The organism is Kibdelosporangium banguiense (assembly GCF_017876405.1).
In the GTDB taxonomy this organism is placed as follows: domain Bacteria; phylum Actinomycetota; class Actinomycetes; order Mycobacteriales; family Pseudonocardiaceae; genus Kibdelosporangium; species Kibdelosporangium banguiense.
Genome location: NZ_JAGINW010000001.1, coordinates 6,192,322 through 6,249,992, shown reverse-complemented (window position 1 = coordinate 6,249,992; position 57,671 = coordinate 6,192,322). Strand labels below are relative to the sequence as shown.

At 67.1% G+C, this 57,671-nt stretch carries 51 protein-coding genes and 1 pseudogene (2 of these 52 only partly in view); 13 read left to right on the top strand and 39 right to left on the bottom strand.

Annotation, left to right across the window (positions count from 1 at the left end; translation table 11 throughout):
* The 8 genes from ftsR to JOF56_RS29375 all read right to left on the bottom strand — a co-directional run.
* Positions 1-141, bottom strand: partial view of a transcriptional regulator FtsR gene (gene ftsR, locus JOF56_RS29410; protein WP_209648558.1) — the beginning only. 525 nt of this gene lie to the left of the window's left edge; only the first 141 of its 666 coding nucleotides appear in the window; it begins with the start codon at positions 139-141; its stop codon lies beyond the left edge, outside the window.
* A gap of 32 nt (positions 142-173) precedes the next feature.
* Positions 174-623, bottom strand: a complete 450-nt coding sequence (garA, locus tag JOF56_RS29405; RefSeq protein ID WP_209642722.1) for a glycogen accumulation regulator GarA — start codon at positions 621-623, stop codon at positions 174-176.
* A gap of 122 nt (positions 624-745) precedes the next feature.
* On the bottom strand, positions 746-1,129 hold the full coding sequence (gene gcvH, locus JOF56_RS29400) for a glycine cleavage system protein GcvH (RefSeq protein ID WP_307855311.1): 384 nt from the start codon (positions 1,127-1,129) through the stop codon (positions 746-748).
* Positions 1,130-1,177: 48 nt separating this feature from the next.
* Positions 1,178-1,762: a cardiolipin synthase ClsA gene (gene clsA, locus JOF56_RS29395; protein WP_209642721.1), complete on the bottom strand. Its 585-nt coding sequence runs from the start codon at positions 1,760-1,762 to the stop codon at positions 1,178-1,180.
* A gap of 59 nt (positions 1,763-1,821) precedes the next feature.
* Complete coding sequence (locus JOF56_RS29390) at positions 1,822-2,034, bottom strand: hypothetical protein (protein WP_209642720.1); 213 nt, start codon at positions 2,032-2,034, stop codon at positions 1,822-1,824.
* 175 nt (positions 2,035-2,209) lie between these two features.
* Positions 2,210-4,018, bottom strand: a complete 1,809-nt coding sequence (locus JOF56_RS29385) for an MFS transporter (protein ID WP_307855310.1) — start codon at positions 4,016-4,018, stop codon at positions 2,210-2,212.
* A gap of 187 nt (positions 4,019-4,205) precedes the next feature.
* Positions 4,206-5,873 (bottom strand): AMP-binding protein, encoded by a 1,668-nt coding sequence (locus JOF56_RS29380; protein ID WP_307855309.1) that lies wholly within the window; start codon positions 5,871-5,873, stop codon positions 4,206-4,208.
* Between the two features lie 8 nt (positions 5,874-5,881).
* A complete protein-coding gene (locus tag JOF56_RS29375) occupies positions 5,882-6,706 on the bottom strand; it encodes a crotonase/enoyl-CoA hydratase family protein (protein ID WP_209642719.1) in 825 nt (274 codons plus the stop codon).
* A gap of 204 nt (positions 6,707-6,910) precedes the next feature.
* On the opposite strand from JOF56_RS29375, the gene JOF56_RS29370 reads away from it, so the two are divergent.
* The 3 genes from JOF56_RS29370 to JOF56_RS29360 all read left to right on the top strand — a co-directional run bounded on the left by JOF56_RS29370 (position 6,911) and on the right by JOF56_RS29360 (position 11,290).
* Positions 6,911-7,087 (top strand): hypothetical protein, encoded by a 177-nt coding sequence (locus JOF56_RS29370; protein WP_209642718.1) that lies wholly within the window; start codon positions 6,911-6,913, stop codon positions 7,085-7,087.
* A 20-nt stretch (positions 7,088-7,107) separates the two neighbouring features.
* Complete coding sequence (locus JOF56_RS29365; protein WP_209642717.1) at positions 7,108-7,467, top strand: DUF8711 family protein; 360 nt, start codon at positions 7,108-7,110, stop codon at positions 7,465-7,467.
* A gap of 94 nt (positions 7,468-7,561) precedes the next feature.
* Positions 7,562-11,290 (top strand): patatin-like protein, encoded by a 3,729-nt coding sequence (locus tag JOF56_RS29360; protein WP_209642716.1) that lies wholly within the window; start codon positions 7,562-7,564, stop codon positions 11,288-11,290.
* Positions 11,291-11,354: 64 nt separating this feature from the next.
* On the opposite strand, the gene JOF56_RS29355 is transcribed toward JOF56_RS29360, so the two are convergent.
* The 14 genes and pseudogenes from JOF56_RS29355 to JOF56_RS29290 form a co-directional block, all read right to left on the bottom strand.
* Complete coding sequence (locus JOF56_RS29355; RefSeq protein WP_209642715.1) at positions 11,355-12,200, bottom strand: sugar phosphate isomerase/epimerase family protein; 846 nt, start codon at positions 12,198-12,200, stop codon at positions 11,355-11,357.
* Positions 12,201-12,210: 10 nt separating this feature from the next.
* Complete coding sequence (locus JOF56_RS29350; RefSeq protein WP_209642714.1) at positions 12,211-13,218, bottom strand: sugar phosphate isomerase/epimerase family protein; 1,008 nt, start codon at positions 13,216-13,218, stop codon at positions 12,211-12,213.
* A gap of 6 nt (positions 13,219-13,224) precedes the next feature.
* On the bottom strand, positions 13,225-14,622 hold the full coding sequence (locus JOF56_RS29345) for an alkaline phosphatase family protein (protein ID WP_209642713.1): 1,398 nt from the start codon (positions 14,620-14,622) through the stop codon (positions 13,225-13,227).
* Positions 14,619-15,692 (bottom strand): metabolite traffic protein EboE, encoded by a 1,074-nt coding sequence (gene eboE / locus JOF56_RS29340; RefSeq protein WP_209642712.1) that lies wholly within the window; start codon positions 15,690-15,692, stop codon positions 14,619-14,621. The genes JOF56_RS29345 and eboE overlap by 4 nt, the downstream gene beginning before the upstream one ends.
* Complete coding sequence (locus tag JOF56_RS29335; protein WP_209642711.1) at positions 15,689-16,552, bottom strand: TatD family hydrolase; 864 nt, start codon at positions 16,550-16,552, stop codon at positions 15,689-15,691. Before JOF56_RS29335 ends, eboE begins: the two co-directional genes overlap by 4 nt.
* Positions 16,552-17,988 (bottom strand): annotated as a pseudogene (locus tag JOF56_RS29330) (EboA domain-containing protein). The gene JOF56_RS29335 and the pseudogene JOF56_RS29330 overlap by 1 nt, the downstream one beginning before the upstream one ends.
* Complete coding sequence (locus JOF56_RS29325; RefSeq protein WP_209648554.1) at positions 17,985-18,824, bottom strand: SCO3242 family prenyltransferase; 840 nt, start codon at positions 18,822-18,824, stop codon at positions 17,985-17,987. The pseudogene JOF56_RS29330 and the gene JOF56_RS29325 overlap by 4 nt, the downstream one beginning before the upstream one ends.
* Positions 18,821-19,969, bottom strand: a complete 1,149-nt coding sequence (locus tag JOF56_RS29320) for an inositol-3-phosphate synthase (RefSeq protein ID WP_209642710.1) — start codon at positions 19,967-19,969, stop codon at positions 18,821-18,823. The genes JOF56_RS29325 and JOF56_RS29320 overlap by 4 nt, the downstream gene beginning before the upstream one ends.
* 65 nt (positions 19,970-20,034) lie before the next feature.
* On the bottom strand, positions 20,035-24,507 hold the full coding sequence (locus tag JOF56_RS29315; RefSeq protein ID WP_209642709.1) for a ThuA domain-containing protein: 4,473 nt from the start codon (positions 24,505-24,507) through the stop codon (positions 20,035-20,037).
* 231 nt (positions 24,508-24,738) lie between these two features.
* Positions 24,739-25,896 (bottom strand): Gfo/Idh/MocA family protein, encoded by a 1,158-nt coding sequence (locus JOF56_RS29310; protein ID WP_209642708.1) that lies wholly within the window; start codon positions 25,894-25,896, stop codon positions 24,739-24,741.
* Positions 25,897-25,945: 49 nt separating this feature from the next.
* Positions 25,946-27,013: a substrate-binding domain-containing protein gene (locus JOF56_RS29305; protein ID WP_209642707.1), complete on the bottom strand. Its 1,068-nt coding sequence runs from the start codon at positions 27,011-27,013 to the stop codon at positions 25,946-25,948.
* Between the two features lie 24 nt (positions 27,014-27,037).
* On the bottom strand, positions 27,038-27,970 hold the full coding sequence (locus JOF56_RS29300) for an ABC transporter permease (protein ID WP_307855806.1): 933 nt from the start codon (positions 27,968-27,970) through the stop codon (positions 27,038-27,040).
* An 86-nt stretch (positions 27,971-28,056) separates the two neighbouring features.
* Positions 28,057-29,541 carry a sugar ABC transporter ATP-binding protein gene (locus JOF56_RS29295; protein WP_209648552.1) on the bottom strand — a complete coding sequence of 495 codons (1,485 nt, stop codon included), beginning with the start codon at positions 29,539-29,541 and terminating at the stop codon, positions 28,057-28,059.
* Positions 29,542-29,570: 29 nt separating this feature from the next.
* A complete protein-coding gene (locus JOF56_RS29290; RefSeq protein WP_245378444.1) occupies positions 29,571-30,821 on the bottom strand; it encodes an ROK family transcriptional regulator in 1,251 nt (416 codons plus the stop codon).
* Between the two features lie 279 nt (positions 30,822-31,100).
* Here JOF56_RS29290 and JOF56_RS29285 point away from each other — a divergent pair, with 279 nt between their 5' ends.
* From JOF56_RS29285 to JOF56_RS29275, 3 genes are read left to right on the top strand one after another with little or no spacing between them, the layout of a single operon-like run.
* Positions 31,101-31,616, top strand: a complete 516-nt coding sequence (locus tag JOF56_RS29285) for a SigE family RNA polymerase sigma factor (protein WP_209642705.1) — start codon at positions 31,101-31,103, stop codon at positions 31,614-31,616.
* A complete protein-coding gene (locus tag JOF56_RS29280) occupies positions 31,597-32,271 on the top strand; it encodes a hypothetical protein (protein ID WP_209642704.1) in 675 nt (224 codons plus the stop codon). The genes JOF56_RS29285 and JOF56_RS29280 overlap by 20 nt, the downstream gene beginning before the upstream one ends.
* A 38-nt stretch (positions 32,272-32,309) precedes the next feature.
* Entirely contained in the window at positions 32,310-35,396 is a 3,087-nt protein-coding gene (locus tag JOF56_RS29275) for a CHAT domain-containing protein (RefSeq protein WP_209642703.1), read from the top strand.
* On the opposite strand, the gene JOF56_RS29270 is transcribed toward JOF56_RS29275, so the two are convergent.
* A complete protein-coding gene (locus JOF56_RS29270; RefSeq protein WP_209642702.1) occupies positions 35,393-35,986 on the bottom strand; it encodes a GNAT family N-acetyltransferase in 594 nt (197 codons plus the stop codon). The two genes, JOF56_RS29275 and JOF56_RS29270, sit on opposite strands and share 4 nt — an antisense overlap.
* Positions 35,987-36,075: 89 nt before the next feature.
* Between JOF56_RS29270 and JOF56_RS29265 the strand changes: the two genes are divergently transcribed.
* Both JOF56_RS29265 and JOF56_RS29260 read left to right on the top strand, forming a co-directional pair.
* Positions 36,076-36,372 carry an ArsR/SmtB family transcription factor gene (locus tag JOF56_RS29265; RefSeq protein ID WP_209642701.1) on the top strand — a complete coding sequence of 99 codons (297 nt, stop codon included), beginning with the start codon at positions 36,076-36,078 and terminating at the stop codon, positions 36,370-36,372.
* Positions 36,362-36,847 carry a YbaK/EbsC family protein gene (locus JOF56_RS29260; RefSeq protein WP_209642700.1) on the top strand — a complete coding sequence of 162 codons (486 nt, stop codon included), beginning with the start codon at positions 36,362-36,364 and terminating at the stop codon, positions 36,845-36,847. The genes JOF56_RS29265 and JOF56_RS29260 overlap by 11 nt, the downstream gene beginning before the upstream one ends.
* On the opposite strand, the gene JOF56_RS29255 is transcribed toward JOF56_RS29260, so the two are convergent.
* Positions 36,840-38,039 carry an ROK family transcriptional regulator gene (locus tag JOF56_RS29255; protein WP_307855308.1) on the bottom strand — a complete coding sequence of 400 codons (1,200 nt, stop codon included), beginning with the start codon at positions 38,037-38,039 and terminating at the stop codon, positions 36,840-36,842. The two genes, JOF56_RS29260 and JOF56_RS29255, sit on opposite strands and share 8 nt — an antisense overlap.
* A 248-nt stretch (positions 38,040-38,287) precedes the next feature.
* Here JOF56_RS29255 and JOF56_RS29250 point away from each other — a divergent pair, with 248 nt between their 5' ends.
* Together JOF56_RS29250 and JOF56_RS29245 are read left to right on the top strand one after the other, a co-directional pair.
* Complete coding sequence (locus JOF56_RS29250) at positions 38,288-38,719, top strand: phosphatase PAP2 family protein (protein WP_307855307.1); 432 nt, start codon at positions 38,288-38,290, stop codon at positions 38,717-38,719.
* A 42-nt stretch (positions 38,720-38,761) separates the two neighbouring features.
* On the top strand, positions 38,762-39,079 hold the full coding sequence (locus tag JOF56_RS29245) for a hypothetical protein (RefSeq protein ID WP_209642698.1): 318 nt from the start codon (positions 38,762-38,764) through the stop codon (positions 39,077-39,079).
* Here JOF56_RS29245 and JOF56_RS29240 read toward each other — a convergent pair.
* Complete coding sequence (locus tag JOF56_RS29240) at positions 39,076-39,996, bottom strand: NAD(P)/FAD-dependent oxidoreductase (RefSeq protein WP_209642697.1); 921 nt, start codon at positions 39,994-39,996, stop codon at positions 39,076-39,078. The genes JOF56_RS29245 and JOF56_RS29240 overlap by 4 nt on opposite strands.
* 67 nt (positions 39,997-40,063) lie before the next feature.
* On the opposite strand from JOF56_RS29240, the gene JOF56_RS29235 reads away from it, so the two are divergent.
* Together JOF56_RS29235 and JOF56_RS29230 are read left to right on the top strand one after the other, a co-directional pair.
* Entirely contained in the window at positions 40,064-40,648 is a 585-nt protein-coding gene (locus JOF56_RS29235; protein WP_209642696.1) for a helix-turn-helix domain-containing protein, read from the top strand.
* A 124-nt stretch (positions 40,649-40,772) separates the two neighbouring features.
* The gene (locus tag JOF56_RS29230; RefSeq protein ID WP_209642695.1) at positions 40,773-41,360 is read left to right on the top strand and encodes a hypothetical protein; all 588 of its coding nucleotides are present in this window, start codon (positions 40,773-40,775) and stop codon (positions 41,358-41,360) included.
* 49 nt (positions 41,361-41,409) lie between these two features.
* On the opposite strand, the gene JOF56_RS29225 is transcribed toward JOF56_RS29230, so the two are convergent.
* The 12 genes from JOF56_RS29225 to JOF56_RS29170 form a co-directional block, all read right to left on the bottom strand.
* A complete protein-coding gene (locus JOF56_RS29225) occupies positions 41,410-42,054 on the bottom strand; it encodes a hypothetical protein (RefSeq protein ID WP_209642694.1) in 645 nt (214 codons plus the stop codon).
* Complete coding sequence (locus JOF56_RS29220; protein WP_209642693.1) at positions 42,051-42,542, bottom strand: Rv1363c family protein; 492 nt, start codon at positions 42,540-42,542, stop codon at positions 42,051-42,053. Before JOF56_RS29220 ends, JOF56_RS29225 begins: the two co-directional genes overlap by 4 nt.
* Entirely contained in the window at positions 42,539-43,729 is a 1,191-nt protein-coding gene (locus JOF56_RS29215; RefSeq protein WP_209642692.1) for an MlaD family protein, read from the bottom strand. The genes JOF56_RS29220 and JOF56_RS29215 overlap by 4 nt, the downstream gene beginning before the upstream one ends.
* A complete protein-coding gene (locus tag JOF56_RS29210) occupies positions 43,729-44,784 on the bottom strand; it encodes an MCE family protein (RefSeq protein WP_209642691.1) in 1,056 nt (351 codons plus the stop codon). The genes JOF56_RS29215 and JOF56_RS29210 overlap by 1 nt, the downstream gene beginning before the upstream one ends.
* Positions 44,784-45,890 carry an MCE family protein gene (locus JOF56_RS29205; protein ID WP_209642690.1) on the bottom strand — a complete coding sequence of 369 codons (1,107 nt, stop codon included), beginning with the start codon at positions 45,888-45,890 and terminating at the stop codon, positions 44,784-44,786. The genes JOF56_RS29210 and JOF56_RS29205 overlap by 1 nt, the downstream gene beginning before the upstream one ends.
* A complete protein-coding gene (locus tag JOF56_RS29200) occupies positions 45,887-46,897 on the bottom strand; it encodes an MCE family protein (RefSeq protein WP_209642689.1) in 1,011 nt (336 codons plus the stop codon). The genes JOF56_RS29205 and JOF56_RS29200 overlap by 4 nt, the downstream gene beginning before the upstream one ends.
* Entirely contained in the window at positions 46,897-47,913 is a 1,017-nt protein-coding gene (locus tag JOF56_RS29195) for an MCE family protein (RefSeq protein ID WP_209642688.1), read from the bottom strand. Before JOF56_RS29195 ends, JOF56_RS29200 begins: the two co-directional genes overlap by 1 nt.
* On the bottom strand, positions 47,910-49,118 hold the full coding sequence (locus tag JOF56_RS29190) for an MCE family protein (protein ID WP_209642687.1): 1,209 nt from the start codon (positions 49,116-49,118) through the stop codon (positions 47,910-47,912). The genes JOF56_RS29195 and JOF56_RS29190 overlap by 4 nt, the downstream gene beginning before the upstream one ends.
* Positions 49,115-49,927, bottom strand: coding sequence for an MlaE family ABC transporter permease (locus tag JOF56_RS29185; RefSeq protein WP_209642686.1), 813 nt, complete (start codon positions 49,925-49,927; stop codon positions 49,115-49,117). The genes JOF56_RS29190 and JOF56_RS29185 overlap by 4 nt, the downstream gene beginning before the upstream one ends.
* Before the next feature lie 2 nt (positions 49,928-49,929).
* Positions 49,930-50,718 (bottom strand): MlaE family ABC transporter permease, encoded by a 789-nt coding sequence (locus JOF56_RS29180; RefSeq protein ID WP_209642685.1) that lies wholly within the window; start codon positions 50,716-50,718, stop codon positions 49,930-49,932.
* A gap of 4 nt (positions 50,719-50,722) precedes the next feature.
* Positions 50,723-52,090, bottom strand: a complete 1,368-nt coding sequence (locus tag JOF56_RS29175) for a DUF6801 domain-containing protein (protein WP_209642684.1) — start codon at positions 52,088-52,090, stop codon at positions 50,723-50,725.
* 62 nt (positions 52,091-52,152) lie between these two features.
* Positions 52,153-53,298, bottom strand: coding sequence for a DUF6801 domain-containing protein (locus JOF56_RS29170; RefSeq protein ID WP_209642683.1), 1,146 nt, complete (start codon positions 53,296-53,298; stop codon positions 52,153-52,155).
* A 512-nt stretch (positions 53,299-53,810) separates the two neighbouring features.
* On the opposite strand from JOF56_RS29170, the gene JOF56_RS29165 reads away from it, so the two are divergent.
* Positions 53,811-55,061 carry a PucR family transcriptional regulator gene (locus JOF56_RS29165; protein ID WP_307855306.1) on the top strand — a complete coding sequence of 417 codons (1,251 nt, stop codon included), beginning with the start codon at positions 53,811-53,813 and terminating at the stop codon, positions 55,059-55,061.
* Between the two features lie 20 nt (positions 55,062-55,081).
* On the opposite strand, the gene JOF56_RS29160 is transcribed toward JOF56_RS29165, so the two are convergent.
* The gene (locus JOF56_RS29160) at positions 55,082-57,046 is read right to left on the bottom strand and encodes an NAD(P)/FAD-dependent oxidoreductase (RefSeq protein WP_209642682.1); all 1,965 of its coding nucleotides are present in this window, start codon (positions 57,044-57,046) and stop codon (positions 55,082-55,084) included.
* Positions 57,043-57,671, bottom strand: the 3' portion of a protein-coding gene (locus JOF56_RS29155) for a polyprenyl synthetase family protein (RefSeq protein ID WP_209642681.1). 292 nt of this gene lie beyond the right edge of the window; only the last 629 of its 921 coding nucleotides appear in the window; its start codon lies beyond the right edge, outside the window; the stop codon is at positions 57,043-57,045. The genes JOF56_RS29160 and JOF56_RS29155 overlap by 4 nt, the downstream gene beginning before the upstream one ends.

Below are 57,671 nucleotides of genomic sequence, written 5' to 3'. Positions count from 1 at the left end.
ATCCGCCGGCGCGAACTGACGGTAGCCCGACGGGGTACGGCTGGGCTGGACCAGACCCTCCGCCTCCAAGAACCTGATCTTGGAAATGGTCACGTCCGGAAACTCGGCCGTCAGCTCGCCGAGCACCGCCCCGATGCTCATCCCGTCCGGCAGCGGCCTTCCGGCCGACGCCGTCACTGCCCCCCTGGACCGGTCAGGAACACCAGTCGGAACTTGCCGATCTGCACCTCGTCGCCGCCCGCCAGCACGGCCTGGTCGACCGGCTCACGGTTGACGTAGGTGCCGTTGAGGCTGCCCACATCGATCACCACGAAATCCCGGCCCTCCCGCCGGAACTCCGCGTGCCGCCGGGAAACGGTGACATCGTCGAGAAAGATGTCGCTGTCCGGGTGGCGGCCGGCACTGGTGGTGTCGCGGTCCAGCAAGAACCTGGAGCCCGCGTTCGGGCCACGCTTCACCACGAGAAGAGCCGAACCCGCGGGCAGCGCGTCGATCCCGGCGACCTGCGGCTCCGGCTGAGGCGCCTGCTGGCCCTCCACATCGGCCAGGAAGTCCGCCCGGAATACGGAGGTCCGCTCCGGAGACTGCTCCGGCGGAACGCCGGGTCCGTCGTTCGTGCTCACCTGAGCTCTCCTCCTGCTACTGGATTCGCTTGTTCGGCCAAACGTACCGTGCGGCCCCGGCGACGAAGCGGCTGGTCCCCCTGATCCAGCACGCCGGCGGCGGAACCACTCCAAGATCCTTCTCATGCCTGATCGGTCAGCGCACGGTAACCCGCCGCGTCGAGCAACTCGCCGAGCGCCGCTTCGTCAGTGATCTTGAGCTCGAACATCCAGCCCTCGCCGAACGGATCGGAGTTGATCAGCTCCGGCGTATCGGTCAGCCCGTCGTTGACCGCGGTGACCTCGCCTGCGACCGGCGCGTAGATCTCCGACACGCTCTTGGTGGACTCGACCTCGCCCACCGGGTCCTTGGCGGCCACCACGGCACCCACCTCAGGCAGCTGGACGAACACCACGTCACCCAGCTGGTCCTGGGCGAAGTCGGTGATCCCGATCCGGACCGTGCCCCCGTCCCGGCTGGCGATCCACTCGTGGTCAGGCGTGTACTTCAAGTCTTCCGGCGTCACGTCCCCGTCTCCTCTTCGCGCTCACCGCTGCCTGTGTCGGCCTGCAGCTTAGAGTGGCCGGGCCCGCCTGATCGCGGTGACCGCCTGGAAAACGTAGATCAAGCCCGACCAGAGGTAGAGCACGACGCCCCAAGCGGTGAACGCGTAGGCGATCGGCCTGACCACAGCGGCCAGCGAAGTGTCCAACTGGGCGAGCAACAGGAACGGGAAGGCGTACAGCAGGACGAAGGTCGCACCCTTGCCGAGATAGAGCACCTCAGGCGGGCCGAACCCTGCCCGGCGCAGCAACGGCAGGCAGACCAGCACGGCCAGGTCCCGGCCGATCAGCAGCAGCACCACCCACAGCGGCACGATGTCGCGCACCACGAACGCGATCATCGCGGCGAGGGTGTAGAGCCGGTCGGCCAGCGGGTCGAGCATCGCGCCGAAGCGGCTCATCTGGTTGAGCCAGCGGGCGATCTTGCCGTCCAGCCAGTCGGTGATCCCGCTGACCACGAAGACGACGATCGCCCAGCCGTCCTCCTGGGGGCCCAGCAGCAACCAGAGGAACAGCGGCACCCCGGCCAGCCGCAGAACGCTCAGCGCGTTCGGGATCGTCCACAGCCGGTCACCCTCAGCCACAAGCCCCTCCATCTCCCCTTCGTACCCCGCGTGGGCCTGACCGGCTCACGCGGGGTTGACCAGGGAGAAGGCTAGCTGGCGCGGGTGAGCGTCCAGCCCCGGCTCTGCAGTTCGGCGTTGGTCAGCTCCTGAGGGCGGCCGCGGTCGTCGCAGCCCACCCAGCGGGACCTGGCAAGGCCCGTCTCGAGTACGTATGCGTGCCCTCGGCTCCACACAACGCTGCAGGGGGCCGTGGGCAATTTGTGCGGTTTCGCACTGGTCTCGGGATCTGCCTCGTCAGTCATGTCCCCCACCTCCGTAAGGGGTGTCGGGCCACGGAGCCGCTCCGTTAGCCGCTGTTAGATCATGCGGCACGGTTCACCTTGCTCTTGACACCCACGAGGTGTATGGCGCCGATCGGCGCCGTCCGGGCGCCGATCGGTCAAAGATCATTTAGGCGGAACGATCGGCGCCGGAGCGTCAGCCGCCACTCACCGGGCGCCCAGCGGTCACACCTTTATCAGCCCGGCTCATACCGACCAGGTCAGCGGGGATTGTGCCCGCTTCGCCCGAGTTGGCCGCGAGTTGCTCGCCGACGCTCTCACCAGCCGGGCGGCCGCTGCCGGCCAGCCACGAGGCGATCGCGGCGATGACGCAAGCGGCGATCGCGAACCAGAACGCCACGTGCAGGCCGTCGGCGAACGGTTCGGTGATCAGGCTCGGGAAGAAGCTCCGGCCGGTCAGGAAGTCCGCCTGGCCGGGCGGCAGCTGGCCGACGACCGGACCCAGCAGGTGCTGGATCGGGTTGTAGCCGAGGAAGGCCGCGAACAGCACGGCCACCGCAGGCAACTGGGCGACCTGGTTGGCGTCGGCCACGGGCACGCCGTGCGCCGCCAGGCCCGTGCTCATGGCGCCTGGCAGGGTCGTGGACAGCCCGGCGATGATCAGGCTGAAGAAGATGCCGATGGACAGCACCATCGCCGCGTTCTGGAACGTGGCGGTCATCCCGGCCCCGGCGCCGCGGGCGTTGCCGGGCAGGCTGCTCATCACCGCGGCCCGGTTGGGCGAGGAGAACATGCCCATCCCGATGCCGTTGATCACCAGCAGGACGGCGAACACCACGTAGTCGAAGTTCACCGGCAGGATCGTGAGCGCCAGGAACGTCCCGGCGGTGATCACCATCCCGCCGGTGGCCAGGCCACGGGCCCCGATCCGGTCGGACAGCACGCCACTCAGCGGCGCGGCGAGCAGGAAGCCCACAGTCATCGGGACCATGTAGATCCCGGCCCACAGCGGCGTCTCCTCGAACGAGTAGCCGTGCTGCGGCAGCCAGATCCCCTGCAACCAGATGATCAGGATGAACTGCAGCCCGCCGCGGCCGAGCGAGGCCATCAGGTTGGCGACGTTGCCCCAGGTGAAAGCCTTGATCTTGAACAGGCTCAGGTCGAACAGCGGGTTGGCCGACCGGCGCTCGATCGCCACGAACCACGCCAGCACCAGCACACCGCCGGCCAGCGCCCCGATCACCCAGGGGTTGGTCCACCCCATCGACAGGCCGTCATACGGCTGGATGCCGTAGGTGATGGCGACGAGGATCGCGATCAACCCGACCGCGAAGGTGATGTTGCCGCCCCAGTCCATCTTCGCCGCCTGGCGTTCACCGGTGTCGTGCAGCTTGAGGTACGCCCACACCGTGCCGATCACGCCGAACGGCACCGAGACCAGAAAGATCCAGTGCCAGTTGACCGGCGCCAGCACACCACCGATGACCAGGCCGAGAAACGAGCCCGCGATCGCGGCGACACCGTTGATGCCCAGCGCCATCCCGCGCTGGTTGGCCGGGAACGCGTCGGTCAGGATCGCACTGGAGTTGGCCATCAGGAACGCGCCACCGACACCCTGCACGATCCGCCACCCGATCAGCCACAGCGCGGCCGCGTCCCCGCTCATCCACGTGACCGCGAGCATGATCGACGAGACCGTGAAGATCAGGAAGCCGAGGTTGTACATCCGCGCCCGGCCGTACATGTCCCCCAGTCGTCCGAACGTCACCACCAGCACAGCCGTGACGACCAGGAACCCCATCATCAGCCAGAGCAGATAACTGGTGTTGCCCGCGTTGAGCGGGTCCACCCCGATGCCCTTGAAGATGTCCGGCATCGCGATCAGCACGATCGAGGAGTTGATCGTCGCGATCAGCAGCCCGAGGGTGGTGTTCGACAGCGCCAGCCACTTGTAGTGCGGTCCCAGCTCACTGAGCGTCTTCTGACCTGCACCCCGCCTAGCCACGGCGAACCTCCCAAGAAACGTAGTTCCTTAGGGATGCTAATCAATATGGTTGCTTAGAGCAACTATATTGAGTCCGATGTGACCCTGCAGACGAAACAAGCCGCCGCAGTGCAGCCAGGGGGTGCCCCCAATGCCACATTGGTGGCATCAGATGTCCCCAATGTGGCATTGGGGACACTCGAGGTAGTCAGCCCCGCAGGTCGTCGTCGGTGTACTCGCCGGAGACCTGGGCGGCCGGGTCGTTGTGGACCTCGTTCTCCCGGCCGCGCAGTTCGACGCGGCGGATCTTGCCGGAGATCGTCTTGGGCAGCTCGGCGAACTCCAGGCGGCGGATTCGCTTGTACGGGGCCAGGTTCTCGCGGGCGAAGGCGAGGATTTCCCGGGCGGTCTCGACTGAGGGGGAATAACCCGCGGCGAGCACGACATATGCTTTCGGGACTGCGAGCCGGAGTGGATCCGGCGAAGGAACCACGGCGGCCTCGGCCACGGCCGGGTGTTCGATCAGCACGCTTTCCAGTTCGAACGGCGAGATCCGGTAGTCCGAGGCCTTGAACACGTCGTCCGCGCGCCCGACATACGTTATGTACCCGTCGGAATCGCGGGCTCCGACGTCGCCGGTGTGGTAGTAGCCGTCGCGCATGACTTCGGCGGTGCGCTCGTCATCGTCCGCGTAGCCGGTCATCAGGCCGACCGGACGGTCCGCAAGGGACAGACAGATCTCACCCTCCTCCCCTGCCTCGCCGGTCACCGGGTCCACCAAAGCCACTGTGAAACCTGGCAAAGCCCGGCCCATGGAACCCGGTTTGACGGTCTGACTGGGAGTGTTGGCGACCTGGACGCTGGTTTCGGTCTGGCCGAAGCCGTCCCGGATCGTCACGCCCCAGCCTTTGCGGACCTGTTCGATCACCTCGGGGTTCAGCGGCTCGCCCGCGCCGACCACTTTGCGCGGCGGATTGGCCAGCTGGGACAGGTCCGCCTGGATGAGCATGCGCCAAACAGTTGGCGGAGCACAGAAGGAGGTCACGCCGCATCGGTCCATCTGGGACATCAGGGCTACCGCGTCGAAGCGCGTGTAGTTGTAGATGAACACGCACGCGCCCGCGTTCCATGGCGCGAAGACGTTGCTCCACGCGTGTTTCGCCCAGCCTGGCGAGGAGATGTTCAGGTGGACGTCACCCGGCTCCAGGCCGATCCAGTACATCGTGGACAGATGCCCGATCGGGTAGCTGGCGTGCGTGTGCCGCACCAGCTTCGGCTTCGCCGTTGTGCCGGAGGTGAAGTACAGCAACAAGGTGTCGTCAGCCGCAGTGGGCCCGTCCGGCTCGAAGGTCGTGGAGCCGTCGGCCGAAGCGTACGACAGCCAGCCGGAAACAGGCTCACCGACGGCGATCCGCGTGTAGTCGCCAGGTACCGAGGCGAACTTCGAGGCGTCGGCTGAACGCGCGATGACGTGCTTGACCACGCCACGATCGACGCGGTCGCGCAGGTCCTCCGGGCCGAGCAGGGTCGACGCCGGAATGATCACCGCGCCGAGCTTCATCGCCGCGAGGATCACCTCCCAGAGCTCGCCCTGGTTGCCCAGCATCAGGATCAGCCGGTCACCACGCGCCACACCCGCCGCGCGCAGCCAGTTCGCCACCAGGCTGGACCGGGCCGAGAGCTCGCCGAAGGTCCACTTCCGCTCGATGCCGTCCTCTTCGGCTATCCACAGGGCCAGCTCGTCGGCGGGCAGTGTGTCGAACCAGTCGAGCGCCCAGTTGAACTGCCCGGGCGCGGGCCATCGGAAGTCCCGGCAGGCCGTGTCGTAGTCGTCCCGGTGGGCCAGCAGGAAGTCACGAGCGCTCTGGAAGTTCACAGCCGTGATTATTCTCCGGTGAACTCCGGATCGCGACGTGCCAGGAACGCCTGGACCGCTTCACCCAGGTCCTTGCTGGGCAGGAACGCCGAATTCCACACCGAGACGTACCGCAGGCCCTCCGCGACGCGGGGCGCGCGGTCGTGGTCGAGCACGTCCTTGGTGCCCTGCACGACCAGCGGCGGGTTCTTGGCGATGTCGGCCGCGAGCGTCCGCGCCGCCTCCAGGACCGCTTCCTGGTCCGGGTAGACGTCGTTGACCAGGCCGATCTTCTCCGCCCGGGCCGCGTCGATGTCCTTGCCGGTGTACGCCAGCTCGCGCAGGTGCCCCTCGCCGATGATCCCGCTGAGCCGCTGCAGGCTGCCGATGTCCGCGACGATCGCGACCTTGACCTCACGCACGCTGAACTTGGCGTCCGCCGAGGCCAGCCGGATGTCCGCGGCCGAGATCAGATCCACGCCACCGCCGATGCACCAGCCCGAGACGGCCGCGACGACCGGTTTGCGGCAGTCGGCGACCGCGGTGACCGAGTCCTGCATTTCGCGCACCTTGTCGAGGAACTTCGTGCGGGGCCCGGCCAGTGCCTCACCGGCGAGCATGTCCGACCAGCTGCCCATCATCGCGGGCAGGTCCAGGCCGTAGGAGAAATGCTTGCCGCTGCCGGTCAGCACGACCGCGCGGACAGCCGGGTCGGCGTCCAGCTCGCGGAACACGATCGGCAGCTCGCGCCAGAAGTCCGGGCCCATCGCGTTGCCCTTGCCCGGTCCGAGCAGCGTCACCTCGGCGACGTGACCGGACTGCTTCACCTGGAGCGATACGAGGTTGTCAGCCATGGCCACATCATGGCCTACCGACCGGTAACAAAGCCAATGCCACTTCCGGGACCGGCATGTTCATCCGAACGACGGCCGGAATCACCACTTTGGGTAGGCATTTCCGAAACACGCGGATCGCCCAGTCGTGTCCGGTCGCTGCATGAGACCGTTGCATGACCAAACATGTCCGCGCACACCCCCGCATCCAGAGGAGGGCCCGACTTGGCACAACAGCGCCCGATGTCGACGCCGATCTTCGACGAGCTGCTGCGCGAGTTCTCGATCCGGATGGAGGAGCAGCGCGGCGCCCCGCTGGACCAGCCCGAACCAGCCGCCGCCCAGGTGACGCCCCAGGCCGGGCAGTCCAACCAGGCCGTGCACCGCCACCGCGCCGACTGAACGCCGGTAAGCTGAAACCCATGTCACGCCGTCTCGCGCCGGTCGCTGCCGTCCTTGTCGCGCTGGCCCTGACGAGCGCCTGCGAACAGGCGAAATCCCTGGGAGACAAGGCGTCCGCGTGTGCCGAGGCGCTGGGGCTGGCCACCCTGGTCCCCAGCCCGGACCCGGAGAAGACCAAGCAGGAGGCCGCCGCCAAGGCCGCCAAACTCCAGCAGCTGGCCGCCGACACGCAGGACGGCAACGTCAAGGGCGCCCTCGGCGCGCTGGCCGGAGAGTACGTCGAGATCAGCAAGAAGAATCTCAGCGAGCTCGAGAACGCCGCGAACTGGGCCGCGGGCCTGGCCAGAACCCAGGAAAGCGTTCGCAAGATCTGCCTTTAGGCCGTTCAGAGCATCACGGATGGGTGACGATGCGTAACCGCGTCGTTCCTGGTTCCGATCATTGACTGATTGGCTGTGTGCGGGGAGGCACGTGATGACGGATGAGTACGACCCCACCTGGGAAGAGGTCCGGTTCGCCGTGGTGCTCAACGGCGGTGTCAGCCTCGCGGTGTGGATGGGCGGCGTGGTCCTCGAACTGGACCGGCTGACCAGGGCGAACGACGGCTACAAGCACCTGCTGCGGCTGGTCGGCGCGACCGCCAGAGCCGACGTGATCAGCGGGACGTCGGCGGGTGGCATCAACGGCGCCGCGCTGGCGCTGGCGCAGATCAACCCGAGGGCGGATCTCAACAGCCTGCGTGAGCTCTGGGCCGAGCAGGGCCGGATGGATCTGTTGCTGCGGACGCCTTTCAAAGGCGCGCCGGTGTCGCTGCTGAAGGGCGACGAGTTCTTCCTGCCCCGCCTGGAAGACGCCATGCGCAGGCTGACCGCCCGGTACGAGCCGCGAGACGTGCGCGACCGGCCGATGGACCTGCGGATCACCACAACGTTGTTGCAGGGCACCACCCGCAACACCACCGACGCGCTCGGCCAGCGCCTGACCCAGAACATCCACCAGGGTTCGTTCCGGTTCCGCCGGGACGACGAACGCGACCACTTCACCGAGAAGGGCGGCCTGCCACCGGAACTGACGCACCAGCTGGCGCTCGCGGCCCGGTCGTCGGCGTCGTTCCCGGTCGCGTTCGAGCCGTCGTACGTGCCGCTCGGCGCCGGCTCGCCGATGCGGGAAGTCGCGTCCTGGGCGGACAAGCGGGCCGATCGCTCGCAGTACGTCGTCGACGGTGGCGCGCTGGTCAACACACCGACCCAGGAAGCGCTGGAAGCGATCGACCAGATGCCCGCGGAGGGGCCGACCCGTCGCGTGATGCTGCTGGTGTTCCCGCACGCCGCGGCGGCCGGGTCTGATCTGCCCGCGCAGACCACGGCCGACCAGCCGAGCGTGCTGGCCACAGTCCGCGCGATCATGCGCGCGCAGTCCAGCCAGAGCAACCGTACGTTCGTTGACGAGATCGAGCAGTACAACCGGGGTGCCGGTGCGCGCCGCGGTGGCCGGAACGCTTTGCTCACCAGCCTTTCCTCGTCCGGCGATCCGGTTGCCAAACGTTTGTACGCGCTTGTCGAGACGCTGTACCCGCACTACCGGGACATCCGGCTGCGGCGAGCGGCCCGCAAACTGGCCGAGCGCCAGATGATCGCCCGAGCCCAGAACGGCCAGGCCGATCCCGCCGGCGAGGCGTGGTCGTTCGAACGGATCCGTGACGCGGTGGAAGTCGCGCACCGCAAGTGGCTTGAGGACCACCCGGCGCTGCCGTACGTACCGGCCAATCCCCCGGTCCCCGGCATCACGGAGATGGGCGAATCGGGCTGGCCGTGGGACATCACGACCTGCGAGCGGCTCGCAGCGTCCGCATTGGACATGCTCAAGCGCCTGGTGTGGGTGCTGCCCAAGGGTTCCGACATCCAGAAGATCCACAGTGCCCGCGCGGCCGTGCACTCCGCCCGCGCGCAGATGCGCCGGATGCGGCTGGCGATGCACAAGAAGTGGGAGGAAGAGCCAGTCGACTCGCCGGACGGCGAATGCTGGGAGCACCGGCTGACCGAGTACAACGCGCAGATGACCGGCGAGCAGGGCACGAAGGTACGCGACCTGGTCCTGCACGTCGCGGAGGCGTTCGGCGCGGGTGCCCAGGTGCTGGCGCCCGCTCCCGCCCAACGCGACCCGCATCTGAAGGCGTGGCAGGACTTCGCCGTACTGTCCGATGAGGACCCTGACGCGAGCCTGCCGGACGCCTACCGGTGGATGTCGCGGTTGCTGGCGCTGGAGGTCTCGACCACGTGCCTGGCCGACGAGTCGGAGGCCCCGGAGGAGCAGTTGGTCGAACTGGCCCAGATCAGCCTGCAGACCGAGAACGCGTTCGCGCGCTACAGCATCACGCCCGACGACAAGGCCGGCGGCTACTCGCTGTCGCGCTTTTCCGGTTTCCTCAAGCGATCCTGGCGCGCCAACGACTGGATCTGGGGCCGGATGGACGCGGCCAGCATGCTGTGCCGTGTTCTGCTCGACCCCGCCCGGATCCGCCGCGCGGTCGACCTGGCCGGCCTGCTCGGCCAAGACCCGCAAACGCTGGCCCGCAAGGTCATCGACGACCTGGTCACGGCGATGTTCGGCGAACTGCCCCGCCACGACCGGATCGAGCAGTGCCGCGACGAGGCAGTCGGCGAACTCGTGCACGCCTTCAAAGCCAAGCCCGGCGAGGCGTTGCCGGCGACCTGCCCGTCACTGGCCGAACTGGTCGGCTGGTCGATGCACATCCGGATCGTCATCGAGGAACTGCCCGAGCTGCGGCGCGCGATCGCGGCGGACGCCGTCGACGGCGCGAACGTCCGCTCCAACGGTGAACGTTTTGTCAAGCAGTACGCCAAACTGCTCGACGACCTGGAGGAACTCCCACCAGGCCAGCCGCTCACGCCCGAGATCGTCGAGAAGGGCCTGCGTGCCCTGGAAGCGTTCGACCGGGCCGGGGTCGGTCGCGAACCGCTCGGCGAGGAAGCCGCGAGCGACCAGATGATCCGCACGGTCGCCACAGCCGCGGCCACCGCGATCACACTCGCGGACAGCCCTCAGCTCGGCGTCAAGGCCGCCCGCCCGGTGACCCGGTCCTTGCGTGGCCTGACATTGCTGCCGTACTGGACGATCCTCGGCCTGACCCGAGGAGGCCGGACTGCCCGGTTCCTGGGCCAGTTCGGTCTCGCGGTCGGCGGGCTGCTGCTCGTGCTGGCGATGTTCGGCGCGCTGCCCGAGTGGGGTGAGACGCCCGGTGCGGCCTTCGGTGGCGCGGCTTTGCTGGCCGCCTTCGGCTACAGCGCTGTCCGGACCGGAAGCCTGGTGCACGGCCTGGTGTTGTTGTCACCTGTTGTCCCGCTGGTGGCCTATGGCGTGACAAGAACCGGATCAGTCCAAACAGGACACGGTCTGGCCGGCCTGATCGGCGTCGGCCTCTTCGTCGCCGCCCTGTTGTTGCTGGGCAGCCTGCCAGGCACAGGCCTCACGCCGATGGGCAGCGCGGGCAAGGTGATCACCGGATTCCCGGGCTGGTTGAAGTCCGGCAAATGGATCGGCCCGCTGGTCGCCCTCGCGGTGGCCGGAACAGGCGTGCTGATCTGGCAGTCTGGGATACTGGGCTTCCTCGACGACAACCGGCCGGTACTGCTGATCGCCACAGGCGCGGTCCTGCTCCTGGCCGCGGTACTGAGCTACTTCGGCGGCCGGGGCCTGCGAACCTGGCACCGGCACCCGGAGAAAGGCTGGATCGACCCAGCGACAAGGGATCCAGCAGCGGCAGCCGCGGGATGGGCCGTGGTGTACGGCTTCCTCTACGTGGCGATCGCGATCGGGCTGTCGTTCACCGCGCCGGCAACCCCGTTCGCCAAGTCCTGGTGGGCCGCCTCACCATGGTGGGCAGCCGCCGCGATGGCCACCGCAATCGCTTTCGCCGCAATACTCCTGCTGGTGGTCCCGTGGTACGTCCCCTGGCGAGCCCGGGCCGCGATCTACAAAAAGCTGCTCGACGAGGCCACACCCCTGCTCTACGTCGACTGCGGGAACAAGACCAAGACCGCCGAACGCCTCTGCGAACGCCTGGAGGCACACGGCATCGTCTGCCTCGGCCTGGCCCAGCGCCCCAACACCGACGACGAGTTCAAGCTGACTCCCACAGGACGCCGCCTGGCGGCCCGCATCCACAAGAGGCTCAACGCGTGATCACCCCAGCGGTCCAGATGAAACCGGTGGGCGGCCGCACTTGGCGACCGCCCACCAGGGCTGGTCAGAACCTGAGGTTGGCCAGGTATTTGTAGCCGGTCTGGGCGAACTTGATCGGGTCGGTCGGTTGGTCGTGCTCGATGATGTATTCCTGGATGCCCGCGTGCCAGGTGCGGCGGAAGATGTTGCCGAAGTCGATGGCGCCTTCGCCCGGGTCGACCATGCGGCCGTCTTTTGTGCGGTCCTTCACGTGGTACTGCAGGACGCGGGGGTACGTCTTGTAGACCTCGCGGACTGGGTCCGCGCCACCGGTGACCACCCAGAACAGGTCGTCTTCGAGGTGGACGTTCAGCCCGGTCGTGTTGGCGGTGAGCACGTCGTACGGCCGCTGGTTCTGCAGGGTGCGGAACTCGTGGTCGTGGTTGTGGTAGCCCAGGTGCATGCCGGCCTTGCGGATGGCCACGCCCGCGGCCTCCAGGCGGCCGGCGAACGACTTGTACTCCGCGATCGTGGCGAAGTTGGAGTACGGGTGGACGATCTTCTGGTTGCCGAGGATCCTGGCGTCCTCGATCACCTTGTTGATGTCGGCGCCGTCGATGCCGACGTGGCTGGAGGACGCCGAGAGGTGGTTGCGGTCCAAAAGGGACTTGAATTCGGTCGCGCTGTACCCGTATGTCCCGGCCAGCTCCACCTTGCGGAAACCGATGTCCGCCAGCGCCGAGAGCGTTCCCGGCGCGTCGGCCTGCAACAGTGTGCGCAGGGAGTAGAGCTGGACGCCGATGGCGTTGAGGGGGACACGCAGCGTGCCCCGGCCGACGGCTGCCGCCGTGCCCGGTAACGCCGCGGCGCCCCCCACCGCCAGACCTGCCGCGGCAGCGCCGCGCAACATCGACCTTCTCGACAGTTCCATGGTGATCCCTTCAGGACTTCTTCGAACTGAACGCCGCGTCGAAAGCCGCGGCCGGTGGATCGAAAACCAGCCCCCTGACGAACTTCACCGCCTCTTCGGCACCACGCAGCCGGTCCATGCCGGCGTCCTCCCACTCCACCGAGATCGGCCCGGTGTACTTGATCGCGTTCAGCGCCCGGAACGACTCCTCCCACGGCACATCGCCGTGCCCCGTGGAGACGAAGTCCCAGCCACGCCGGGGATCGGCCCACGCCAGGTGCGAGCCCATCCGGCCGTTGCGCCCGTCGAAGCGCTTCTTGGTGTCCTTGCAGTCCACGTGGTAGATCCGGTCGGCGAAGTCGAGGATGAACCCGACCGGGTCGAGGTCCTGCCAGATGAAGTGCGACGGGTCCCAGTTCAGCCCGAACGCCGGCCGGTTGTCCACCGCGTCCAGGGTCTTGCGCGTGGTCCAGTAGTCGTAGGCGATCTCGGACGGGTGCACCTCGTGGGCGAAGCGCACGCCTTCTTCGTCGAACACGTCCAGGATCGGGTTCCACCGGTCGGCGAAGTCCTGGTAGCCGTCGTCGATGACGTCCTGGGACACCGGCGGGAACATCGCCACGTACTTCCAGATCTTCGACCCGGTGAAGCCGATCACCGTGTCCACGCCCAGTTTCCGGGCCGCGCGGGCGGTGTCGGCGAGCTCCTTGGCCGCGCGCTGGCGCACGCCCTCGGGCTCGCCGTCACCCCAGATCCGCGCCGGGACGATGTTCTGGTGGCGGAAGTCGATCGGGTCGTCGCAGACGGCCTGGCCGACCAGGTGGTTGGAGATCGCCCAGGTCTTGAGGCCGTACTGCTCGAGGATCTTGTGCCGGCCGGCCACGTAGTCCGGTTCGGACAGTGCCCGGTCCACCTCGAAGTGGTCCCCGCCGCAGGCGATCTCCAGCCCATCGTAGCCCCAGCCCGCCGCCAGGCGGCACACCTCTTCGAACGGCAGGTCGGCCCACTGCCCGGTGAACAGCGTGATCGGTCGGCTCATCTTCGCTTATCCCTTCAGCGTTTCAGCGAGAGGCTTGATGTCCTGCAGCCCCAGCAAAAGGTTGCGGACGTCGGTGGCGGCGAGCTTGTCCTTGCCTGGCTCGCGCGGGTCGGAGCAGAGCAGCACCGGGCTGTCCTGCGGGTCGTCGGGCAGCCTGCCGTGCGAGCCTTTGACCATGCTCGCCTCCAGCGGCACCACGTTCATGGCGTAGCGCAGCCCGACCTTCTTCTTCACCAGGTTCAGGCCCGCCTTGGCCTTCACCAACGGGTCGGCCGGGTTGAAGAACAGCTCGGCCGGGTCGTAGCCGGGCTTGCGGTGGATCTCCACGCCACGGGCGAAATCCGGGGCGCGGTCGTCGTTGAGCCAGTAGTAGTAAGTGAACCACGCGTCGGGCTCGGCGACCACCACAAGATCACCGGCACGCGGGTGGTCAAGCTGGTAGCGCGCCTGGGAGACACGGTCGAGCACCATGTCCACCCCGGGCAGGCGTTCCAGCAGCTCCTTGACACGCGGCAGATCGCTGTTGTCCTCGACGTAGACGTGCGCGACCTGGTGGTCGGCGACCGCGAAAGCCCTGGAGACCCACGGGTCCAGGTACTCCATACCGTCCTGTGTGTACACCTCGAGCAGGCCTTCGGCACGCAGCGCCCGGTTGATGTCGATCGGACGACTGGCGTCGGTGATGCCGTACTCGCTCAACGCGACCACAGTCGCACCGGCGGATTGGGCGTCCTGTAGCAGCGGCGCGAGTTCGGCGTCGACCGCACGGGCCGCGACGACGGCCTCCTGCGAACCGGGCCCGAACCGCTGCAGGTCGTAGTCCAGGTGCGGGATGTACGCCAGCAGCATGTCCGGCTTGTGTCCACTGAGGATTCGCCGGGACGCGCCCACGATCCACTTGGTGGACGCGATCGACGCAGTCGGTCCCCAGTACTGGAACAGCGGGAATTCCCCCAGCGCCTCGGTCAGCTCGTCGCGCAGCCGGACCGGCCGGGTGTAGCAGTCCGGCGCTTTGCGGCCGTCCGCGTAGTAGATCGGCCGAGGGGTCACCGTCAGATCAGTGGTCGCACCCATGGCATACCACCAGCACACGTTTGCGGCCTGGTATCCGGGGTTCGCCGCCCGTGCGGTCTCCCAGATCTTCTCGCCACCCACGAGTTTGTTGTGCTGCCGCCAGAGGAACACCTCGCCGAGTTCCCGGAAGTACCAGCCGTTGCCGACAATCCCGTGCTGCGCGGGCATCTGCCCGGTGAGGAACGTCGACTGCGCGCTGCATGTGACCGCGGGCAGAACGGTACCCAGCTCGGCTTTCCAGCCCTGGTCGGCGATCCGCCTGACGTTCGGCATGTGTTCCAGCAGCCGGGGTGTCAGCCCGACGATGTCGATAACAACCAGCGGCTTCATGAAATCTCCTTGCCTGCCCAGGCCAGCTCTGCCGCTATACCGTCTACCAGATCCTGCTGATGCCGTTCGGGCAGTACGTTCCACGTGTAGGTCTCTACTTCGACGGTCCGGTCCGCCGGTACTGCCCGGAGCACCTCGGTGATGACGTCATTGGTGGACGCCAACGGCTTGTCCGGCTGGGCATGCAATGGCACGTGGAAGTGCACCCGCCATGGCCCTTCACCAGGCAATGTCTCCAGCGCCTCGGGCAAGTCGTCGGCCTTGGCCACAGTGCCGTCCGCCGAAAGCTCCCGGACCTGGTGGAGGTACCGGGGTTCGGCGAACTCCCGCAACTCGGCCAATGCCGCCTTCGGCTCGGCCACGTGCAGCGCCGACGACGCCTGGACCTTGACGACTTCCAGCCCGGATTCGGCGATGGACTTGACAGTCTCGCCGGGGTCGGCGAACGACACCGCGAGGTGGCACGTGTCCAGGCACAAACCGATGTATTCAGGGTCGACGCGCGGCGCGAGCCACGCGATCGTGTCGGCGACCGTGTCCAGGATGCAGCCCGGTTCGGGCTCCACCGCCAGTTTCATCACTTTCGAGCAGCCCCGCAAAGCCCGGGTGAGTTCGGCGAGCGCATCGAGGGATGCAGTGTCGTCTGTCTCGGTCCACGGCTCCCGCCAGCCGAGCGGCAGTGTCGAGATGCTGCCGTACGCCACGTCGTCGGACAGGATCTCGTCAAGCACGACGAAGCAGTCCAATGTGTACTGCAAGCGCCTGCGATCGGTCCAACGCGGTTCGTACACCGACAGTTTGACCACGTCCGCATGGAAACCGCCGTACGGGAACGCGTTCATCGTGATCACGCCGAGCCCGCGCGCATCCAGCTCAGCACGGAACTTCTTGCGTGCGAAGGGATCGGCCGCAAGCCCGGCAGCGACATCAGCCGCGAGCCATAAGCCGAGGCCGAGCCGGTCCACGCCCAGCTTCTCACGGACCGGAACGGCGTACGTGTCCAGCTGCTGGAGAATCCCCGGCAGGTCCTCGGCCGGGTGCACGTTCGTGCAGTACCCGAGCCTGCTCACTGGCGCCCGCCCCGGAGCACGGAGTTGCCTTGGAAAGTCTCGGCCGACGCCTCGAAGCCGGGCAGTTCGTCCAGCACGAGCCGGCCGCTCTGGCCGTAGAACTCCACCGGGTTCTGCCAGAGCACCTTGTCCACATCGGACTCGCTGAACCCGGCTTCGAGCATCTGCGTGCCGGTTCGGTAGGTCTTCAACGGGTCCGAGCGGCCCCAGTCGGCCGCGGAGTTCACGAGCACCTTGTCGGTGCCGTACTCCTTGAGGATCGCGACCATCCGGGCCTCGTCCATCTTGGTGTCCGGGTAGATCGAGAAACCCATCCAGCACCCGGATTCCTTGACCACGCCGACAGTCATCTCGTTGAGGTGGTCCACCGCCACGAACTCCGGTGCGATCCCGGATTCCTTGACCACGTCCAGCGTCCGGCGCGTGCCGGCGAGCTTGTCGCGGTGCGGGGTGTGCACCAGGGCAGGCAGTTCGTGCTCGATCGCCAGCTGCATCTGCCGGGCGAAGGCCTCGTCCTCTGCCGGGGTCATCGAGTCGTAGCCGACCTCACCGACCGCGACCACGCCGTCCTTGGCCAGGTAGCGCGGCAGGATGTCGAGCACCGGGGTGCACCGGGGATCGTTGGCCTCCTTGGGGTTCAACGCGATCGTGCAGTGGTGCCGGATGCCGAACTGGGCCGCCCGGAATCTCTCCCAGCCGATCAGCGCGTCGAAGTAGTCGGTGAACGAGCCGACTCCTGTGCGCGGCTGGCCGAGCCAGAACGCGGGTTCGACCAAGGCGCGGACCCCGGCTTCGAACATCGCCTCGTAGTCGTCGGTGGTCCGTGAGGTCATGTGGATGTGCGGGTCGAAGATTCGCATCAGCTGACCTCCAGAAGTCGTTGAGCGTCGGCGGGCACCTCACGGCCCGCCGCCCTGCGTTCGTCGGCGTAGTCGGACACCATCCGCAGCAGTTCGGCGTCGGTGCGGCGCTCGAGATCCGCCACCGCTGCCAGCGGGACGCCGACGAACAAGCACTTCAGCACGCCGTGCCGCCACGCGTGCTGGTCAAGGTTCTTGCCGGCGAACGAGCCGAGCGCGGCCGCGACCAGCCGGATGTCGTTGGCCCGCAACGCGTCGGCCACGAGGTCCAGTCCTGTTTGGATCGCCGATTCGGGCAGCGCGGACAGTCCACGCAGCACGCCACGGCGTTCCGCGTCGTCGCCGTAGCGGTACAACTCGGCGACCTCGGTCGCCAGCGGCTCCGGCTGCATCGCCTCGGCGAGGACTTCGAGCAGACGTGTGCGCGCCAGATCGTCCACAGTGCCGTGGATCAGGCCCTGCGGGTCGATCTCGGGCCGTAGCGGGTCACGGCCGACTTTGCGGCCCACCGCGGGGAAGATCGCTCGGATGGTCTCGGGCTTGGCCCGGACCTTGGCTTCGGCGTCCACCAGCCAGGGATGATCCACTTATCCCACCCTCTCAGCAGACGGCATCGCGGCGGTCAGCGCCGCGAACGCCCGGCGGGCCACGTCAGGCGCGGCGTGGCTGTGCCGCGGCAACTCCACTGCCGCGACTCCCGTGTAACCGATCCCGGCCAGCGCGGCCAGGGTGGCGCTCAGGTCCAGCTGCCCCTCACCGAACTCAAGGTGCTCGTGCACCTTCGGCATCATGTCGTCCAACTGGACGTTCACGATCAGGTCGCCGGCCCGGCGGATGCACTCGGCGGCGTCCACCGGCTCGACGGCGATGCAGTGCCCGACGTCGAGCGTGATGCCGAACATCGCCGGATCGCCCAGCTCCGCACGCAAGGAAAGCGCTTGCTCAAGGTGCTGCACGAACATGCCTGGCTCGGGTTCGAGGCCGATCCGGACCTGCCGCCGGTCCGCCTCCAGCAGCACCTGGGAGATCCCGGAGAGCATCCGCCGGTGCGCGACATCGTTGTCCACATCGGACGGCTTGATCCCCGACCAGTACGAGACCGCGTCGGAGCCCAGATCAGCCGCGATCCGGATGGCCCGCTGCAGGAAGTCGACCCGGATCTCGGTGTCGTCGGACACGAGCGTCGGATGGTGCTTACGCCATGGGTCGAGCAGGAACCGTGCCCCGGTCTCCACCACACTGCGCAACCCCAGCGAGGACAACAGCCGGCCGACGTGATCGACCCGTTCGGCCAGATCGTCGGCGAACGGGTCCAGGTGCTGGTGGTCCAGCGTCAGCGCCACTGAGGTGTACCCGAGGTCGGCGATGATCCGCAACGCGTCGTCGAGGCGGTGGTTGGCGAACCCGTTGGTGCCATACCCCAGATGGAACGTCATGTCGGGCTCACCCGCCTCGCCAGCTTCTTGGCCAGTGGAATCGCCGCGGAGATCACGCTCGCGCCGAGCAGCGACCCGCGACGGGCCGCCAACGCGGCCTGCAGCGGGACCATGCCGTGGATCCCGGCCATGGTCGCCTTACGGACTGTAGGCCCGGACGGGTCCCGCGTCGCGGCGAGTTGGGCGGCGCCGACATTCGCGGCGTACATGCCACCGAAGACCAACGAACCAAGGCGGTGACGCCATGACTGGGCCCGGCCCAGCACTGCGGCCGCTGTGGCCACCGCGGTGCCCGTCAGGGCAGCACGAGCGGTCACATCGGACGCGCCATGCACTTCCCCACGGGACAAAGCCGTCAGCCCGAACGTGTGCCCGGCCATCACGGTGGCCGCCGGCACTGCCGCCCTGGCACCGCCCGCACCGAGCATCACGTCCAGACCACGGCACGCGGCCATCGCGGCCGGCCCAGCCGGAGTGGACTTCAACACCAGGTCGTAGGCCCATACCGCACCGGCCAAGGGCAGCGCTATCCGGAAAGCGCCACCATAGGCGGCGAGCGCCAGCCCGGCCACGGTCAGTCCACCTGCGACTGCAAGCGCTTTCTCGGGGCTGACCCGGCCGGACGGAATCGGGCGTTCCGGGCGTTCGACTGCGTCCAGTTCCCGGTCCGACCAGTCGTTCAACGCCATCCCGGACCAGTAGAACGCCACCGAGGCCAACGGCAGCGCGAGACGTCTGCCACGCAACGGGTTCCCGGCCGCGGCCGCACCCGCGACCGTGTCGCCGAGAACCGACAGCGCCGCGGGCGCCCGCACCAACTCGATGTATGGGTTCACAGCTGGGCCGCCCATTCGGCCAGCATCCGGGTCTGTTCGGCGAACCGGTGCTCGTCAGTGCCCAACGGGTCCTTGAAGAAGAACGCCAGTTCGGACAGCGCCCCGGTCTGGCCGTCCGCGTGCGCGGCACTGACCAGCCGGTGCAGGTCGAGCACGAGCGGCGCGGCCAGCGCGGAGTCATAACCGTCCCAGGTGAACTGCAGGCTCATCTTCGCGCCGAGGAAACCCTCGAACGACACGTAGTCCCAGGCGACCTTGCGCTCGGCCAGGTCCGGGACGTTGTCGATGTGCAGCGGTGCGGTGACCTCGCCGATCAGGTTGTGCAGACCGCGCGCCTTGGACTCAAGCTTGCCCTTGGCCTGCTCGGGGTCGGCCAGGTTCGCGCCGTCCCCGCCGCCGAGCAGGTTCGTGCCGGCCCAGGACCGGACATTCAACGCGCGGGCGGTGAACATGGGCGCCAGCACGGTCCGCAGGAGGGTCTCCCCTGTCTTTCCGTCCGCGCCCGCGTAGGGCACTGCTTTCCGGCGCGCCAGTTCGTCCATCGCCGGCATCTTGATCCCCGGCGACGGGGTGAAGTCCACGTACGGGCAACCGGCCGTCAGCGCGGCGTACGCACCGACCGAGCTCGGCGGCAGAACCGTCCGTTGTGGATCGTTCAGTGCCTGGACCAGCAGGTCGAAGTCCTGGTGTTCCGGCATTGCGGGCACCGGCGGTTCGGTCGATGTAACGTTGACCACAACCACCCGCGCCAAATCGTTGCGGGTACGGAACTCCTCGATGTCGCCGGCCAGCCGCGCGACCGCGTCGGCGAGCGAACCGGTGTGTGTCACCGGGTGATACCCGTCTCGTAACTCGGTGTCCACCGCACGCAGCCCAGGGGCCACGGCGGTGAACACCGAGTGCGGGATAAGGCCGGACTCGGCGAGCTGCTCGGCTCGCTTGTCCAGCGGTATCGACACGATGTCGTGCCCGCCGACGACGATGTCGTCCCACGCCGGCAGCACAGAGTGGTCCATCTCCAGCCGTTCGGTCACACACCCGACCGGCCGGATCAGCCCTGCCCGCAAAGCGAGCAGACCTGTGACCGCAGTGGTCGCGACAGAGCCGCGGGCTCCCATCAGCCACAGTCCGCTTCGTTGCCGCATTGGCCTCATCCCCTATCCCGCGAACGGCCGAGGTGCTCCCGCGTCAAAGAACACCTCGGCCGTGGTCAGCTTCCGGAGCTCGGCCGGGGCAGTACCGCGCTGCCCTCGATCGAGCCGATCACCGCACGGGCGTCCCTGACCAGGGTGGACCGGACGTCCGGATCGGTGACCTTAGCCGGATCATTCGCGAGTTCCACGAACTTTCGCAACTGCTTGACAGCTTTGGCGTCATCGCCGGCCGCCTCGGCCTTGCGGGCCTTGGCCAGCTGGCCGGACAAACTCACATATGCCGCCAGCGGCAGCCGGTTGGTCGCCCGGAAGCGATCGATCAGCTGGTCGATGTCGCGCAGTGACGTCGTGGTCGCGAACGTCAGCCGCTGTTCGGTGCTGTTGCCCGCCTTGTCCAGTGCGACCACGGACAAGGTGTGCACGCCGAGCGGCAGCTGGTAGAGCGCCACCGCACGACCGGATTCCACCGGCGATGAATTGATCTTGCCGGTCACCGACGCGATCCCGGAGGTCGCGTCCTCCGCGTGATAACTGACCACCACGTCCGTGGCATCGCCGTACACACGCCCGTCGGCGACCCCGGACACCAGCAGGGTCGGCTTGGTCGCGTCGATCTTGATCGTCGCGGCCTTGTCCGGCTCCACGTTGCCGTCCTTGTCCACCGACCGGTACAGCAACGTGTGCTGGCCGTCACCGGTGACCACGACAGGCGCCGTGTACTGCGTCCAGGGGCCGTTGTCGAGCTTGTACTCGGTACGTGCCACACCCGACCCGGCGTCGGTCGCGGAGAGCGAAACCGGGACCTGGCCCGGATGCCAGTCGCCAGGGTTGGCGAACTGCGCCACCGTGACCGGCGGCACGGTCTCGATTTCCTTGATCCGGACGTTGCGGAACGAGACGTCGTCGCCGTCACCGTGGTTCTGCAGGCCGATGAAGCCCTGCGTCAGGTCACGGTTCGGGTCGGTGGAAACGAAGTCGTTGATCACGACCCCGTTCAGCGAGACCTGGATGGTCTGCCCGCGAACGACGATCTCGTAGGCGTTCCACTGGCCGGGCGGCTTGAGTGCCGCGTCCCGCTTGGCGATGTCGGCCGACTGGAAGCTGTAGATCGAACCGGTGGTCTTCTCCGGCGCGTCCGTGGCGTCGATCTGGATCTCGTAGCCCTGGTTGACCGCGACCCACGGGTCGTTGCCCGGGTCCGGGTAGCCGACGAAGACACCGGAGTTGTCGTCCCCGTCGACTTTCCAGTCCAGTTTCAGGCTGTAGGCGTTGAACTCCTCTGGGTAGCTGAGCAGGCCCAGACCGCCCTCGGTGAACAGCGTGCAGTCGGGCTTGTGCACGAACCGGCCGGGACCGGACTGCTTCCACTTGCCGAAACTCGCGGCCGTGCCGTCGAACAGGCTGGTGTAGCCCGCTTCAGGCTGCGTCGGCTGGCACGCCGGTGGCTGTGCCACGCCGGTGCCCTCGAACCGCAGAGCGTCCACATCGTACAGACCACCGGTGCCGGTGCCCTGGAAAACCAGGTACAGCGGTTTGGTGCCACCGGGATCCGGGATCGGCTTGACCGGAAGGTCCACGTAGTTGTCGAAACTCCCGGTATTGCTGACCGCGAATGTCTGCAGCAGCGGGCCGTCGGGCGAGCCGGAGCGAACCTCGATCGTGCCGCCCGCACCGCCCGAGGACACCCGCAGGCCCAGACCGGTGATGCCGGTCAGGTTCGTCGGGTTGATGGAGATCCAGTCCCCGGCGTCGATGTAGCCGACCCGTTTGCCACCGCTGGCACCGCTGTGGTCGACGACCTGGATGCCGTTCATCTGGGTGAAGAACTCGGCCTGCTTGAGCTTGGGCTGCAGGACGCTTTCGCCCTCGCCGGTCAGCGCCGGGATCGAACCCTGCGCGTTGTCGGTGTACTGCGCGTTGAGGACGCCGAAGATGTTGGTGTCCTCGCCGTGCCCGTTCTCGCCCGGTGTCTCGATCACGCCCTCACAGCCGAACGCCTCGCTGAGCGGGTGGCCGTGGTTGTCGTGCCCGAGGATGTAACGGACGTGCACCTTGCTGCAGTCGATCTGCCCGTCCTCCGGGTCGGTGACCTTCACCTTGAACGGAACCTTGTCCCCGAAGGCGAAGAAGCCACCGTTGACCGGAGCCTCCACGGTCACCGTCGGCGCGGTGTTGCCCACCGTGATGATCACGTTGGCCGAGCCGACGAGCCCGGTCGAGTCGGTCACCGACAGTTTCGCGATGAACTGGCCGTTCTGCGTGTACGTGTGACTGACCGGTCCGGCGGTGGTCGAGTCGACCGTGCCGTCGTTCTCGAAGTCCCACGCGTAGGTGACCGGCTGACCGTCAGGATCGTTGGTACCGGCCGGATCGAAGTTCACCTGCAGCGGGGCGTGCCCGGATGTCCTGCTGGCCGCCAGTTTCACCACCGGCGTCCGGGTGCCCTTGGTGTAGTCGATCCGGTAGACGGCCGACTCAGCTGAGCCGCCGAAGTAACCGGTGCCGTAGTCCAGCACGTACAACGAGCCGTCCGGGCCGAACTCGATGTTCATCGGCCGGGAGAGTTCCATGGAGTTGAAGAACGGCTTGATGGCACCGCGTTCGCCGTTCGGCCCGACCGTGATCTCCTTGATCCAGCCGCGATCCCACTCGTAGGCGAAGTTCTTCTTGTCGAAGTACGCCGGGAACTTCGTCGGCGACGGGTTCGTCGCGTCGTAGTGGTAGGTCGGGCCACCCATCGGCGACTCGGCACCGTCACCGAATTCCGGCACAGATCCGCCGTCGTAGGGAATCCACGCAGGCTGAACCGGGGGCAGGTCGACCAGGCCGGTGTTGTGCGGGCTCTCGTTTTTCGGTGCCGCACAGTTGAAGGCCGAACCTGACTGGCCGGTCGCGAAGTCGTAGTCGATGAACGGCTGGTTGTCCCCGACGCAGTACGGCCAGCCGTAGTTGCCCGGCTGCTTGATCAGGTTGAACTCCACCGTGCCGCCAGGACCTCGGGCCGGGTTGGCCGCGCCGGCGTCCGGACCGTAGTCACCGAGGTGGATCCAACCGGTCTGCTTGTCCACCGCGAACCGGAACGGGTTGCGGAAGCCCATCGCGTAGATCTCCGGGCGGGTCTTCGCCGTGCCCGGTGCGAACAGGTTGCCCGCCGGGATGGCGTAGCTGCCATCCGCGTTCACCTTGATACGCAGGAGCTTGCCGCGCAGATCGTTGGTGTTGGCCGAGGTGCGCTGGGCGTCGTAGCCCGGGTTGCGGTCGGCGCGCTCGTCGATCGGGGTGAAACCGTCGCTGGCGAACGGGTTCGTGTCGTCACCCGTGCTCATCAGCAGGTTGCCCGCCGCGTCGAAGTCGATCTCGCCGCCGACGTGGCAGCAGAGGCCTCGGGTGGCGGGCGTCTGCAGGATCTTCTGCTCCGAGGCCAGATCCAGCGTCGCGTCGTCGGCCAGCTTGAACCGGGACAACTGGTTGTAGCCGTCGAAGGGCGCGAAGTCCGCGGGTGTGCCGTTGTTCGGCGCGTCACCTGCCGGTGTGTTCAACGGTGGCGCGTAATAGATGTAGACCCACTTGTTGGTCGCGAAGTCCGGGTCGATCGCGACGCCCTGCACGCCGTCCTCGTCATGGTTGTAGACCGGGATCTTGCCGATCAGCTTGGTGATCGCGTCCGGGGTGGTCAGGTAGACCTCGCCGTCGCGGGACGTGTGGATCACCCGGCGGTCGGGCAGCACCGCGAGCGCGATCGGCTCACCGGTCTTCTCCTCGCCCTTGGCCAGCGTGATCTGGTCGAAGTCGGTGTCCACAGGCTGCTGCTCCGGGCCCGGCGAGCAGTTGGCCGGCAGGATCCCGGCGGCGTACTGGATTCCGCCGAGCAGGTGCTTGCGGAAGTTCGCGTCCGCGTAGGACTCCTTGGTGTGGCCGTTGCCCGTGTACCAGGACCGGCCGCGGTTGGTGGTGTGACACCAGGAGATCGGATGGTCACCCATCGCGTCCGCGCCGGGCTGGTAGGTCGTCTCGTCCAATGTGGCGAGGACCTTCACGTTCGCCCGGGGGTTCGCGCGGTAGTTGTACCACTCGTCCGTTCGGACCCACTTGTTCGGCACACCGGCGGTCGACGGGTGCGAGTGGTCCTCGATGTTGACCGTCGCCTGCTGGATCTGCGGGTGCGACTTGAAGTAGGCGCCCACGAGCTGGCCGTACCAGGGCCAGTCGTATTCGGTGTCCGACGCGGCGTGAACGCCCGCGTACCCGCCGCCATCGTTGATGTACCGCTCGAACGCGGCCTGCTGGTCGGCGTTGAGCACGTCACCGGTGGTCGAGAGCCACACCACCGCGGCGTACTGGTCGAGGTTCGCGTCGGTGAAGGCACCCGCGTCCTCGGTGGCGAACACTTCGAAGTTGTTCTGCTGCCCCAGTTGCCGGATAGCGGCGATACCGTCGGCGATCGAGTCGTGACGGAAACCGGCTGTCTTGGAGAACACCAGGACGTGCGGTTGATCAGGGTGCGCGGCGGCCGGCACGGCGGTGGCCATGCCAAGGCCGGTGGTGAGTGCGAGAGCCGCTGCACAGGCTCGCCGGGTTAAGTGTCTGCGCAAAGCTGGGATCTTCGTCGGTCCCACTGGTATTTTCTCCTTGCTCGCGGCGGTTGCCTGACCGTTAGAGAAGGGGAACTCGTTCTCCTTTCGTGAGCGCGAACGCTGCCCGCCACGGGCTGCCACCCAGGCGGGCAGCGTTCACCTGGCCTGTCGCTCTTTGGAGTCCATTCAGGACACAGGCGTCCACTTCGCGTCGTTGCCCGCGCTGGTTTCCACTGCCCCCAGGACTTTCTGCACCTGCAGGCCGTCGGCGAAACTCGGCGCCGGGTCGGTGCCGTCGTGGACATGGGTGAGAAAATCGAACACCTCATGCGTGAAGGTGTGTTCATAACCGATCAGGTGACCGGGTGGCCACCAAGCACCCACATACGGGTGCGTCGGCTCGGTGACCAGGATCCGCCGGAACCCGGCGCTCTGGTCGTCGATTTCCCCGTCGTAGAAGGACAGCTCGTTCATCGACTCGAAGTCGAAGGCGAGACTGCCCCGCTCGCCGTTGATCTCCACCCGCATCGCGTTCTTGCGACCCAGCGCGAACCGGGTCGCCTCGTAGGAGGCCAGCGCGCCGGAGGCGAACCGGCCGATGAACAACGCGGCGTCGTCCACCGTGACGTCGTCCAGCCTGCCGTCCGGGTCCCCCGCGACCGGTCGCTTGTGGACGAACGTCTCGGTCAGCGCGGACACCCCGGTCAGCTGCTCACCGAGCAGGAACTGGGTGGCGTCGATGATGTGCGCACCGATGTCCCCCAGCGCGCCGGAGCCCGCCTCCTCCTTGCGCAGCCGCCACGCCATCGGTGTGGTGGGGTCCGACAGCCAGTCCTGCAGGTACTGCGCGCGGACGTGCCTGACCCTGCCCAGCCTGCCTTCGACGATCATCTGACGCGCCAGCGCCAGCGCGGGCACACGGCGGTAGTTGAACGCCACCATCGAGCGCTGGCCGTTGGCCGCGGCAGCCGTCGCGGCCGCGGCCATCTCCTCCGCCTCGGCGACCGAGTTCGCCAGCGGCTTCTCGCACAGCACATGCTTGCCTGCCGCCAGGGCGGCGATGGCGATGTCCTTGTGCGAGTCGCCAGGCGTGCAGATGTCCACGATCTGCACGTCGTCGCGGGCGATGAGCTCCCGCCAGTCGGTCTCTACGGCGTCCCACCCCATCTTGGCCGCGGCGGCCTTGGTCCGGTCCAGGTCCCGGCCACCCAGCACGGCCAGCCGCGGCGCCAGCGGCACGTCGTAGAAGCGGTGCACGGTGCGCCAGGCGTGCGAATGGACCCTCCCCATGAAGGCGTGGCCCACCATGCCGACGCCGATAGTCCCGTCGCCTGCGTTGCTCATCGATCACCCTTCCTTGCGTACAACGGCTTCCACACCCCGGTCGGTGCCGTTAGGAGTCGAACGCCACGTCGGCGTACTGGTCGGCGTTCTCCTTGGTGACCACCGCGGAGTAGGTGGTGATGGACGCCGGGATCTCGTGCTCGGCCAGGTCGCCCATGCCCTTGGCCTGGCCCAGCAGCCGCGCGAGCGCGATCGCCGAGGACGACATGGACGGGCTGTAGAGCACCGTCGCCTTGATCACGTCGTTGTCGGCCTTGATCTTGTCGATCATGTTCTTCGAGCCGGCGCCGCCGACCATGATGAATTCCTTGCGGTTGGCCGCACTGATCGCCGCCATCACGCCGATGCCCTGGTCGTCGTCGTGGTTCCACAACGCGTCCAGCTTCGGCGCGGCCTGTAGCAGGTTCGCGGTCTGCCGCTCGCCGGTCTCCACGGTGAACTCGGCGGCCACCCGTGGGCCGACGCTGAAGCCGGCCTTGACCAGCGCGTCCTTGAAGCCGCGGCTGCGGTCCTGGGTCAGCGGCAGCGAGTCGATCCCGGCCACCTCGCCGATGACCGGCTTGCTGATGTTCTTCTTCTTCAGCTCCGCGGCGATGTAGTTGCCCGCGTTGACCCCCATGCGGTAGTTGTCGCCGCCGATCCAGAGGCGGTACGCCAGCGCGGTGTCGAAGATCCGGTCCAGGTTGATCACCGGGATGCCCTTGTCCATCGCGGACTGGCCGACCGAGGTCAGCTGCTTGCCGTCCATCGGCAGGATCACCAGGACGTCGACCTTCTGGTTGATCAGCGTCTCGACCTGGGCGATCTGCTGGCTCGGGTCGTTGGTGCCCTCGGTGGCCTTCAGCGTCACGTCGGCCTTGAACTTGTCGGCCTGTGCCTTGGCGTTCTTGGTGATCGCCGCGATCCAGCCGTGGTCGGCCGCCGGTGCGGAGAAGCCGATGGTCACCATCTTGCCCGGCTTGGCGTTGTCACCCTGGCCCGCGGCGACGTTCCCGGCCGGTGTCTGGGCCTGTGGCTGCTCGTTGGACGTGCACCCGGCCAGCAGGGCGCCCGCGCCGACGGCGGCACCACCGATGAGGAATCCGCGTCGGGCAAGGAAAGGAGGCAGGTCGGTCATCTTTGATCTCCTGGTTTTCGGTTCTTAAGTGGTGGAACGTGCCCGGTTGGTGCGGAACTGCAGCAGCACGGCGATGACGATGATCACGCCCTTGGCGATGTTCTGTACCTCGGTCGGAAGGTTGTTCTGAGCGAAGATGTTCGTGATCAGCGTGAAGATCATCACGCCGATCAGCGTGCCGACCATGGTGCCGCGGCCCCCGGTCAGCACCGTGCCGCCGATGACCACCGCGGCGATCGCGTCCAGTTCGTAGAACAAGCCGTTGGTCGACGAACCGGCTGTGGTCCGGGCCGCAAGCATGATCGCGGTGATGCCGGCCAGCGCACCGGCAACGCCGTAGACCAGGGCGATGTGCCGCTTGACGTTGATGCCCGCCAAGCGAGTCGCCTCCGGGTTGCCGCCGACGGCGAACGTACGGCGGCCGAACGTGGTCCGGTTGAGCACGACCCAGCCGACGACGACCACCACGGCCAGAATCCAGATCAGGGTGGGGATCCCGAGGAACGAGCCGCGGAAGAACGTCAGGAAGTCCTGGTCACGCACGACCTGTGTCTGCTTGTTGCTGAGATACTCGGCCAGACCACGCGCCGAGATGTACATCGCGAGCGTCGCGATGAACGGCACCATCCGGCCGTACGCGATCAGCACGCCGTTGACCAGACCGGCCGCCAGGCCGACCAGGAGCCCGCAGATCACCATCACCCACGGCCCGTAGGACTGGGTGGCCAGCGTGGTCATCCACACGCTGGCCAGGCCGACCACCGACCCGACCGACAGGTCGATGCCGCCGCTGATGATCACGAACGTCATCCCGACGGCGACCACCCCGGACGGCGCGGCCAGCCGAAGGATCGTGTCGAAGTTGCTCCCGGTGAGGAAGTTGTCCGGGCTGGTGACCCAGCCGATGATGATCATCAGCACCAGGACGCCGAACAGGCTGGCCAGCCGTAGGTCCACAGGGAATCCGCGCTTGTCGCGCGATGCCGGGGTTCCCGGCGGCTCGGTGTCCCGCTCTGCGGTGTTCTCAGCGGGTTCTAGCTGGGTCACGCGGCACTTCCCTCCATCACCATGTCCAACACGTCCGCCTCGGTCAGCTCGTCGGCGGGCGCCTCATGGATCACCCGTCCCTCACGCAGTACCAGCACCCGGTCGGCGAGACCGAGTACCTCGGGCATCTCGCTGGAGACCAGCACCAGCGCGACACCGTCCGCGGCCAGTTCCCGGATCAACCGGTACAGCTCCGCCCGTGCGCCGACGTCGACACCGCGGGTCGGCTCGTCCAGCAGCAGGATCTTGCAGCCGTGCACGAGCCAGCGCGCGACAACCGCCTTCTGCTGGTTGCCACCCGACAGCGTGCTGATGCCGCGGCGCGGATCGGACGGGCGCAGATCCAGGTCTTCCAGCTTGGCCCGGGAATCCCGCAGTTCCTTGGCCCGGTCGGTGAACCCGAAGCTGCTGTAGGCGCCCATGCTGGCCAGCGTCACGTTCTGCGCGACCGTCATGTCCATCAGCAGCGCCTGGCTCTTGCGTTCCTCCGGCGCCAGCCCGATGCCCGCGTTGACCGCGGCCTTCACGTCACCGGCCTTGAGCTGCTTGCCGTTGACGAAGACCTGGCCGCGATCGGCCTTGCGGGCACCGAAGATGGTCTCCAGGATCTCGCTGCGCCCGGCACCGACCAGCCCGGCGATGCCCAGGATCTCCCCGGCGTGCACGGTGAAGTTGACGTCGGCGAACTCGTTGTCCCGGCCGAGCCGCTCGACCTTGAGCACCTCCCGCGATGAGTCCACAGTGGACTCCTCGCGGTGCGGGTACACCGTCTCCACGCGCTTGCCCGACATCAGCGCGACCAGATCCGAGGTCGGCGTGTCCGCGGCGAGTCCACTCGCGACGGTCTTGCCGTCCTTGAGGACCGTGACCCGGTGGCCGATCTCGCGGATCTCCTCCAGCCGGTGGGAGATGTAGACGACCGCGACGCCGTCGGCCGTCAGGTCGGCCACGACCCGGAAGAGGTTCGTGACCTCGTCGGCGGCCAGTGCCGCGGTCGGCTCGTCCATCACGATCAGCTTGGCGTCGTGCGCCAGCGCGCGGGCCATCGAGACCAGCTGCTGGCCGGCCGCCGACAGCTCACCGACCTCCTTCTCCGGCGGGATCTCCGGGTGGCCGAGCCGCTTGAGCAACGCCGTCGCCTGCTTGCGGGCCGCCCGGTCGCGGGTGAAGCCGAACTTGGCGTGCTCGTGGCCGAGGAAGATGTTGTCGGCCACCGACAGACCAGGGATCAGGTCGAGTTCCTGGTACATCGTGGCCACGCCCATCCGCAGCGCGGCCACGGGCGAGGACAGCGTGGCCGTCTCGCCCTGCCAGACGATCTCGCCCTCGTCGGGCTGGTGCGCCCCGGCCAGCACCTTGATCAGGGTGGACTTGCCCGCGCCGTTCTGGCCGAGCAGGCAGTGCACCTCGCCGGCGCGGACGGTCAGGTCCACACCGCCGAGCGCACGAACCCCCGGGAACGTCTTGACGATCCCGGTCATCTGCAGCAGTACTGAACTTTCTTCGGCGGTCAAGCCGGTGCCTCCGTTTTGGTCAACTCGGCGGTGTGCATTCGTTCCGGTACCTGAGTCGGATCCTCGAAGATCCGGCTCAACGCGGCCAGTGCGCCGCCGGTCCGGGCGGCGGTGAAGCCGAGCTCGGAACCGACCACACGAACCGTCGCGGCCTCGGCCACGACCGCCCGGGCGGCGACCTCGATCCGGGCAGGCTCGACCAGCCAGTCGGGCAACGCGGCGAAGTAACCGCCGAGTACCACGACCGCAGGGCTCAGTACGTTGACCACAATGGACACGCCGACGCCGAGCGCGGCGCCGATCTGGTGCAGCGCGCCGAGCGTGCGCTGGTCACCATGCTCGGCGCGGGCCCGGATGATGGCCATCCGTTCCTCGATCGCCCGGTTCGGGTCGGACACCGGGTCGCCGGGCGCGGACAGCGCGTGGAACAGCGCGGCCAGCCCGACCTGCGTCTCCCAGCAGCCCCGGCGCCCACACGAGCACTGCGGGCCCATCGGGTCCATGGACATGTGCCCGACCTCGCCGGCGTACCCGATCGAGCCGCGGATCAGCCTGCTGCCCGCGATCACGCCCGCGCCGATGCCGAAATCCCCGGTCACGTAGACGAGGTCGGCCGTGCCGCGCACGCCGCCGGTCTCGTACTCGGCGGTGGCGGCGAGGTTGGCGTCGTTGTCCACCGAGATCCGGTCGAGCGGGAAGCCGAGCCGCCCGGCGAGGCCGTCTGCCAGCGGAACCTCACGCCAGCGCAGCCTCGGGGCAAGCCGCACGACACCACGCCCGGTATCGACCAGACCAGGCACCGACATCGTGATCCCGGCCGGGAACGTGGTGACGACCGCGGCCAGCTCGTCACCCGCGACCTCGGCGAGCTTGTCGATGGTCCGCTCGACACCAGCCGACAGCACGTCGAAGGGAATCTGGCGGTCGGAGACCACGTGACCCGCGGTGTCCACCGTGGTCGCGGCGAGATGGTCGAGATTGATCTCCAGGCCGATCCCCCGGGCACCCTCCGGATCCAGCTCGACGATCTGCCCCGGCCTACCCTGCCCGCCTGCGGCGACACCACCGGGCCGGACCAGGCGACGGGACGTGAGCTCGGCGACCAGAGTGGAGACCGTCGCCTTGCTCAGACCGGACAGCACCGCCAGCTGCGCCCGCGACAAACCGCCCTGCTCCCGCAGGACGCGCATGACCCAGGCGAGGTTCGCCCTGCGCAACGCGGCGCGGTCGGTCGGCTGCTCCGGCATGACCGGCACTCCAGCTCCACTTCGTTGGGTAACTAGCCGAACTAAGGTGCCCTAGCTCACACGCAACCTTGGATTCTGGGGGACTTGTATCGCAATCCGCCAAAAGTACCAATACTTAGGACAGTCTTTCGCTCGGCTCCGACAAAAGTAGGGCGAGTCTAACGCTAAGTCACCCGAACCAGAACCCTTTGTTCCGCTCGCTCGAAACTCGCCTTGAACCTCCCGGGCCCCTCACGGGGTAGGAGCATCGGACAGCGTCGGACTCAGTAAGGAGAGACCGTGCGAGATTCGCCGGGTGACCTGGCGTTCGAGGAGTACTTCGAATCCCGTTCGCGCAGGCTGCGAAGGCTGGCGTACGCGATGTGCGGCGACTGGCACCTCGCCGAGGACATCACACAGAACACCTTCATCCGGCTCTATCAGCGCTGGAAGCGGGTCCGGCCGGAGACCGCGGACGCCTACGCCCGCAGGATCCTGACCAACGTCTTCCTCAGTGGCGTGCCCAAACGCAAGCGTGAGCAGGCGTTCGCGGCGATCCCGGACGAGGTCGCGCCACAGGGCCGTAACAGCGAGGAACGGCTGGACATAGCGGCAGCACTGCGTGACCTGTCGCCCAGTCAGCGAGCGATGGTCGTGCTCCGGTTCATGGAGGACCTGTCCATCGCGGAAGTGGCCGAACTGATGGGCGTCGCCCAGGGCACGGTCAAAAGCCAGACCTCGCGCGGCGTCGAGGCCCTACGCACAGCGCTGGAAATCCCGGAGGGAGTGATGAACGATGGCCGACTTGCGTACTGAACTGGAGACCTACGCCTCCGCGGACGAGCCGCCGATGCGGATGACGTTCGACGAGGTGTTCACCGCCGCACGGCGCAAGCGTCAACGCCACAGGTCCCTGACCATCGCAGGCGGAGTGGCAGTGCTGGCCGCAGCGGCAGTCGCCGTGCCTGTCGTCTTCACGACAGCCGCGACGCCGCCACCACCGATCGGACCCGCGGCGCCCCCTTCGTTGGGAAGCGGGTGTCCACCGCCGGCCGAGAAGGAAGCACAACTCCGCTGTGTGTTCGACAAGTTCCTGGCAAAGGAGACTCCTGGCACGCCATGGCAGAAGACAAAGACCAAGATCCTCGGCCCTACCCGAGGTGCCTACGCTGTCACCGACCGCAACGACTACGTGCAACTGAACATCGTCACCCGCGACAGCGACCCTAAGGACACATGTAAAACCATGAGCACCCGCGGCCCCTGTGAACAACGGGTCGGCCCACACGGCGAAACGGTGCTGGTCTTCGACCACGACCCTGGGAAGCCCGGGAGCCCGCACATGACAGTGCGCGTCCAGTCCGGGCGGTCAGAGGTGACAATGGACCTTGGCGGACCCACGCCGACGAAGCGAATCCTCGATGCCAACCAGATGATCCGGCTCGCCACCACGCCGGAACTGCTCCCCTGACACCAGAACCGACCCCGCAGTAGGTACCTTTCTCAACTGTGGTGGGGAGTGACGTCGAGCAGGCTCTGAGCTATCTCGATCAGGCGCAGGGCAGCACGGACCTCGACGTGATCGAGGCCGCGGTCGACCTGTGTCGGCGGGTCGCGGAATCGGTCGGCCGCGAGCATGTCGACCGGCCGGTTCACCTGCACAATCTGAGTCTGGCGTTGCGGCTGCGGTTCGAGCGGGCCGGGACGCCCGACGATCTGGAAGCCGCGATCGCCACCAGCCGCCACGTTCTGGAGGTGGCGCCTGGTGGCGATCCGAACCTGAGTTCGTACCGGCACAACCTCGGGATGTCGCTGTGGCTGCGTTATGGGCGGAGCAACCGGGCTGAGGATCTTGCCGAGGCCATCGGCATCGCCCGGCGGGGCACCGCAGGTGGCGAGCCTGGTCGCACGTTGTGCCTGACTGTGCTGGGTTTGGCGCTGTACAGCCGGTTCCAGCAGTCGGGCAGCAAACCGGATCTGGACGAGGCGATCACGCTGATCCGGTCCGCGGTCAGCCAGCCGGCGATGCTGGCCAGGCTCAGTTCGGCTTTACTGGTCCGCTTCGAGGCCGGCGGCGACGTGGCCGATCTGGACGAGGCGATCGCGGCCGGGCTGACCGGTGCGGACGCCTTCCCGGCCGGCCATCCGGACTGGGTGGTGGCCGTGTCGAGCCTCTGCACGTCCTTCCGGGTCCGGTACTCGCACGCGGGCAACCAGTCCGACTTGGACCGTGCGATCGGGTACGGCCAGGCCGCGGTGGACGCCCGGCCCAGCGCGATGGCGCTGGGCAATCTGGCGGCGGCGTTGCGGGTGCGGTTCGAGGCCAGCGGCTCTGCCGAGGACCTGGACTCAGCGCTGGCGTTCGCCCATGCGGCTGTGGAGGCGGCAGCGCTGGACGACGCCGACCGGGCCCGTTACCTGGACAATCTCGGTGCGGTCCTGATCAGCCGGTATGAGTTGCTGGGCGATCCGGGCGATCTGGACCACGCGATTGTCACCACCCGTGCCGCCGTCGGCGCCGCGCGGACCAAACGGCCGTTGACACAGCTGAAAACGGCGTTGCTGATCCGGTTCGAACGGACCGGCGCGCTGGCCGATCTGGACGAGGCGATCGCGATCGGCTGGGAGGCCGTGGCCACGACCTCGGCCAACCACTCGCATCTGAGCACTCTGGCGCACGCTTTACTGCGCCGGCACGCCCGCACCGGAGCCGAGGCGGACCTTGACCAAGCGCTCACTTTGGCTCGTGAGGCACACGCCGCCGCGCCACTGACCGACCGGCCGCACGTGTCCAATGTAGTCGGTCACGTCCTGCTCACGCGGTACGCACGCAAGGGTTCCGCCGCCGACCTGGACGCCGCGATCAGCGCGTTCCGGGGCGCTGCCAGCCCTTTCCTGGTTTCGGCGTTGCACGAACGGTTCCGGTTGCGCGGAAACCAGGCGGACCTGGCCGAGGCGATCGAACTCGGCGAGGAGGCCGTCCGCACCGGCTCCGTGTCCGCTTTGTCCAAACTTGCCCTGATACTGCCGGACGCGAACGAGGCGATCGCGTTCAGCCGTGCTGCCGTACAGGCGACGGCCGCGGACGATCCCGCGCTCGCGTGCAGGCTGGCCTCGCTGGGCCATCTGCTGCGGGACGCCGGTGATCTCAACGAGGCCTTCACGCGGTTCGTTGAGGCCACGTCGGTTCCGCTTGCCGCTCCATCCATTGCGGTCGACGCGTGCTGGTCGGCCGGATCGCTGATCGCGGCGTCCAGTCCTGGGCGGGCGGCGAACCTGCTGGAGACAGCGGTCCGCGTCGCGGCCGAATCCCCTGTGCAGCACAGCGAACTGGTGCGCGAGGCGGCGTCGCTCGCGCTGGCCGCCGGGTCGCCGAGCCGGGCGCTGAGCCTGCTGGAACTCGGTCGCGGCGGGCAGCTCAGCCAGGCCCTCGGAACGCGCGGCGACGTGGTGGACCTCCGAGCGGAGTACCCGGACCTGGCCCGCCAGTTCATCGACCTGCGCGATCAGCTGTCGTTGCCCGACGACCCGGTCACGGCGGGCAATCCGGCCCGAGGCGTGCTGTCCGAGACGTTCACCCGGACTGTGGCGGTGATCCGAGCGCTGCCTGGCTTCGCCACGTTCCTCCTGCCGGTGGAAGTCGATCTCTCCGCCGCGCAGGACGGGCCGCTGGCGGTGATCAACGTCAGCCAGTACAGCAGCGACGCGATCCTGGTGACCGGCCACGGGATCACGTCCGTCCCGTTGCCTCGCCTGACGCCCCGCGCCCTGTCCACCAGGCTGGACGCGTTCTACACGGCTCTCGAATCGTCCAATCAGGACGTGCTGCACGGCGTACTCGAATGGCTGTGGGACGTCGCGGCCGCGCCGATCCTGTCCGCCCTGGGCTTCGTGGATGTCCCGCGTACCGAGTGGCCGCGCATGTGGTGGGTCACCAGCGGACCGCTGAGCCTGCTCCCGATCCACGCCGCCGGATACCACTACGCCCCCGGCGAATCAGTGCTGGACCGCGTGATCTCCTCGCACACTCCGACGATCAAGGCACTCGGCCACGCTCGCGACTATGCCCACCCGACCGCGGTCTCCCATGCCCTGGTCGTCGCCACCTCGGCCGCGGAAACGGCCGAGGCCGAAGCGGTCCTCGGCCGCGTGCCGAACTCGATGGTGCTCAGCCCTGCCACCCGTGGCAACGTGCTGTCGCATTTGGACAGCTGCCCGATCGTCCACTTCACCTGCCGCGGCGACGCCGGAGGCCGGCTGCATCTGGAAGACGCGCCGCTCCGGATCGACAGCCTGGTGCCGATCCAGCTCACGCGGGCGCGTCTGGCCTACCTCTCGGCCTGCGAAACCCCGTCCCTGATCGACGAACCCACCCATCTGCCGACCGCGTTCCAGCTGGCGGGCTACCCGCACGTCATCGGCACCTTGTGGCCCGTCAACGACTCCGTCACATCGTTCATCGCCGCGGACTTCTACGGCAACCTCGGGTCCACAAGCGACTCAGCCCGCGCCCTGCACCACGCCATCCGCGGCATTCGCACCGACATCCCCCACCTGCCGACAATGTGGGCCGGCTACTTGCAGACCGGCGCCTAGCTCCAGTGACGTCCTCGCCGGTTGCGCCAGTGCCGCCCGCGCCGGGGAAGATCCTGGGCGTCCGGCCGCAGCGCGGCGAATTCACCGGCGGTGATGCTCATCATCACCGGGTACTTGATCTTCCCGCGCAGCAGGTAGGTGTCCCGCAGGCGGTCCTCTTCACGGAAGCCGAGGCTGCCGTGCAGCGCGAGCGAGGCGAGGTTGCCGCCGTGGATGATGACCTCGCACTTGCGGTAGCCGCGTTGCCCGAACATGAAACCGAGCAGGACAACGACCGCGTCGGCGGCGTAACCACAGCACCGGTGCTGCGGCCCGATCCCGATGCCGTAGCTGAACTGGTCCGGACCAGGGGCCTGGATCGTGGACATCGACCCGACAACGATCCGGCTGTGCAGCGTCTCGATGGCGAACCGCAGGTCGTCGCCGGTGTCGGCGGAACTCGCCCGATGCGCGGCCCAGTGCCGGTAGCCGCCGGTCTGCGGGGAGGAGTCCCGGTCGAACCCGGCCAGCGTCCGCCGGTCGGCCGGACCGACTTCGCGGAGCAGCACCTTCCGCCCGACCAGGTCCGGGCGGAGCGGATTGATGATCATCGACGGCGATGCTACCGGGTGCGTGCCCGGAGAACGAGAGGCCGTCCGGCCTACTGGACAGGCAATGAGCAAATTGCCATAATGCCTCTGTGCTCGACCTGGTCAAGGCGCTGGCCAACGACAAGCGGCTGTTGATCCTGCGGTGGCTGAAGGATCCGGTGGCCAACTTCCCGCCGCAACGCGACGGCGACCTGGTGGCCGACGGGGTCTGCTCGCTGTTGATCGCGCAGAAGCTGGGCGTGAGCCAGCCGACCTGCGGCGAGCACATGAAGGTGCTGAGCCGGGCCGGTCTGGTGCGCGGCCGCAAGATCAAGCAATGGGTGTTCTACCAGCGCGACGAGCAACGGATCGCGGCGGCGAAGGAGCTGTTGGGCAGTGACTGGTGATGCGGATGTGTACTCGCGGCTGATCGCGGACCTCGACGCGGCGGACGCGCGGTACAAGCTGATCGACCACGAGCCGGAAGGCCAGACCGACCTGGTCAGCGCCCTGCGCGGCAACCCGGTCGAGCAGGCGGCCAAGTGCCTGATCGTCATGGTCAAGATCGGCAAGAAGCAGACCCGGTACGTACTCGCGGTCGTACCCGGCGACGCGCGGCTGAACCTCAACGCTGTCAAGGAGTTGCTGAGCGGCACGTACGTGTCGTTCGCGTCGCCCGCGAAAGCCGAGGAGCTCGCGGGCAGCGTGGTCGGCACTGTGCTGCCGGTCAGCTACCACCCGGACCTCGAGCTGATCGTCGATCCGAAGCTGCTCACGTTCCCCGAGCTGTACTTCAACGCCGGGCGGCTCGACCGCTCGATGGCGTTGACCACCGAGGACTACGTCCGCGTGGCCGGACCGCGGATCGAGAACATCACGTAGCGGCGAAGGCGTGATCAGTCGCGGACCAGGCGGCGCCGATCACACCGGCCAGGTCTCCCAACTCGGACAGCACTATCGGCAGGTTGCCGGTGGCCAACGGCAGCGAACGGCGATAGACCGCGCTGCGTACCTCGGCGAGCAGCTGGTGCCCCAGCCGGGACACGCCACCGCCGATCACGACCATGCCCGGGTTGAGGAAGCTGACCAGCGACGCGACCACATGCCCAAGCCGTCGCCCGCCTTCACGAACCAGGTTCGCCGCCGCGAAGTCACCGGCCGAGGCAGCGGAGGCGACGTCCCTGGCGGTGAGTTCGCCTTGGTGCGCCAGCAAGTCCGCGAGATAGGTCGACCGTCCACTGCGCGCAAGCGTGAGCGCATCCCGAGCCAGCGCGGCACCACCGAAATACGCTTCGAGGCAACCGACTTCACCGCACGCGCAGGCTGGGCCGTAGTCGTCGAGTTTGATGTGGCCGATGTCGCCCGCGGTACCCGCAACGCCGCGGTACACACGGCCGCCGAGCACGATCCCGCAACCGATGCCGGTACCGACCTTCACGAAGATCAGCTCGTTCAGCGACCGCGCGACCCCGGCGTGCCGTTCCCCGAGGGCCATCACGTTCACGTCGTTGTCCACAGTCACCGGACAACCCCACTGACTGGCCAACCGGTCACGGACAGGAAAGCGATCCCAGCCCGGCATGATCGGCGGCGCGACCGGCATACCGTCCCGGAAACTGACCGGACCAGGCAGACCGACACCCGCACCGATGACACGCCCAGTCACCTCACCGAGCACCTTGCTCGACAGCTGAGTCAGCCGATCAAGCACCGACACCGGGCCTTTACGGATGTCGTAGTCCTCCACGACATGGGCAAGCACCTCGCAGCGAGCGTCGGTGATGGCCACACCAATCGAGGTGGCACCGATATCCGCGGCAAGAAACCGCAGGTCATCAGCAAGTTTCACCAGCGTGGAACGGCGTCCGCCCCGGCTGGCCGCGGGTCCCCCGGACTCCACCAGATTCCACTCGAACAGCTTGGCGATCTCGGTGGCCAGGCGTGCCCGCGGCAGTTCCAGCCGCTCGCCGAGCTCCACCTTGGCCAGCGGGCCCTCGTCCCGCAGCAGTGCGAGCAACTGGGACTGCTGCCGGGTCTCTACCCGAGGTGCTGAGGCTGCGGCTTGCACGGTCACCAGTACATTGAACCCCAATCCGGGCCAGTCACCGTCATTGTCCCCGCCCATGGAATGTTGATCGACATGCCGGCCGCCAAGGGAGCGTCGCACTGACAACAAGATTCGCCCGGCTGGTCACCGAACTGCTGGCCCCATGGCTCTGGGTCCTAGGCCTGCCCTTCGCAGTCGCCGCTCACGCCACCAACACACTCGGCGGCACCCTGTTATGGGGAGCAGTCGTCAGCATCACCGGCTCCCTCATCCCCATGGCCGTAATCCTGCACGGCGTCAAACAGGGCAAATGGGACGACCACCACGTGACAACCCGCGAACACAGGATGGTCCCGCTCCTGGCCACACTCGCGTCGGTGACCGGCGGCTGGGTCATCCTCGCCCTGGGCGGCGCACCCCGCCAGATGCTCGCCATGTCGATCAGCTTCTTCGTCAGCCTGCTGGCAACTCTCGCCATCACCTTCGGCCTGAAGTGGAAGGTGTCGCTGCATTCAGCCGTGGCTTCAGGCGGCATGGTCGTTCTCGCCGTGACTTTCGGCCCGTGGCTGTGGCTTACTGGCGGGTTGGTCGCTCTTATCGGCTGGTCCCGGGTGGCTTTGAAGGACCACACGACTGGTCAGGTTGTTGGCGGTGTGCTGGTGGGCGCGTTGGTCGGCGGCCTGCTGTTCTGGCTGCTTTCACGTTGAGGCCTTGACCTCAAGTCCGGTTGAGGGTGCAGCGTCGACCGGGTGACGACATTGCTGCTCCGCACCGAACAGAACCCGCTCTGGCTCTGTTTCGAGCCTTGGGGAACCGAACACACGATCGCGCCCAACACGGCCGTCCTGCTGGAATTCTACAGTCCCACGCCGGTCGAGCTCACCCATCACACCGACGGGATCACCTTTGTCAGCTTCGGGCGGCATCCCGACATCCGGGCCGAGAACGGCGATCCCGTCGAGATCTACAGCGACACCATGCCGGAAAGCCCCATCGAGCTCGCCGAGGGCTTCCGAATGATCATGGGCATCGTCCCGCCGAGACCATCCTGGGGCTCGGACAACTAGCTGAGCACGGATTTTGGGCGTAGATCGCTGACCTGGCGTTCGATCTCGTGGCTGAAGCCTCGGGCAACGGCTGCGTCGGTGTCGGCGCGGACCAGGTCGGAGTTGATGGCGGCGGCCGCAGCGACGCCCTCGGCGGCGGCTTGGATGAGGGTGGCCATGGGGTTGGAGACGTTGCCTGCCACCCAAAGGCCGGGAATGTTGGTCTGTCCGAAAGGGCTTGTCTCGGCCGCCGCGTAACCGAGGGATTCCAGGAACGAGTCCCGCGGTTCGAACGTGGGCATCGCGAAGAGGGCTTCGCGGGCGATACGGCGACCGTCGGTCATCTCGACGGCACGCAGGCGGGAGTCCTCGATCACCAGGCGCGCAACGGTTCCTTCGACGATCCGGATGTCGCGTGCCGCCAGCTCGGGGAAGTCTGAGGTTGGCGCGAAGTAGACCACGTCTGACGACCACTGCCGCACCAGCAATGCCTTCTCGGGCGGCCCCATCACGCCGATCGGCCGGTCTGCGACCTCGTAACCGTGGCAGTAGGGGCAAACCACGACATCGGTGCCCCACAGTTCTTGCATGCCAGGGATTGGCGGCAGGACATCACGCAGGCCGGTGGCGACCAGGATCCGGCGGGCCTTCAGATGTGTGCCGTCGGCGAGGGCGACGACGAATCCCGGTGAGATCCCGGTGACCGTCGAGGAAATGAAAGTGCCGCCGTACCCGGCGACCTCGCGTCGGCCCGCGGCGAGCAGTTCGAGTGGTGGCATGCCGTCGCGGGAAAGGAATCCGTGCAGGTTGGCCGCTGCGGCATTGCGGGGTGCGCCAGCGTCCACAATGGCCACTGATCGGCGGGCCCGGGTCAGCACCAGGGCGGCGTTCAGGCCGGCTGCTCCGGCCCCGATTACTACTACGTCATATGAGTTCATGCCATGAGGTAACGCCCACCGATGCCGGAGTGACAACTTTTGTTGCTGATTCTGCAACACTGGGGGCATGGACCTCGCCAGCACACTTGCCGACGTCGGCCCCCGTCTCAAGCGGGTCCGGTCCGAGCGCGGCGTCACGCTCGCCGACCTGTCGGAGATCACGGGCATCTCCAAGAGCACGCTGTCCCGGCTGGAGTCGGGCCAGCGCAAGCCGAGCCTCGAACTTCTGCTGCCTATCGCGCAGGCCCACCAGGTTCCGCTCGACGAGCTTGTCGGGGCGCCCGAGGTCGGCGACCCGCGGGTGCGCATCGCACCGCGGCAGTTCAAGCAGCGAGACGGCCGGACGATCACTGTCCTGCCGTTGACCAGGCATCCGGGCACGCTTCAGGCGTTCAAAATGATCATCCCGGGTACCCGGTGCGAGCCGGAACAGATGACCCACGAGGGCTTCGAATGGCTCTACGTGCTGTCCGGGCGGCTGCGGATGCTCCTGGCGGACAAGGATGTCGTGCTCAGCGTGGGTGAGGCCGCCGAGTTCGACACCCGGCTGCCGCACTGGTTCGGCAGCGCGGACGGCCGGCCGGTCGAGATCCTCAGCCTGTTCGGCAAACAGGGCGAAAGAATGCACCTGCGAGCCAGGTCAAAGCAGTAGAACACTCACCGGTATGACAATTTCCCACTCTTGTTGTGATCTCCATTGAACGCTAATGTACTCACGAGTAGGTTCAATTCGAATGAACCACCTAGGAGTGCGATTTTCCCCGAGGAGATCGACAATGCTGAGACCCCTTGCCATCGGCGCGATCGCTCTGACTGCCGTATTGCTGAGCGCAGGCACCGCGGCTGCCGACCCGATCTTCACCTACGACGTCACCAAAGGCACGTCGCATGTAAAGAAAACCAACTCAGACCTTCCGCTCGGCCCGGGCTCCCTGGTGGTCGACCTCGACGGAGCGAGCGGCAACTTCACCGCCGACATGACCCTGCCGCCGGTGAAGAGCGAGTTCAAGGTCATCGGCTTCATCCCCGCCACCGCGACCGTCACGATGGAGCAGGTCGGGAAGATCACCGGGACGCTGGTCGACGGCGTGGTCACCTCACAGGCCCACGTGAACATCCGGCTGTCGGACGTGAAGACGCTCGGCATACCGCTGTTCGTCGGCGACAAATGCCGCACAGCCACCCCGGCCGTCATCAACCTGCACTCGGCGCCGGAATTCAACGCGCTTGAAGGCGGCGACCTGCTCGCACCGAACTACACCATTCCGCAATTCAAGGACTGCAACCTCGCGACCGGCATACTGAACGGACTGATTCCCGGTCCGGACAACTCGCTGAGCCTCACCCTCGCCATCAAGTGGTAAAAAGATGAAGGCCTCGTGGATGTCTCCCCGACAGACATCCACGAGGCCTTTATCGTGGTACGAGAGCCGTGATCTTCCATTCCCCGTTCTGGCGTTCGGCGGTGACGCTCAACGCCGCAGCGCTTCCGCTGGTCTTGCCGGTGTCCACGCGGGTGGCGACCTGGTCGAGGAACACGAGCAGCTCGGCGCGGTCACCCTCGATCGACTTCACGCCCGCGGTGGTGACCTTGGTGGCCAGGACGAGTTTCTGGGCCGGCGCCTGGGCCTTGACCTGCTCGATCAGCTTGTCGTATTCGCTGATCGCAGTGCCGGCCAGCACTTGCCGCGCCGCCGCGGTGGACTCGTCGAGCTTGTCGTAGCTGAACGAGAAGATCTTCTCCAGCGCGCCCTTGACCTGCCCGTTCACCTCGGTCATCGCCTGCGTGTCCACACCCTGCTCGGTCGTGGACTGCGCCTTGACCAGGAAGAACACGCCCAGCCCGGCCAGCACGGCGGCCGCGATCACCAGGACCAACGGCATCCTGGAACGCTGGGGCGGAACCTCGTCATCAGCGACATCGACGACGCCGTCGGGCTCATCGACAGGCGGGTCCTCCTGCACCACATCTGGCTCAGACGGCGCGGCGGACGGCCGGGGACGGTTGTGGCCGGCGACTTTGGGCCGGCGAACACGCTTTTGCTGCTTCACGGTCATGACGCACCCACCGCGACCGAGCGCAGCGAGCTGAGCTTCCAGCCGGACTCCGTCCGGTCAAGCCCGGCTTCGAACCTGTTGCGCTTGACCGCCGATGAGCCGTCCGCTGGTGTCACGGTGATCTCCACAGCGGCGATGACCTGCGCGCTGTTCTGGTCGAGCTCGGTCACGGCCGCGTCCACGACCTTGCCCACAGTCGTGGACTTGCCGGCTTCGAGCTGCTTGCGGCTGTCGTCGCGGCCCTGCAGCAGGCTGTCGCGCAACGCGCCGGTGGACGACTCCACCCAGCGGTTGAGGCCCTCGTCGATCTGCCGGTAGTCCAAAGTGGTCAGGTTCGCGATGCCCTGCTCCCCCACCCGCAACACCTCCTGCCGTGTTTCGGCGTACGAACCCTCGGTATCGGCCGCGCGCAGCCACGACCAGCCGAACCACCCGGCGAACGCGGCGGCCGCGACCACCAGGGCGATGGCGAACACCTTCTGGGTCACCGGCCACCTCCAAGAACCTGCGTCAGCGATGTCGGCCCGGACTGGACCGGCGCGAGCGCGACGAGCGTGGGCTCGTTCGGCACCGGCCCGCCCTTCGGCGCGTTCTGCGAACCACGCACCAAGCTCGGGTTGCCCTTGGGCAACGTACACCGCGCGGCGGTGTTGAACGGCGCGGGCGAGATGTCGTTGCCTGGCCGGTACACCGTGCTCTCGTAGCCCTGCCGGCATGGTGGCGGGTTGTTGAAGGTCAGCGTCAACGCCAGGTTCGTCGTCCCGTCGGCGTTGATCACCCGGTAGCCGTTGTTGACCGCCTGCGGATACAAAGCGAGCAGTTGCTCGAACGCGGCACCGCGAGTCGAGAAGACCTGGGCCGGGGTCAGCAGATTGGCCAGCACCACACCCACTCCGGTGCCCGACTCCCGGATCAGCCCGCTGATCTCGTTGGACATCTGGGGCGTCACGGTGATCAGCTTGCGCAGGTCGCCGTCGGACTTGCGCAGCTGCTCGGCGAACAGCTGGGCGTCGGAACTGAACTGCTTGATCGACGATCCGAGGTTCTCCTGGGTCAGCAGGACCGCGCCGCCGTCGTCGATCAGCTTCTGGGTCTGCGGAAGGTACTGGGACGCGGTCTGGATGAAGGAGTCCTGGTTGGACAGCAGCACCTGCAGGTCCTCACCACGGCCACGGAACGCGTCGCTCATCTCGTCGACCACGGTCCGCAGCGAGTCCAACGGGACCGACGCGATCAGACTGTCCAAATCAGACAGGACCGTGTGCACCGGCATCGGCGTCCTGACCCCGGTGATCACCGCGCCGTCGGCCAGATAGGGCCCTTTCTCCGAGCGGGGCCGCAGGTCCAGGTACTGCTCACCGACCGCGGAACGGTTGGCGACCACGGCGTCGAGATCCACCGGGATCTCCGGCGCGTCCGGCTCCATCCGCAGCTCGACTTCGATGCCGTCGTCGGTCAGATGCATCGGCCCGACACGCCCCACCCGGACTCCGCGGTAGGTCACCTCGGCGTTGGTGAACAGCCCGCCCGACTCGGCCATCCGCACCTTGAGCAGCATGCCCCGGCCACCGAACAGCTGGTCCAGACCGGCGTAACTGGCGCCGACGTAACTGATGCCGACCAGGGCGATCACCACGAAGATGATCACCTGGAGCTTGATCCGGCGGGTCAGCATCAGCGGCCTCCACCTGGCAGGACGGGTGCGTCCATCGGCCGCAACGGCACAGCGGGCGCATCGGGGTCGGGTGGTGACGAGGGCGGTGGCAGTTCGACGAACGCGTTCAAGTAGTCACCCTTGATGGCCTGGCCGGCGATATCGGTGAACGGATAGGTCAGCAGCAGCTCGAACGACTGTGGCAGCTTCTCCCCCGCGTCGGCCAGCGCCTGCAGGGTCGGCGCGAGTGCCTTGAGGTCCGCGACGATGTCGTCCTTGGACTGTTTCACCGTGTCCACGGCCACCGCCGACAGGTGGTCGAGCGACTTCAGCATCCCGACCAGTTCCTCACGCTGCTGGGTGAGCACGCCGAGGCCCGGCCCGAGATCCTGCAGCACACCGCTGATCCGCCCGCGCTGCGCGGAAACCGTGGCGGCCAACCGGTTCAGGCTGGTCAACGCCCGGGTGATCTCGTTGCGGTGGGTGTCCAGCTCGCCGATGAAGCTGTCCATGTTGGACAGCAGCGACCTGATGCCGGTCTCGTTGCCCTCCAGTGCGTTGTTCACTTCCCGGGCGATCTGCTGGAACTGGGCGACGCCACCGCCGTTGAGCAGCATCGACATCGCCCCGAAGACCTCTTCGATCTCGGCGTTGCGGTTGGTGCGTTCCCGTGGGATCACGGCGTTGTCGGCGAGTTTCCCGGACGCGGACTCGATGGTGGGCGCGCGCAGTTCGACGAACTTCTCACCCAGCAGGCTCGACTGACGCACGGCCGCGGCCGCGTTGGCGGGCAACGCGACATCGCCGTTGACCAGCAGGACCACCTCGGCCGTCCAGCCGTCCTCGCCCACGTCGATCTGGTCGACCCGGCCGACCGGCACGTCGTTGACCTTCACGCCCGCCTGCGGCACCAGGTCGAGCACGTCCGCGAACTGCACCCGGACGCGGTAGGGATGATCACCGAGGTCCGCGCCGCCGGGCAGCGGCAGGTTGTAGACACCGTTGAACCCGCCGGCCCCGCACCCCGAGACCAGCAGCACCGAGACCAGCACGGTGGCAGGCAGGAGAACCCGCATCAGCCGCCTCCCTCCGACGTGTACTGCTCGCCCATCGGCTGGAACAGCAGCGGCGGGCCGCCGGTGCCGGGCTTGAGTTCCTTGCAGTCCGGCGACAACGATGTGACCGGCCCGGTCGGGGGCGTGACGTTGCAGGCCACCATCGAGCCGGGATCGTAGAACTCCGGCAGGTTCACCCGTCCCTCCAACGCGCCCGTCTTCGGGTTGATCGCGTTGTTGAGGTTCTCGACCGCGTTCGGCGCGACGTCCAGTGCCTCGGCAAGCGAAGCCCGTTGGTCGACAAGAACCTTGGTGATCCCGGTCAGCTTGTCCACGTTGGACTTCAGCGCGTTGCGGTTGTCCTTGATGAAGCCCCGGACCTGTTCCAGGGCGACCGCGAGTTCAGCCAGTGCACCGCCGAGGTCCGCGCGTTCCGCCGCCAGGGAAGCGGACACTTCACGCAACTGCTTGGTGAACTGCACGACGGTCTTGTCGTTGCGCGCCAGCATGGTCGTGAACTGCTGCAGGCCGTCGACCGTGCCGAAGAGCTGGTCCTTGGCTCCGGCCAGGGTCTTGGACGCGTCGGCGAACTGCTTGATCGTCTCGCCGATCAGCGCGCCGTTGCCCTTGGTGTTGGCCGCCATCACGTCCAGCAGCCGGGAGAACTCGCCCTTGGAGTTGGCGCCGTCCGGGCCGAGCGCGGTCGACAGCTTGCTCAGGCTCTTGTAGAGATCATCCAGCTCGACCGGGGTCACGGTCCGTTCGACCGGGATGGTGGCGCCCGACTCCATCCGTGCGCCTCCGGCATAGGCGGGTGTGAGCTGCACGAACCGGTCGCTGACCAGGCTCGGTGCGACCACCACGGCCGAGGCAGACGCGGGGATCCACCGGTCGGAGTCGATCGACAGCTCCGCCCGGACCTGCCGCCCGGCCGGCGTCACCTCGACGACCGTCCCGACCGGCACACCGAGGACTCGCACCGTGGAGCCCTCGTACAGTCCGACGGCCGAGGAGAAGTACGCCGTTACGCGCATTCCGCCGCGCGGCTTGAAGACCAGGTACGTCACCGCGGTCAGCGCGAGCGCCAGCACGGTCACGATCGTCATCGCCCGCAGGCCCCGGCTCATTTCGCCCCCTTCGGCGGCATGCAGCTGCCGTCCCTCGGATCGGTGTCCGGTGGCGAGCCGACCGGCGGGAGGAGGCCGCATACGTACATGTCCATCCACCTGCCGTTGCCGCCCACGTTGCCCAGCATCCGGTAGTACGGCCCGGCTATCGCCAGGCTCTTGTTCAGGTTGTCCTGGTTGCGTTGCAACACAGCGTTCACGCGGTCCAGCTGCTCCAACGCGGGCCGCAGTTGCGCGGTGTTGTCGGCGACCAGCCCGGTGAGCTCCGCGGACAGTTTCCGCGTGCCGTCGAGCAGGGAGCTGATCGCGTCCCGCCGTTTGTGGATCTCACCGAGCAGCAGCCCACCGTCGGACAGCAGTTTCTCCACCTCGGAGTTGCGGTCGGCGAACGTCTGGCTGATCTGCTGCGTGTTGGCGAACAGCCGTGCCAGCTCCTCATCGCGCGAGGAGATCGTCTTCGACAGCGCCGACAGCCCTTCCAGCGCCGACCGGACCTGCTGGGGAGAATCCTGGAAGGTGTCGGCCAGCGTGCCCAGTGCCTGCGCGAGTTTGCCGGTGTCGATCTCGTTGACGGTGTGCGCCAGCTGGTCGAACACCTCGTTGATGTCGTACGGCGAGGACGTCCGGCTGATCGGGATCGGCTTGCCCGGGTCCTGCTTGGCGGTGCCCTGCGGGTCGACCGCCAGGTACTTCGAGCCCAGCAGGGTCTTGATCCGGATCGCGACCGTGCTGCGGTCACCGATCCAGGCGTCCTTGACGCGGAAGCGGACCCGGATGTGGTCGCCTTCGAGGTCGACTTCCTTGACCGTCCCGATCTTCACGCCCGCGGCACGCACTTCGGTCCCCGAGATCAGGCCGGCGGCCTCGTTGAACTGCGCGGTGTAGGTCGTGCCGCCGCCGATGATCGGCAGCTCGTCGGAGTAGAACGCGGCCAGCCCGATCAGGGTCAGCACGATCATGCTGATCGACCCGACCATGACCTGGTTGCGCTCCTGGAACGACTTCATCACAGACACCTCCGCAGCACCGGCCGCGGGCCACCGGCCGGCAACGGCAACCCCGGGTCGGGGCTTGCTTTGGCAGAGCACAGGAAGGCGTTCAGCCAGGAGCTGTAGCTCACTGTGCGGCCGATGCTCTCCATCTTGCCGGGCAGGTTGCGCAGCGCGGAGTCCACGACTTCGTCGTTCTCCGCCAGGTTCTTGGACACCTGGCCGAGTGCGGAGATGCTCTCCTTGAGCGGTTGCCGGCTCTCCCCGACCAGACCGGCCGTCGCCCCGGCGAGTTCGTCGAGCGAGCTGATCGCCTCGCCGATCGGCCGGCGGTCCTTGGCGAACCCGGTCACGAACTGCTGCAGCGTGGTGATCAGGCCGCTGAGCTGGTCACTGTGGCTGTTGACGGTGTCCAGGACGTTGTTGAGGTTGCCGATCACCTCACCGATCACCTTGTCCTTGTCGGCCAGCGTCGAGGTCAGGGACGCGGTGTGCCGCAGCAGGCTCTCCACCGTGCCGCCTTCACCCTGCAGGACCTGGATGATCTCGTGGGACAGCTTGTTGACGTCGTCCGGCGACAACGCCTGGAACAACGGCTTGAAACCGTTGAACAGGACCGTGAGGTCGAGCGCCGGTTTCGTGTGTTCCAAGGGGATCTCCGACCCCGGCGGCAGGATCTCGTTCACCGGGCCCACACCTCGTTCCAGCGAGATGTAACGCTGGCCGATCATGTTGCGGTACTTGATGGTCGCGGTGACCGACACCGGCAGCTTGCGGCGGGCATCGAGGGAGAACTCGACGTGCGCCACCCGCTTGTCGACCAGTTCGATCGTCTCCACCTGGCCGACCCGTACCCCGGCGATCCGCACGTCGTCGCCGACCGACAGGGACGTCACGTCCTCGAACCTGGCCGAGTACTCCTGCGACGGCCGCAGGTCGACGTTGGCGATGGTCAGGCCGAGCAGCCCGGTGGAGGTGACCGTCACCACGGCGAAGATCCCCAGTTTGATCAGCGGCGCGACAATGCTTCTCATCCGGCTGACACCTCCGCTCCCCGAAACAGCGGGCCGACCAGCAGGCTGCTCCACTGAGGGACTTCCGCCGGCTGCACCTTCAACGCCGGTGCCAGCACGGTGGCCAGCATCTGTTCCTCGGCAAGCGAGTTCGCCAGTTGCGTGTTGGCGACCGGCTTGAAAGGCACCTTCTTGGGGCCGTAGCAGGTCGGGCCGGGCCTGTCGTCGTAGACGGGGTCGTCCTTGCCGGGGATGTACTTGCCGCGGTCGTACACGAAGGGGCCCTTGACATGCAGACCGCCGTCGGCGAACGCCAGGTCCACCCTGGGTTTGAAGTCCGCGACCGCGGTCAGCAGGCAGGCGTACTCGGGGGCGTACTTCGCCAGCAGTTCGAGGGTCTTCTGGCTGGTGTCGGCCAGCGAGATGATCGTGTTCTTGTTCTGGCCAAGGAACGTCGTCAGGTCCGAGCTCGCGCGGCCGAGGGTCTCATACAGCGCGAACAGGGAATCCCGCTGGTAGACAATGGTCTTGCTGGTGACGGTGAAGTCCGACAGCGCCTGGATGAAGTCGTCGGCCGCGTCGCCGTAGGTGTCGGCGACCGCGGCGAACCGGGTGATGTCCTCTTTGATCTGTGGCATCTGCGGGTTCAGCTCACCGACGTACTGTCCTACCTGGACCAGTGTCTTGCCGAGGTTCTCACCGCGACCGTCGAGCGCCTGCGACAGCGCCGTCAGCATCTCCGAGAGTTTCTCCGGGCGCACGGACTGCAGCAGCGGCAACAGGTTGTTCAAGACGCGTTCCATCTCCACGGTCGCCGCCGACTGATCGTGGTTGATCACGTCACCGGCACCGAGCTTGCCGTCCGGGTGGTCCGGCAGCGTCAGGCTGACGTACCGCTCGCCGAACAGTGTCTTGGGCAGCAGGCGTGCGGTGACGTTCTTCGGGATCCGGTCCAGTGTGGCCGGGTCCATCGCCAGTTTGAGCACGACCCCGTCGCCGTTGCTGCTGACCGACCGGACGCGGCCCACGTTGATACCACGGAGTTTCACGTCGGCGTCGCTCTGCATCTGGTTGCCGACCTGGCCGGTGTGCAACGTGACCATGGCGTCGTCGGAGAACATGTCCGTGTAGATCGCGACCGTCAGCGCCAGGAAACTCGACACGATCACGACGTAGACCAAGCCAAGCAACCGCATGCTGGTCTTCTGGTAGCGCTCCTCGGTCATCCCGCGATCCTCACCGTGGTCTCGGTGCCCCAGATCGCCAGGCTCAGGAAGAAGTCCAGGATGCTGATCGCCACGATCGACCATCGCACCGCACGGCCTACCGCCATCCCGACACCGGCCGGGCCACCGGCAGCGCGGTAACCGTAGTAGCAGTGCGCGAGAATGACAACCACACTGAACACGATCACCTTGACGAACGACCACAGCACATCTTCAGGCGGAAGGAACAGCGTGAAGTAGTGGTCGTACGTACCGGCGGACTGTTCGTAGAACTCGACTGTGATCGTGCGCGCCGCGAGGTACGAGGTGAGCAGGCCGATCACGTACAGCGGGATGATCGCGATGAATCCGGCGATCACCCGGGACGTGACCAGGAACGGCATGCTCGGCACGCCCATGGTCTCCAGCGCGTCGATCTCCTCGGAGATCCGCATGGCGCCCAGCTGCGCGGTGAAACCCGCGCCGACCGTCGCCGACAGCGCCAGACCAGCGACCAGCGGCGCGATCTCCCGCGTATTGAAGTACGCCGACAGGAACCCCGCGAAGGCCGACGTACCAACCTGGTTGAGCGCCGAGAACCCTTGCAGCCCAACGACTGTGCCCGTGAACACGGACATGCCGACCATCACGCCGATGGTCCCGCCGATCACCGCGAGCGCACCGGTCCCGAAGCTCACCTCCGACAGCAGCCGGATGATCTCCTTGTAGTACCGGCGCGTGGCCCGCGGAACCCACAGCAAAGCCTTGACATAGAACGCAAGCTGGTCGCCGAGCTTGCCGACCTCGTTGAGCTGCTTCTCCATCACCATCGCTACAGCCCCTTCCGCGGAACGACCTGCAGATAAATGGTGGTAAGCACGAAGTTGAGGAAGAACAGCAGAAGGAAGGTGATGACAACGGCCTGGTTGACCGCGTCGCCGACGCCCTTCGGCCCGCCCTTGGGATTCAGCCCCCGGTATGCGGCGACCACCCCGGCCACGAACCCGAACAGCACGGCCTTGATCTCACTGATCCAAAGGTCCGGCAGCTGCGCGAGCGCCGAGAACGTCGCCAGGTAGGCGCCGGGCGTGCCGCCTTGCAGAATCACGTTGAAGAAGTAGCCGCCCAGCACCCCGACAACGCTCACAATCCCGTTGAGCAGAACGCAGATCACGATCGCGGCGTACACGCGGGGCACAACCAGCCGGTGGATCGGCGAGACCGCGAGGGCCTCCATCGCGTCGATCTCCTCCCGGATCTTGCGCGATCCCAGGTCCGCACAGATCGCCGACCCACCGGCACCCGCGATAAGAAGAGCAGTGATGATCGGGCTCGCCTGCTGGATGATCGCCAGCACACTCGCCGACCCCGTGAACGACTGCGCCCCGATCTGCCGCGTCAACGACCCCAGCTGCAAGGCGATCACGCCACCGAACGGAATCGCCACCAACGCCGCGGGCAGGAGCGTCACCGACACGATGAACCAGCACTGCTGCACGAACTCCCGGAACTGAAACGGCCGCCGGAAGGTCAGCCGGAACACGTCCAGCCCCAACGAGCAAAGCCGGCCCACCTCCCGGATCCCGGCAAGCCCCTTACTGGCAAACGAAGGCATGGTCATCAGGTCATCGCCTTCCTTGCAGAGGCGGGGCGCACTCTTCTTCGGGCGGGAAGCATATGTTGGCGGCGCTGAAGGTCAGTTTCGTGAGGTTGCCGGGGCCGCTGATCAGGCCGGTGAACAGGGGGTCGAGGTCGTCGGTGACCCCGCAGCCGGAGTAGGCCGGGATGGTCATCTCGGTCTGCATGGTGCCGCCGGCGAGGACGTCCCACTCGCCGAGCACGGACTTGAGGTTCAGCACGACCGGTTCCGCGGTCTGACAGTTGGGACCGACCGGCAGCTTGGTGCCGTTGACCCGGACGTTGCTCAGGCGCAAGTGGACTTTGGCAGTTCCGGTGAACACGCCGTTGTACACGCGGCCTTCGGCTTTGCCGACGGGAATCACGGTCACGTCTGCTGTGGTGGGCACGAAGCCGAAGGCGACGAAGGAGCCGCTCGCGGTGGGCCACCTCAGGTCGCCGAACACGCCACCGCAGTAGATGTCGCCGAACTCGCCTTCGGACCAGAAGTACAGCAGGGAGCTGAGGTAGCCAGGACCCAGGTTTATCCCGGACTTCAGTTTCTTGATCTCCGAACGCCCGGAGATGTCGTAGTAGGACCAGAAGCTGTAGGAGCCCGGCGGGATTTCGCCGGTGCACGGCTCCGCGGGCGGTTCCTCCTGCTGGATACGCGGTTTGTCGGCGCGCTGCTTGATGTCCGGGACCTTGTTGGGTGCCAACGGCTTGGAAGACGACGAAGGTGGTGTGGACGGCTCAATCGTCTGGGCCGTCGGCCGCAGAACGCTGACTGAGCCGACGGCGGTGTCCTGCGCGGGATCCGGCACGCACACGACGGGAGTCACCTCGCCGGTCGGTTCCTCCAACGTCTTCACCTGAGCCAGCAACAGCTCCAGCGGGCCGAGCGTGAACGTGATCTTGCCCGGCTTCGAGCCGGTGATCTTCGTGTCCACTTTGGCCGGTAGTTCGACCGCGAGTTCGCCGGTCGCCGGGAGATCTGTCTTGGGCAACAGGCCACGAGCGGGCAGCAGGACCGGTTTGGCGTCGGCGGTGGCCTGCAGGCCGACGCCCGCGATCCCCTCGATCGAGGCGATTTCCTTCTCGCGCAACGCCGTCACGGTCTCCGGCTGGAACAGGACTTTGAGTTTGACATCCGTGGGCTGCACCGCGGTGCCGACCGGGACTGTGGTCGGCAGCGTCAACGACAGCTCCGCGGTGACGACATGGTTTCCGATCGGTGCGAGCTCACATGTGCCACGCAAGGTTTTGACGATCTCGACGAACGGTTTGGCCGGCTGCGTGGGCGCGGCCGCGCCTGCCGTTGCCAGCCCGGCGACGGTCAACGCGGCCAGTGCGACCGCCAAACCTGTGCGCTTCAAGAGAACTCCTGGACAGAGATCGACGGCGTGGCCACGTCGCAGGTGGCCACGCCGTCTTGTGATCAGCTGACGGTGATCGTGCCGAGCGCCGGGTTCTGCCCGGCGTTCAGCGTGCAGGGGACACTGAACGTGCCGAGAGCCGTCGGGGTTCCGTCGGCCAGCAGCGGGGTGAAGGTGCCGACCAGGTTCTGCCCGGCACTGATGACCAGCGTGCCCGCCGCACCGAGTGCGATGCTGGGCACCGCGGGTGCGAGGGTCGCAGTCAGGTCACCGGTCGCCGGAACGGCCACAGATGGCACCGTGCCGGGGATTCCGACCGACATCGGGGTCGCAGTTGTTGTGGTGTAGACGTTGTCGGCATCCGCCACGCCCTTGCCCGACACTGTCGCGGCGGAGTTGGCGCGGAGCACATCGACAACCGATGAGGGCAGAGTCGCCGCGATCGACAGGTTCGGCTGCAACCTGCCGTTGACCGCACCGGTGGCCGGAATGCTGCCGGTGATCCGGCCGCTGACATTCACCGGGCCGCTCTGCGGGAAATTGCAGCTGTAGACGAGGGTCTTGTCGATCGGCCCGGTCGGCGACGTACCGGTCGCCGGCGGCGTCACGCTGGTGCCACCCACAGGAATCGTCGCGAGCGACAGATCCTGTGCCGGCGTGGTCGCCTTCACCGTGCAGGGCACGTTAAGCACACCGAGCGCGGTCGGCGTACCGTCCGCCTTACGGGTGTCGACCTTTGCGGTAAAGGTGGTTCCCGCCTTGATGACCGCCGTGCCGGGCTCGTAGACAATAAAACTCGGCGTCGGTCCGGTGATGCTGACCGGCATTGTGGGCGGCGGCGAGGCGGGCGGTGGAACATTTTGCTTCGCAATTTTAAGACCCGAAATACCGAGGGTCAAATTCTTGCCGCCATAGCTCATGTCGACATCGGCAACGGCCGTTCCCTCGGTGGTGGCCGTCTGGAACGCGCGCAATGCGTTGACGATAGCGCCGCTCAATGTCGCGGTGATGTTGAGGTCACCCGGGGTGATCCGGGCGCCGGCCGTCCCGGAATCCGGGAAGGTGATGTTGACCGTCGCGGCCACGTCCTGCGCACCGACCAGCGGAAAGGTACACCTGTACGTCAGATTCTTGGTGACCACGCCAAGCGTGCCGACAGCTTGCGCGCTGCCTACCGACAGTCCCGTGGCCGCCACCGCGGCAGTCACGACAACTGCGGCAAAACGTCTCCCGGAAAATCTCAGGCGGATTGACTTCATTATCTATCTACCTCCTCAGGCTCTCACCGGCAGGGCGGCGAGAACATGTGCCCCGGCTTTTGATTCACACGGCAGACCTACCAGCGAGTAGGTTACTTCGGTTGCACAGGCGTAACAAGAGGCAGCTAAATGTCCCCTTGCGCGGGACAAAACTTGTCACAAGACTGAGAAAACCGCAGGTCAGGCTTGTTACCCCGATGCGCCACCCCGACCGGGGAGTAAAGGTTTGTCGGCCGTTCAGCCGATAGCTGTCCGCCAAGAGCCAGCCAATGTGGACAAAGTTGTCATCCGGGTGACAGCCCGGCACCCGTTAGGCCGAATGGTGCCCACAGGCCGATGGAGCAGCTGGTGAGCCGTTGACAGCCAAGGTTGCGCCAAAATATAGTGCGCGAGTTATAACTATTGGGCGATATCAACGACGATACGACAGGTTTCTGTTGCCCGCTCAAAAGGATGCCGCCGTGACCGACACAGGTGCTCGCCGGACCGCAACCGCGCCGCTACCGCACCTGGGGTCCTTGATGCCCCCGCGCACGCCCGCCTCGACCGCGAGGATATGGGCGACCCTGCCCCGCGAGCTCGCGAGCCTCTTCCGGCCGCGCGCCGCCGAGGTCGCAGTCGCTGTGGTGCAAGAGATCCGACGGTCCATTCCGGAGTATGCGCGCCTGCTGGAAGGCCCGTTCGGGCCTGTGGTGACCGGTGGGGTCGAAGAGGCGATCGCGCAGTTCATCGACCGGCTCGCCGATCCGGGCGGACCACGCGACGACCGCGCGAAACTGTTCCGGCACTTGGGCAGGCTCGAGGTCGCGCAGGGCCGCAGCGTGGACACACTGCAAAGCGCGTACCGCATCGGCGCACGCGTGGCATGGCGCCGGATCGCGGAGTTCGGCCAGGCGGTGAACCTGCCGGTGGTGACGATCTGCCAGCTGGCCGAAGCCATATTCGACTATATAGACGAGATCTCCGTGCTGTCGCTGGAGGGTTTCGCCTCCGCACAGGCCAGGGCGGCCGGCGCGCTGGAACGCAGACGCAGACGCCTGCTCGAGCTCATCCTGTCCGAGCCGCCCGTCGCGCCGCAGACGCTGAGCGACCTCGCCGCGACCGCGAACTGGGCAGTTCCGGCGAAAGTGGTCGTGGTCGCGTTGGAACGCCGCGACGACGGGTTCGAGCTGCCGTCGTTCGACGAAGGTGTGCTGGACGACCTCGAAGCCGCCGAGCCGTGCCTGGTGGTCGACGCCGAAAGCCAGATACTTCGTTGTCTGCACGAACAACTTCCGGGCTGGCGCGTTGTAATCGGGCCTCCCGTGGTCCTTTCCGAGGCGCGCACGTCACTCCGCCTGGCTCGCAGGGCACTTGTCCTTGTCCAACGTGGCCTGATTGCGGACGAACCGGTTATCCGGTGCGAACGTCACTTGTCGACACTGTGGCTACTCACCGACGAATTCCTGGCCAGGGAGCTCGCCGAGCGCACGTTGCAGCCGCTGGCCGGGCTGACGGTCAAGCAGCGTGCCCGGCTCAGCGAGACCCTGCTCGCCTGGCTGGAGACCAGCGGATCGGCGCCCGAGATCGCCGGGCGCCTCAACGTCCACCCGCAGACCGTGCGCTATCGCCTCCACCAGCTGGAAGCGCTCTTCGGTCCCAGATTGAACGATCCGGACGACCGCTTCCACATGGAGATCTCCCTGCGCGCCATGCGCCTGCTGCCGAACTGAGCCGCCGCAACCGGTTCCATTCAGGACGGTAAAGCGGGCTCGCCCAGTGTGCCGGCGAATTTCGTCAGGATCAGGCGGGACACCGAGTTGGGCACCGATGCTGTCGCTTCGTGCGTCGCGTGCCAGGCGGTTCGTGCCTCCTTGGACGTGACGGTCAACGCCGCCGACCTCAAATCGGGATCCTGCTGAAGAGTCCGCGCGGTCAGAACGCGATCGGGCAGGAGTGCGGGAAGGGCCGAGACCTTGCTCGTGAGCAGGGCGTTCAAGGTGGCGTCCAGCCGAGTACGTTGGCCGCGGACGGCGAGTATGTCCTCAGTGTGGAGAAACATATGCCCCAAAACGGTTCCGTACGCGCGCAGTGCCTGCCCGGTCCCCGGTGAGACCTTGCCGAGTTCGGCGCCGATCCGCAGGGGGAATTCGAAAAGGGCCGCGAACACGTCGCGTGCGCCGGCCGAGCCGGTGGTGGTCAGGGATTCGGCCCGCAACGCGGCCAGTTCGGCCAGCCAGTCGGCGAAGGCCCAGGAAATCTCCGGGTGGAATTCGGCCACCAGGCGCGAGGCCTGGCTCAGCAGGTAATCGCTGGCCAGTACGCAGGTGGCCGATTGCCAGTCGACACCGCGGTCGCGGCGCGTCGGTGCGGCCGAGCCGAGTAATGCCATTGTGCCGAGGAAAGCCAGTTCGATCGCGGCGCCCATGCTGGCGTGGCCGGCTGCCGGTATGGCTCCATCGGCGAGTATGGCGGCGAAAAGGAGGACTGCGGGCCGGATCCGGTACTCGGTCGAGGCTGCGCCGGTGACCAGAAGCCGAGCGAGGAACGGCCACTCGTGGCGCACTGTGGTGACCGCGACCTCGTCACAGGCCAAGAGAAACGGCATCAACAGTGGTGTTACGCCACTTGGCAGAGCCAGCGGTTCGGCTCCGGCCAGTTCGGAGAGTCCTTCCGGCAGCAGGATTGCCCGGCGGCCCTTGACAAAGAAGGCGCTGTCGCTGCCCGCACTGGCGGCAAGCACGCGCCAGGCAAGGTGATAGCGCCGCGCCGCGTGGCGAGCGGTCTCGAAATAGCCGACGAAGGTCGCGCTCAGGTCGCGAGCGTATATACGTCTTGCAGCAGCCGGATCGCCGATGTGCGCGGCAATGCACCGAGCGGCGATCAGGCCACTTTGGATCGCGGAGCTCATGCCCTCCCCGGTGAACGGGTTGACCAGTCCGGCCGCGTCGCCGACGCGGAGATCACCGGCATCCGGGTCCGGGCTGAATCCACTGTTGACCGGTCCACTGATGACCGGCCCGAGCGGACGGCCCGGCTCGGCGATGCCAAGCGCGGCGAGCGCATCGTCCAGAAGCCGTGCCGGCTCCAGCGACGCGGCGGTACCGCCCATCACGGTCACGCCCACCGTGTAGTCGCCATCAGCACCAGGAGCGAGCCAGGCACACGCCGGTTGGCTCCGCGGATCGGAATCGTCGGGCGTGAGCAGCCGCAGGATGATGCGCGACGATACGGCCCCGGTGAACCGCCGAGCACAGCTGAGCCCCGCACCGTGCGCCGAGCGACCCTGTTGGACAGCACCAACTGCGGTGACGACATGTTCGGCGTGCACAACCTGGCGCCCGTCGATGATCGCCTCGTGCCCGTCCCACGATTCCACGGTGCCGCGAACGTACTCGGCGCCTGACTCGATCGCGTGCGCGAGCAGCCTGGCTTCCAAAGACAGCCGGCTCTCGACAGTGAAGCCGGCGTCGGGCAACAGATGCCGGGTCCCGGCGTCGAACCACAGCTCGACCGGACGCATCTGGTTCGAGGCCGTCACGCCAATCGAGCGAAGGCTGTGCCACGCTGGAGCGCTGAGCAGCAGATCATGGTCAGATCGCGCGGGTGTTGCGCGGTCGACAAGTAAGGTACGCACTCCTTGCCGGGCCAAAGCAGCAGCGGTCACCGCGCCGGCCGGGCCGGCGCCCACGACGAGCACCGTTACCTGTCGGCTCATTGGCGGCCCTGCCAGCTTGACTCGGCCATGGCCTGCAGCTCGTGGCGGGCCGGATGCGCGGGCGTTTCAGCCAATGCGGCCAGAGCGCGTTGATAGTGGGTAGTCGCGAGCTGTGTCGCGGCGGCCAGACCACCCCGGGCAGCGACGAGCGACCGGACGGTGTCCAGGTCGGATTCGGTCAGCGATGGGGCCAGGAGTAGCCGACCTAGCTCACCGGACGAGTCCGCGCGTAACGCATACAGGGTCGGTGCGCCGAACAGGCCCAGCAGGTGGTCGGTGCCGCGTGGCTTGTCCTGATCCGCAGCCGCCAGGTCCAGACAGTCGTCGAGGACCTGGAACGCGATGCCGAACTCGGTGCCGAACCGTGCCAGTGCGTGCCGGGCTCCGTCATCAAGCCGGGCCTCACCGGCGCCGAGCAGGCAGCAAAGCCGGAACAGCGACCCGGTTTTGCGCCGGACCAGCTCCAGATAGTCACCTATGGGCAGTTCGGTGTCGAAACCGCGCTCCACGTCGAGCAGTTCGCCAAGGCTGAGTTCGGCGACAGTACGGCTCACCGCGATGCTCACTCCGGCACCGAGTTCGGCGGCTTCGGCGCCAGCCGCCGCGAGACATGCGAGTCCGGCCA

What these genes read in the sequence shown, in the direction of transcription:
- JOF56_RS29350 (WP_209642714.1), bottom strand. Translation starts at nt 13,218, where the DNA reads ATGAGCCGACCGATCACGCTGTTCACCGGGCAGTGGGCCGACCTGCCG.
- JOF56_RS29335 (WP_209642711.1), bottom strand. Translation starts at nt 16,552, where the DNA reads ATGCGAATCTTCGACCCGCACATCCACATGACCTCACGGACCACCGAC.
- JOF56_RS29310 (WP_209642708.1), bottom strand. Translation starts at nt 25,896, where the DNA reads ATGAGCAACGCAGGCGACGGGACTATCGGCGTCGGCATGGTGGGCCAC.
- JOF56_RS29280 (WP_209642704.1), top strand. Translation starts at nt 31,597, where the DNA reads ATGGCCGACTTGCGTACTGAACTGGAGACCTACGCCTCCGCGGACGAG.
- JOF56_RS29345 (WP_209642713.1), bottom strand. Translation starts at nt 14,622, where the DNA reads ATGAAGCCGCTGGTTGTTATCGACATCGTCGGGCTGACACCCCGGCTG.
- JOF56_RS29355 (WP_209642715.1), bottom strand. Translation starts at nt 12,200, where the DNA reads ATGGAACTGTCGAGAAGGTCGATGTTGCGCGGCGCTGCCGCGGCAGGT.
- JOF56_RS29200 (WP_209642689.1), bottom strand. Translation starts at nt 46,897, where the DNA reads ATGAAGTCGTTCCAGGAGCGCAACCAGGTCATGGTCGGGTCGATCAGC.
- JOF56_RS29185 (WP_209642686.1), bottom strand. Translation starts at nt 49,927, where the DNA reads ATGGTGATGGAGAAGCAGCTCAACGAGGTCGGCAAGCTCGGCGACCAG.
- JOF56_RS29390 (WP_209642720.1), bottom strand. Translation starts at nt 2,034, where the DNA reads ATGACTGACGAGGCAGATCCCGAGACCAGTGCGAAACCGCACAAATTG.
- JOF56_RS29250 (WP_307855307.1), top strand. Translation starts at nt 38,288, where the DNA reads ATGGCCGTAATCCTGCACGGCGTCAAACAGGGCAAATGGGACGACCAC.
- JOF56_RS29375 (WP_209642719.1), bottom strand. Translation starts at nt 6,706, where the DNA reads ATGGCTGACAACCTCGTATCGCTCCAGGTGAAGCAGTCCGGTCACGTC.
- JOF56_RS29320 (WP_209642710.1), bottom strand. Translation starts at nt 19,969, where the DNA reads ATGCGGCAACGAAGCGGACTGTGGCTGATGGGAGCCCGCGGCTCTGTC.
- JOF56_RS29360 (WP_209642716.1), top strand. Translation starts at nt 7,562, where the DNA reads ATGACGGATGAGTACGACCCCACCTGGGAAGAGGTCCGGTTCGCCGTG.
- JOF56_RS29225 (WP_209642694.1), bottom strand. Translation starts at nt 42,054, where the DNA reads ATGACCGTGAAGCAGCAAAAGCGTGTTCGCCGGCCCAAAGTCGCCGGC.
- JOF56_RS29290 (WP_245378444.1), bottom strand. Translation starts at nt 30,821, where the DNA reads ATGCCGGAGCAGCCGACCGACCGCGCCGCGTTGCGCAGGGCGAACCTC.
- JOF56_RS29230 (WP_209642695.1), top strand. Translation starts at nt 40,773, where the DNA reads ATGCTGAGACCCCTTGCCATCGGCGCGATCGCTCTGACTGCCGTATTG.
- JOF56_RS29365 (WP_209642717.1), top strand. Translation starts at nt 7,108, where the DNA reads ATGTCACGCCGTCTCGCGCCGGTCGCTGCCGTCCTTGTCGCGCTGGCC.
- JOF56_RS29235 (WP_209642696.1), top strand. Translation starts at nt 40,064, where the DNA reads ATGGACCTCGCCAGCACACTTGCCGACGTCGGCCCCCGTCTCAAGCGG.
- JOF56_RS29205 (WP_209642690.1), bottom strand. Translation starts at nt 45,890, where the DNA reads ATGAGCCGGGGCCTGCGGGCGATGACGATCGTGACCGTGCTGGCGCTC.
- JOF56_RS29195 (WP_209642688.1), bottom strand. Translation starts at nt 47,913, where the DNA reads ATGAGAAGCATTGTCGCGCCGCTGATCAAACTGGGGATCTTCGCCGTG.
- JOF56_RS29180 (WP_209642685.1), bottom strand. Translation starts at nt 50,718, where the DNA reads ATGACCATGCCTTCGTTTGCCAGTAAGGGGCTTGCCGGGATCCGGGAG.
- JOF56_RS29315 (WP_209642709.1), bottom strand. Translation starts at nt 24,507, where the DNA reads ATGGCCACCGCCGTGCCGGCCGCCGCGCACCCTGATCAACCGCACGTC.
- JOF56_RS29160 (WP_209642682.1), bottom strand. Translation starts at nt 57,046, where the DNA reads ATGAGCCGACAGGTAACGGTGCTCGTCGTGGGCGCCGGCCCGGCCGGC.
- JOF56_RS29240 (WP_209642697.1), bottom strand. Translation starts at nt 39,996, where the DNA reads ATGAACTCATATGACGTAGTAGTAATCGGGGCCGGAGCAGCCGGCCTG.
- JOF56_RS29305 (WP_209642707.1), bottom strand. Translation starts at nt 27,013, where the DNA reads ATGACCGACCTGCCTCCTTTCCTTGCCCGACGCGGATTCCTCATCGGT.
- JOF56_RS29295 (WP_209648552.1), bottom strand. Translation starts at nt 29,541, where the DNA reads ATGACCGGGATCGTCAAGACGTTCCCGGGGGTTCGTGCGCTCGGCGGT.
- JOF56_RS29270 (WP_209642702.1), bottom strand. Translation starts at nt 35,986, where the DNA reads ATGATCATCAATCCGCTCCGCCCGGACCTGGTCGGGCGGAAGGTGCTG.
- JOF56_RS29215 (WP_209642692.1), bottom strand. Translation starts at nt 43,729, where the DNA reads ATGCTGACCCGCCGGATCAAGCTCCAGGTGATCATCTTCGTGGTGATC.
- JOF56_RS29210 (WP_209642691.1), bottom strand. Translation starts at nt 44,784, where the DNA reads ATGCGGGTTCTCCTGCCTGCCACCGTGCTGGTCTCGGTGCTGCTGGTC.
- clsA (WP_209642721.1), bottom strand. Translation starts at nt 1,762, where the DNA reads ATGGAGGGGCTTGTGGCTGAGGGTGACCGGCTGTGGACGATCCCGAAC.
- JOF56_RS29190 (WP_209642687.1), bottom strand. Translation starts at nt 49,118, where the DNA reads ATGACCGAGGAGCGCTACCAGAAGACCAGCATGCGGTTGCTTGGCTTG.